Here is a 41,740-nt window from a genome sequence, read left to right as displayed (position 1 = left end):
CTCAGTCGACGACCTGCATCGGCTCGCCCGTCGCGAGTTCGGCCGGCTGAAGCGTCACCCCGAGATGATCGTCAGCTTCTTCCATCATGCAGGCCTCTCCGTTACCGGCATCCCGTGAAGATCATTAGTGCAGGAGCGCAAGGCACCGGCAGTGTCGGCATAGAGGCGGACCGAACACGGCGGCCATGTCGACGAAAGCCAGCCAACTGCGAAAGTGCTCCATGTCGCGCACCCAAGACCAAGATTGACGAGATCACCGTGTGCTCACGGTACGCAGCCTCCACGATCATCGATGGTGCCGGCGTCCGCTACCCACGCCAGAACGAGCTCGAGAGGCTTTGTTTGCGGGCCCGCACATGGCAGAGTCCGCGGGACGGCTGGAGCGTGGTGCCCGCCAACGAGGCCAAGTGCCAGCTGAGACACTGGCCGAGGCGGTTGGAAGGCCACAGTCCAATTGCACCCGCGACGTGTCGAGCCATGATCTCCACCGTGCCACTGGTACAGTGCTATTGTGCGTTCTTGGACCTATTTTCCAGCCCGCGATGCCGGCAAGATGACCGCATTCCCGATCCCAATAGGCGGAAGACTAGGAGGATAATAAAGCTTTTGAGCCTGATCGGCGGAGCCGGAATTGCAGTCTCACTTGTGAATGAAATTGTATTCCCCCGCGGGCCGGAGCAGAAGCCGGTGGTCGCCTCCAAGCTGCCTCCGAGTGCCTGTGCCTCAACCAAAACGCCTTCTTTGAGGCAATGAGATCCATGAGACCGCATCGTTAAAAAAGTCCGGTATGCAATAGTGCAGTCTCAGTACACTCCGACCTACAGTGAACTTTACGACAGTGATCCATGTTATGGTCAGGGCCAGCAAGAGCAAGCACATGCATTGTCCGCTGCAATGGCACCTAAAGAGCTCACTATTCGAAAATGGACGCGATGGCTTGTCTCACGAGAGCAATGTTCAGAACGAACATTAGCGGGTCCTCATGGGGTCATAAGTGCCTCATCGCCAAACTACTGAAGGGAAGCGCGGTGGGGAAAACTCTCGCACGCTTGGAAAGCGGGATTGCCGGGTTGGACACAATCCTCTGTGGCGGCCTTGTTGATGGCTCGTCCTATATTGTCCAAGGTCAACCAGGGGCGGGGAAGACCATCCTCGCCAACCAGATTGCTTTCCATCAGGCCCGAATAGGACGTAGGGTCTTGTACGTCACCCTTTTGGCTGAATCCCACGAGCGCCTGTTCCAATCCCTCTCGTCCTTGGACTTCTACGAAAGCAAAAAAGTCGGCAACAGCATCAGCTTTATCAGCGTCTTCCAAACCCTCATGAAGGAAGGGCTTGGGGCCGTCGTCGATGTTCTGCGTCAGGAGATTAGGCGGCAACAGGCAAGCCTCCTGATCTTTGATGGGCTCCTGAATGCCCGTGACAGGGCGGGGAGCGCTCTTGACGTCAAGACCTTTGTGGCCGAGTTGCAGGCTCATGCGGCCTTCGCGCATTGCACTGCACTGTTTCTCACGAGCGCGCGGGTGGAAGACGTCAGTCCTGAGCACACAATGGTCGACGGAGTCATCGAACTCTCCGCGGATTTGACCAGCGCTCGCTCCGTGCGCCAACTGCAGGTGCGCAAATCGCGCGGCAGCGCGGCCTTGGGAGGATATCATCAGTATGTCATCTCGGGCAGCGGAATCTCCGTCTTCCCGCGCGTCGAGGCGGTGCTTGCTCGTCCATCGAGGGATGACTATCCTGATCTCACCCGCGTCGCAAGTGGTGTCACGAGCCTCGACGCAATCATCGGCGGGGGCTTGCGGCGCTCGTCCGTGACGCTGCTGATGGGGCCTGCGGGCAGTGGCAAGACCACGTTCGGGATGAATTTCCTGAGCCTTGCCACGGAGGCAGACCCAGCCCTGCATTTTGGGTTCTATGAGACACCCGCCCGGCTGGCTTTGAAGGGCCAAGCCTTGGGGATCGACTTCAAAGGCTTGGTGGAGCGGGGGGTACTCGAGATGATGTGGCGCCCGCTGACTGAGAACCTGCTTGATCAACTAGGTCATGAGCTTCTGGACGCTGTTCGCCAGCGAGGCGTCAAGCGCCTATTCATCGATGGCTTGGGTGGCTTCCATCGCGCAGCGGTCCCGCCGCAGCGCTTGGTAGAATACCTGACCGCTCTGACGAATGAGCTGCGCGCTCTTGGCGTGACCACCGTCGCCACGTGGGAACTGCGCGATCTCTTCGGCGCGCCGCTCGCCAACCTGTCGCCGGAGTTCCCCAGCATCCTGGACAACCTGCTGTTGCTCAGGCTAACGGAGCTTCAGGCCAAGCTCCGTCGCATCCTGGCCGTCATCAAGGTTCGGGACAGCGCGTTCGATCCACGACTTTACCCCGTGGATATCACAGCAGGCGGGATCATGACCGGTCAACGCCTGGAAGACGCCGAAAGGACCGCCACGGGCGTGGCTCATTCCACTGGCAGTCGATCGTAAGATCCGGTCATGCACGAGGGCTCCGCATTGTGACAAAGATCCTGGTCGTCGATGATGAGTTTCTTGTCGCCGAGACAGTTACATATCTGCTTGAGGACGAAGGGTATGAGGTTGCACAAGCGTCTCACGGCCGCCAGGCCCTGGCGATGATCCAAGCGGATCGTCCGGCACTCGTGATCACGGACTTCATGATGCCTCTGATGACAGGCCTTGAACTGGCGCAGGCACTCAAGGCACTGCCAGAATACCGAGACCTCCCGATTATTTTGATGAGCGGCGCACAAGGCGCGATTGCTCGGGACCACCACGACTTCTTCGCCGCCGTGTTCGACAAGCCGTTCCAGAACCAACTTCTTCTCGACCAGGTTCGAAACCTCATCGATCTACCACAATAAAGTTTAGCGGTGACCAAAGGTTTCGATGCCGCTCATAGCTGGATCACGGTGACTAACGTGAACGCGCATTACTCCGGTAGCCGTGAATTATCCGGTCTTCTTCGACTCTATGTATCAAAGTGATGCATCCGGCCTGCTCCGAGGTATAATGGCAGTCAATCATGAACTGCTGGCGGAGTTGGCTCATAGTACGGGTCTGTCTATGCGAAATGACTGCTGCCGAGAAGGCGTTGGCCCATAAGCTAGCTCACTCCCATACCGCTCCAGCCTATAATGCGTGCAACTTGCCCAGACAGACCGCCGCGATGCTTGTACCAAGCTTGAATCGCTGGGTTTGAGCCGGATACGCAGCCGAGCACATGCTGGCAACACGTGCTGTTCCCTCGATTCCTCGTCGGTGAGAGACCGCCATTGCTTAGACCGGATCGATGCAGCTGAATAAACAAACCCTTCCCGCGCTACCTAAGCGAACCCTTATCTCCTTAGGTTCCGTAAAGCCTCAAATTTGGGAGAACTGCCGGAGCCCCTGTCGATTAGCTCTATCTCTCGTGTCAACTGGAACAGGGCTTGCCCTGACTCCATCTTGGCTTGATCTATAACAAAGAGCGACGATCGTCCCCTCGCCATTCCCCTGAACTATCGAAATCATTCACATCGGCTATTGGAAAGTTCCGTCGTGCGCCGCGATCTATGGGCAGCAGCGACGCAGGCCCATCGAGAGGGGCTGTGAGTGACTTGAGGCCTCTATCGGCGTGGTGTGGAGAAGGATCGTATGGCCGCAGAGAAGATGGGCAAACCTTTTACCTTTACGAGCGTCGGAGCAGGTTTTAGCACGCTCGTTAGAGCTGCCGTATTCGTCCAGTCCGCATCCAATGATGGTGTAGAACCGGCGATGAGGTCTTATCTCCCGAAGCGTACTCCATCGAGTGATTTGACGCAGCGGCGACCACTGCCGCGGCGGCGCCGTTATCGTCACGGAGGCGTGTTCACCGGCGGCCCGGTCACAGCCTGCGATGGAGAATGCTCATGACGATAGTTAGATTCGATGTGAAGCCACGGAAACCGTTGGTATGAACATCCTCCATATTGACTGCAGCCCGCGTCCGGAATCACACAGCCGCCAGCTTTCGGCGGCGATTGTCAGATTACTCCTTGGTGTCGCACCCGACGCGATCATCAGCCGGCGAGACTTCGCCGCCGACCCTTTGCCGCACGCCGCTCCCGACTACGCGACTACGTTGTCATCACCTGCCACGTTGGCGGCTCCGCTGCAGGGCGCGCTTGATCTTTCCGAAGTTCTTATTCAGGAAGTCGAGGCCGCCGATGTAATCGTCATCGGAACGCCCATGCACAACCTCACCGTTCCCTCGGTACTCAAGGCGTGGATCGACCAAATCCTACGCGCCGGCCGCACCTTCATGTCAACTCCAGCTGGGAAGGTGGGGTTGCTGTGCGACCGGCCGGTCTTCGTCGGCATTGCCTCCGGTGGCGTCTTTGCCGGCGGCCGAGCTAACCAGCCCGACTTTCTCACGCCGTATCTGTCGGTGGTGCTGGGATCCATCGGGCTAAAAACCCTACAATTCTTCCCCCTGCAGGCCACGGCGTTTCTTGATGCGAACCAGGCTCCGTTAGCAAGGGAAAAAGCTCTCGCGGCAATTGACCTGACGGTCGTGGCGGAAGCCCCCCGTCTAACCACTGCGGGAGGAGAGTAAGTCATGAAAATCGTCGTGATCGGCGGAACCGGCCTGATTGGCTCGAAGATCGTTACCATTCTGCGCGAGGGCGGCCATGAGGTCGTCGCGGCGTCGCCCAAGGGCGGCGTCAACACCGTCACTCGAGAAGGGCTAAAAGAAGCTATGGTTGGCGCGGAGGTTGTGATCGACGTCTCCAATGCGCCTTCATTTGACCGAAAGATGGTTTCGGAATTCTTCGAGACCTCCGGCCGCAACCTCATCGCTGCGGAGACTGCTGCAAGTGTTCGACACCATGTTACGCTTTCCATCGTTGGGGCCGATCGGGTACCCGGCCAAGACTATTATCGTGCTAAAGCCGCCCAAGAGAAGCTGATCGAGGCCTCTGGTATCCCTTACACAATCATCCGCTCGACCCAGTTCTTGGAATTCCTCGGCGCTATCGCCGATGCAAGTACGGACGGAAGCGTCGTCAGGCTTGCACCAGGCCTGCTTCAGCCTATTGCGGCTGACGACGTCGCTGCCTTCGTCGCGGATGTTGCCTGCGCCAACCCACGGAACGAGATCGTCGAGATCGCGGGACCGGAACGAGCGCCCTTCGACGTAATCGTCGCTCGATATTTGAAAGCTGTCGGCGACCCGCGCGAGGTCGTGAAAGATCCCGAAGCCCGGTATTTCGGCGGGCAGCTCGAGGAGAAGTCGCTCGTACCATTGGGCGAGGCGCGTCTCGGGCGCTTCAATCTCGAGGTTTGGTTACGTCGCACCCAGAAGAGAGCATAATGGCGCGGCTCGATCGCATCGACACTGCAACACTCGCTGGCGATCAGCACGTCCAAAGGATGACGGCTACGTTTCGCCCGGCGTGGGCCTCTCGTGGTTGCTAAGGACCGAGCGATGGAGCTTGAGGATATCGGGACAGCAAGTCTACCTGAACGGTACATACAGCCGAGAGGCGCAGGTAGCTCCAGCGCGAGGCCGCACTGATCGTCAACGGATCCGCCGAGCCAAAAGTCCAAAAGGCAATGCCGCGAGTCCGAAGTGGCATTACGTGCTCTAGGACTTACGGCGGATCGAACGCAGAGTGGGGGTTGCTTCGGGCGGAATTTGTGCCAGCGCGTGCACGGACGATGAAATCGGCGGGCGCATTCCGCCTGTATTCACTGGATGGATTGGATGCCCGACTTGAGCGACAAAAGCGGATTGCAGGGACTCCCAGGCGTATCGAGAGTAGAGGGCGAGGCTTCAGCACCCTCGCACGAAGCTGAATACGACGTCGACCTATTCGTGATTGGGGGCGGGTCGGGCGGCGTTCGCGCAGCGCGGGTGGCGTCGGGACATGGCGCGAGGGTAATGCTCGCCGAGGAATACCGATTGGGAGGAACGTGTGTCATCCGCGGCTGCGTCCCGAAGAAGCTGTTCGTCTACGCGAGCCGTTTCAGCGACATGTTCGACGAGGCCGCAGACTTTGGCTGGCGCTTGGCGGTCCCACGTTTCGACTGGCCGTCCTTAGTCGCGGCGAAGGACCGCGAGATCACACGCCTGGAAGGGCTCTACAGCACGGGTCAAGAAAGTGCAGGCGTGGAGGTTGTGAGGTCCCGCGCCGTGCTCGAGGATGCGCATACGGTGCGCCTCCTCACTGACGGCCGTCTCGTACGGGCACGTACGATCCTGATTGCGACAGGCTCGCGGCCAGAACTGCCAACCTTCGACGGTGTCGAGCTCGGCATCACTTCGGATGAAATCTTCGACTTGAAGACACTCCCGAGGAAACTTGTCATTGGCGGTGCCGGATACATCGCGATGGAGTTCGCAGGCTTGTTTGCTGCATTGGGAAGCGACGTCACCGTGGTCTGCCGCGGAAGCAATGTTCTGCGTGGCTTTGACGAGGACGTGCGCCAAGCGGTCGCTGCGTCCTACATGAATCGTGGTATCAAGCTGATGGTTTGCGACAGTATTCGCCGCCTTGAGAGACAGGGCCGGCTCGCGGGGGGTGGCGACCGCCCGGGAAAAATTGATGTTACGACTGAACAGGGCGGGCGGCTGGAGGCCGACCAGGTGCTGCTCGCCTTCGGGCGCGCGCCGAACACAGCCTCGCTCGGACTAGACCGTGCGGGAGTCCAGACTCGGGCAGACGGCGCAATCATCGTCGACGCGAGCTCCCGCACGAATGTCCCGAGCATCTACGCTGTGGGTGACGTGTCGAACCGGTTTAACCTAACGCCCGTTGCGATTCGCGAGGGGCATGCGTTCGCCGACAGCGTTTTCGGCAACAAGGCTTGGCAGGTCGAATATTCCAATGTTCCGACTGCAGTCTTCTCCACCCCGGAGATCGGAACAGTCGGCCTGACAGAGCTCGAAGGGAGGGCGCAATACCCTGCTGTCGATGTCTACAAGGCTCGTTTCCGGCCGCTCAAGGCCGGAGTGACTGGCGATTGCGAGGCCGCGCTTCTCAAGGTCATTGTGGATTGCGCAACCAACCGGATCCTCGGGATCCATATTTTCGCGGACGACGCCAGCGAAATGATCCAGGTACTGGCGATCGCCGTCGGTAGCGGAGCCACCATGAAAGACTTCATGTCGGCCATGGCCGTGCACCCGACGATGGGCGAGGAGATCATCGCAATGCACGCTCCGACGGTCCGTTACGACCGTCGCGACGCGTCGTCCCCGCTCGTCAGGAGCGCCGCGCAGTGAGCCGCCGGCTCTCACCCGAAGGGGTGCCGGAACAAGAGCTGTTTCCAAACATACGATCGCGAAGTGCGTAGCGAGAACGTGTCTCTGCCGATCGATTGAAATTGGTCTCTGCGGCAGGATCCAGGGTCAAACGGCCAACTAAGGAGTGTGCTGCTCTCCTCAATGTGTAGTCCAAGAGAGCATCGTTGTCCGGGCAAGGGTGAGGTAGCCGGGTAGTGCAGTAGTTACGGGGGGGGTGCCGGATCGACGTGAGTATTTTCTTGTTACACGTTGAGTGATCAATCGGGATGCGTTCTCCGAAAGATTGTTTCTCCGCTCCATCTAAATGTGTCAACAGGAACAGCTTTTGTTATGCCCCAAAGGCCGGAGTGGAGGCGATGACGTACGTGCTCGCCGAGGAGCTGATCGGCTGCACCATCACAGTCAATGCGATGGCGCCCGGGCCGACGGCGACGGCGCTCCTTCCGGACGGCCAGCCTCAGGATGTGGTCGATCACCTTCCAAAGCTCGCGCCGCTCGAGCGCATCGGCGAACCGCAGGATATCGCCGTCGTTGCGCTCCTTGCCAGACCCGACGGTAGTTGGATCAACGGGCAGGTGCTGCGGGCCAACGGTGGGATTGTCTGAGGCTGCTCCGCGAGTTTACGCCGAGTGGAGGGAAACTATCATGCCGCGCTTCTACTTCGAATTTCTCGACGGGTCCGACCTCATCCATGACGACGGAGGTCTTGAGCTGGATAGCCTGGAGGCGGCCGAGCACGAAGCGGTACAGACAGCCGTGCAACTTGGACGAGACTGGCTGCCGCGGAAACGCAAGATTCGGCTAGTGGTGATAAACGACCAGCGCCAGCCGGTGATGGTCGTGAACCTGGAGCTCACGGTGGAGCGTCTGATGCCATCCCGGGCGGCAGGATCCTCTGATTCTCAAGCCTAACGAAAGGACATGGTAATGAGAATTAGAAGTCTCACCCATTTCATTGGTGCAGCCGTCGCTGCGATCGCACTCGGACCTGGGCATGCCCGGGGACAGCAGACAGCAGCGATTGGTGCTTCCGAGGGGGCGGGAGAGCCGGACCTGCATGAGACGGTGACGCCTGTCTCCGAGCGTGCGATCCCCAACGTTCCAGGCCGAAGCATGATGGCCGTTGTCGTGAGCTACCCACCCGGCGCGAAGTCGGCGGTTCATCGCCATGCCCCGTCGGCCTTCATCTACGCTCACGTGCTGTCAGGCGCCATCCGCAGCCAGGTCGATGACGGGCCTGCGAAAGTCTACCAGGCCGGCGAAGGTTTCTACGAGGAGCCAGGCGCACAGCACAGGGTCAGCGAGAACGCCAGCACCGATGAGCCTGCCAGCCTACTGGCTGTCTTCATCGTCGATCCCAAAGAGACCCCTCTGACAATACCGGAGCGGAAGTAAAAATCCGTCAAGGTTCGACACATCTGACAAGGAGCCTAAGATGACCAGCGATAGCATTGCCTACGAAGCCGTTCCGGACCAAGCCCATGCATTGATGATGGCATGGCGTGTGCATGAGTTTGGCCCTCCGGACATTATGCAGTTCGAGCGAATTCCTCGGCCAGCCCCTGGCCCTGGTGAGGTTCTGGTCAAGGTTAGCGCAGCCGGGGTTGGTCCCTGGGATGGTTGGATCAGGTCTGGCAATAGCGCCTTGCCGCAGCCACTCCCCCTGACGCTCGGCTCGGACCTGGCCGGCGTTGTCGAGGCCGTCGGGCCGGATGTGACTAACCTTCGCGTCGGAGATCAGGTTTATGGCGTCACGAACCCCCGGTTCATTGGGGCCTACGCTGAATACGCCGTCGCCTCAGCGGCGATGGTCGCACACAAACCAACCTCACTCAGCCACATCGAAGCGGCCTCGGTTCCCGTCATTGCCGTGACGGCCTGGCAGGGACTGTTCGACCAGGCGCAACTCATGACTGGCCAAACCGTGCTCATTCATGGGGCTGCCGGCAATGTCGGTGCCTACGCGGTCCAACTCGCCCGGCAGGCCGGCCTTCGGACCATAGCCACAGCTGCTGCGGAGGACCTCGCCTATGTGCGCGAGCTTGGAGCAGACACGGTGGTCGGCTACCAGAGCCAGCACTTCGAGGATGTGGCCCGGGATGTGGATGCCGTCCTTGATCTGGTCGGCGGTGACACGCAAACGCGCTCGTTCCAAGTCCTGCGTCGTGGCGGCAGGCTGATCTCGGCCGTGTCCCAACCCGACCAGAAGCTTGCGAAGAGCCTCGGCGTCGATGCAACCTTCTTTCTGGTCAACGTCACAACCAGGCACCTGACGGAGATCGCAGGCCTGATCGACAGCAGGACGCTGAGGACGCGGGTCGGTGCAGTCCTACCCCTCGCGGATGCACGCAAGGCCCACCTGATGCTGGAAGGCATACAGCGTCTGCCGAAAGGAAAGATCGTTCTTACAGTGACAGCGTAATTTCGGCGAGTTTGATGATCCAGTCTGCGCTTCACCGCGAGGGCATGGCAGCGGGACACGGGCCGCGCGTAGCCACCAACTGCAGTCCGCCCGAGCAAGCTCCCTTCCGGCAGTACATTACCAGGCCAGACTCGGACCGCCGTGCCGACGAGCCGGTGCAGAGGCGATCTGGGCCGGCATGAGCCATATTCAGCTAGAAAGTTGGAGAGGAGCCTTGAAGATCCACGGCATCTTCACTGCCGCTCGCGCCTTCGTGGTTGCTGGGAACCCTCGACGCTGGACGGTGGGGCCGATACGCTCCCGCCTGCATCCGATCATCCCGTGCCGACGGCTACCGCGAGGTTTCTGGAAAATGAGTTCCCGATAGCCGATTGGTGCGCGACGCAGCTCAGCTTGTTCGCAGGACCGAGAGCGGTTTTCTGTTTAGCGCTCTATGCGCGCCAAATATTGGGCGGCCTTGGCAGGCGAGCGCAAGGGCCTGATTTTTGTCCCGGAAATTCTCTGCGTCGCGGCTATGTTGCATGATTTCCGCTTGGCGGCAGATTATGGAGAAAGCCACTTGCGTTACGAGGTGGGTGGCGCAAACGCCGCACGTGATCTCCGGGGAGACACGGATTTTCGGAAGATGATAGCGAGCGAATCTGGCTTGCGATCGCGCCGCACACGAAAAACCGAATTTCCGGAGCTCTTCCTGATCGTCGCACCTATCACGGAAGGTACCGACGTGGATCTCGTGAGCACCTCGGCGAAGCTTGGCTCGCCCGTCTAGAAAAAGTGGCGCTCAATCATCGGATTTTCAGGGGGTTGATCATCGCAGTATCCCGTTCCAGTGGCTGTTCTCTTAGGCTGTCTGGAATCAATGTATCAACGTTGCGCAGCAATACAGATCGCGGCTAGGGAGGCCGAGAGTGGGATGGCAGTGTCCCGTGCCTTGATCATATTGGTCTTGTGTCAGCACTCGCTTTCCGACCGCACGAAGGGAGGTTCTGAGGTCTGCATTCCATGATCATCAGGCGACCCTGTAAATTAGCTCTTGTTATTTGATCATTCTCCAGCGGCGGCCATCCCGGGCCAGCAGGAAACCCGCCTCCTCGGGACCGGACGAGCCGGCTGGATAGAACTCCAGCCCTTTCGCACCTGCTCTCGACCAGGCATCGAGGAACGGCTGCACCACAGCCCAACCGGCTTCCACTCCATCAGCCCGCTGGAAGTGCAGAGCGTCGCCCGTCATGCAGTCGTAGATCAGCGTTTCGTAGCCCGTGCTCGGAGCAACATCGAAATGATCCTTGTACTTGAATGTCATGTCGACACTCTCTGCCGCAAGCACTGGCCCCGGCACTTTGGCATTGAAGCGTAACGTGATTCCCTCGTTGGGCTGGATCCGTAGAACAAGGAAATTCTGCCCTAGCCAGTCCACGGAGGTTTGCTCAAACATCGAGATCGGAGCCTGCTTGAACTTGATCGCCACTTCGGTCCGACGCGCCGACAGGGCTTTCCCGGTCCTCAGGTAGAACGGCACCCCGGCCCAGCGCCAGTTGTCGACCTCCAGCCGGAGGGCCGCGTAGGTCTCCGTGACGCTGCTGGACGACACATGCTCGGCCTCCCGGTAGGCAACGACCGGTTCGTCATTGACCCGCCCTGCCCGGTACTGTCCGCGCACCGAGTTCGCGAGCGCCTCAGCCTCGTTTGGAATCCGGATCGCCGCCAGCGCCTCTGCCTTGGCGTTGCGAACCCTGTCGGCTTCAAAGCGGGCCGGCGGCTCCATCGCGATCAGGGCCAGAAGCTGAAACAGGTGGTTGGGGACCATGTCGCGCAAGGCTCCCGTCCTGTCGTAGAAGCGCCCTCGCCGCTCGACATTGACGGTCTCGGCTACAGTAATCTGCACATGATCGATATGATTGCGGTTCCAGATCGGTTCGAACAGTCCATTCGCAAAGCGCAGGAGCAGGATGTTCTGAACCGTCTCCTTGCCGAGGTAATGATCGATGCGATAGATCTGATCTTCGGTGAGAACCTCCAGCAACGCGCGGTTCAGCGCGCGTGCGGAGTTCAAATCTGTTCCGAAGGGCTTCTCGACGACCACCCGCCGCCATGGTGTCCCTGAGCCGCCCTCCTGGGACAGGCCAGCCCTCGCCAGCTCACGTGCGATGGGTTCGAAGGTGTCCGGCGGCATGGCAAGGTAGAACAGACGGTTGCCTCCTGTGCCGGCAGCCGCTTCGACATCTTCCAGGACCGTCCTGAGCCTGACAAAGGTTTCAGCATCGTCAATGCTCCCGGACACGTAGGCAGCGTGAGCCACGAGCCTTTGTGCCAGCTCGGGGCAAACCTCGCGCGTCGCATGAGTTTGGAGGTCTTCGAGCAGGTGTTGACGGAACTGCTCGTGGGTCTGAGGACTGCGCGCTACCCCGACAATGGCGAAGCGCTCCGGCAGCAGGCCCGTGGCCGCCAGGTTGTAGAGAGCCGGCAGGAGCAGTCGACTCGTCAGATCACCGGACGCACCGAAGATCACAAAGCAGCATGGGTCGGCGGCGGCCGCGCGAGACGCCTGCGTCATGAGCGGGCTCCTTCCGGCTTCCTGGCCTCGATATGACCGCCGAAGCCCTTGCGCATGGCCGAGAGGATTTTCTCGGCAAAGGTATGCTCCTGGCGTGAGCGGAAGCGTGCATAGAGTGCCGCAGAGAGAACCTCGGCGGGGACTGCCTCGTTGATCGCGGCCTGGATGGTCCAGCGTCCTTCGCCGGAATCCTCCACATAACCTGAATAGATACTGAGGTGCTCATCTTCGGCCAAGGCGGCTGCGGTGAGATCCAGCAGCCAGGAGGTAATCACGCTTCCCCGCCGCCAGACTTCGGCCACGTCGGCGACATTGAACTCGAAACGATGTTCAGGACGCAGAGCTGGGCTTGATGCGTTTCGCAGGATATCGAAGCCTTCGGCATAGGCCTGCATCAGCCCATACTCGATGCCGTTGTGTATCATCTTGACGAAGTGGCCGGCCCCGCTCGGCCCGGCATGGATGTAGCCCTGCTCTGCCCGGAGGTCACGTCCTTCCCGGCCGAGCGTGCCCGGCAGGTCGCCACGGCCGGGAGCCAGGGAGGCAAAGATCGGGTCCAGCCGTTCGACGGCGGCTGCCTCCCCGCCGATCATCAGGCAATACCCGCGTTCGAGCCCCCATACGCCGCCGCTGGTGCCCACGTCGATGTAGTGCAGGCCACGGCTGCGGAGTTCCTCCGCTCGCCGCACGTCGTCCTGCCAGAAGGTATTGCCACCGTCGATGATGGTGTCTCCCCTGTCGAGAAGGTCGGCAAGCTGCTGGATGGCTGTCTCGGTGATCTCACCCGCCGGCAACATGACCCAGACGTTCCGCGGGGCCCCCAACCTAGCGACGAGATCCTCAAGGCCCGATGCTCCGGTAGCACCCTCATCCACCAAGCTTCCGGCTGCTTCCGGACTGCGGTCGTACACGACGGCAGTGTGTCCCGCTTGCATGAGGCGCCGGACGATGTTTCCGCCCATCCGGCCGAGGCCCACCATTCCCAATTGCATCATTCATCTCCGAATATTTGTCGTAAAAACGCAAGGTTTCGCATTGACGCCTCCGGTGCTTGCTTCGTGTCACAGAGGAGATCGGTTGCGCCTGTCAGCCTAGCGCAAAACTTAGGATCGTCGGATCGGTTGTCCACCCGCGGAACACTTGCCTTCATTTGGCGCGTTACCATGGGACAACCTACGAATGAGATTATCCATGCCTGCGCGTGGAGAGGATTAGCCCGGCCGCGCAAGCTGGACGCCACGCGTCGCGCTGAACAGACCCGGCTCAAGGGCAAGTGAGCGAGCCTGCGCCTGTCCTGCAAGAACGTGCCGGGGGTCCAGATTCCGTGTCCGCGAGTCCGCGGCTTGGCTTTCTGCTTTGACGAGCAACTCGCGTACGTCTCAATACCGAGCCGAGGACGGAAGAAACATCACGCGTGGCACCGATTCAAAGCCAGTGAATTTTGCGACAAACCGCTTGCGCACAAGCCCCTTGCGCAACGTCAAGGTGCAAGGCGACTAAGTCTTCCGAAGAACACGGAATAGAGTTGCGGTGAGAGGAAAGCGGCATGGAACAGTCTCCCCAGATTGGTGACAGGATGACCGACAAATCAGCCCCGCCCGATGACCGGACTGTCCGTGACTGGATCGGGCCAGACGCATTCAAACATTGGGCCGAGCTGCGGAATTGGATTGAGGCATGCTACCCCGGTGTTTTCGCACCGGATTGGCTCTATAGAGGCAAGAACCGCGGTTGGTCCTTGCGATACAAGAAGTCCAGGGCACTCTGCACCTTCGTGCCGGAATACAGGCTGTTTTCGGTCGTAGTGGTTTTGGGGACAGCAGAACGAGAGAAGTTTGAGGCGCGGCGTTATGGCTGGCCCCGGCAAGTGGTCCAGCTCTACGATGAAGCCCGAACATACCCTGACGGAAAATGGCTGAACGTTACCGTCTCATCCGCAGATGATCGGCACGATGTGACGGAGCTTTTGACCATGAAGCGCCCTCCCCCACGGTCACGCGATTGAATGGCGCGAGAGTCCTAATTATCGGGCGCTGCGAAAGTCTGTGCATCAATACGGGCGAACTCAAGAGTTTTGCGACAGTGCCATTTTCTTGGTGCTTTCATGACCGACAATGCTCCGACTATCCCCGTAGTGACAAACTACCAGATCGGTAACAAGCAGCGTCTTCGCGCAAAGTTCTCAACCAAGATCGAAATCCGGCGACACTCGAAAGTCCGATTCCGCCCGAAAATATACTGGCTACGTTCGATCCCATCATAAGCGCTTCACGCCGGACTGAAACGAGCTGACCGAGGCTGCGGCAGTTTGGGACGAACATCGTTTCGACGGGCCGGGCGATCCGTTTACAGCCAGTCCCCTCTACGCCGTAAGAGGTAAGCTCGCGAAGGCGCTCTCACGGTTCAATCTTGGTTGCTGCGGGCTGGTTCCGCTCCAAATTCCCGGCTCACGCTGCGGCGCTGGCGACGTTGATCCACGAGGAGAGCGAAACCGCTCGCCCTCCTCACCTCCTCATGGGCGAACGCGAATGATCGTCTTCCCCGGGTGCCGCTTGGCTGGGTTAAAGGCGGCGATGGCCTCGTCGAGGGTTGAGACGACGCCGATATTTGTCCGCAGGCGTCCATCCCGCACCCGATGGACGATCTCACCCAGCTGGCTACGATCAGGCAGGACAACGAAATCGATCGTCAGGCCATCAGCCGGCCGTGCCTCGGTCGGCCCGGCGATGGTCACCAGCATCCCTCCGGCTCGGATCAAGCGCGCGGACCGGATCCCGATGGCGCCGCCGATCACATCGAACACCAGATCGACTGGTGCGACGTCTTCCAGTGCCTCGTTGTCGAGGTCGACAAACTCTTGTGCGCCGAAGTCGAGCGCCTTCTGACGGTCGGCACCGCGTCCGGTACCAATGACATAGGCGCCGAACTCGCGTGCGAGCTGCGTCACCATTGATCCGACTGCGCCGGCCGCGCCATGCGCAATAACCCTCTGACCCGGCCGAACGCGGCCGTGCACGACCAGGCCCTGCCAGGCGGTCAGGCCCGGCATCGCTACGCTCGCGCCCACCGTGAAGCTGACGTCCCCCGGCAGGGGCGCGAGGTTGCGCGCTTCGATAGCCACATACTCCGCCAGGGTGCCGCTCCGATACGAGTCCGTGAGGCCGAATACCCGCTGTCCGACCGACAGGCCCGTCGTGCCATAGCCGAGGGCCGTGACCACTCCGGCCAGTTCTTGCCCAGGGATCACCGGCGTGCGTTCACGGCCAAGGCGATCAGTCCAGGTCGAGGGCCACGTCAGCTCACCCGAGGTAAATCCAGAGGCATGAACCTCAATGATGACGTCGTTGATCGCTGCCCGCGGCTCAGGGCGCTCCGCCAGCGTCATCCCGGCCGCTCCCGCAGCCTGGTCCGTCACAACGATTGCCTTCATTGTCCGCCTCCTTCGGTGCCGTCGGTCATCTTCCGAATTCCTGCGCCGCGAAGAAAAACGTAAGATGGCGAAACTCGATAATCCAATGACCTGTGGCAATAGAGTCGATGCCCTCGACGCAGCACCCGAAGCCAAAGGTGCGGCACAAAAAGTCGATTCCCACGCCGAAGCGAAGTGTTACTGGGTCGGAAGTGATGTTTTCGAGACGGCGCCAGCGTCGCTCAACTGCGCATCGGTTCGCCGCGGAAGCCGTTTGCGGCAGATTTAAGCCTGTCATCGCTCGCCTCGAACGCGCAGTGCCGGTGTGGGGGCCGTGCTGAAGCCCCTCGCGGCGGCGAGAGTGCGGCGTTGCCCCCTGCGAGGACCCGCTCAAGCGGATATTTCGGCGACCGAGAGGAGGTGTTCACCGGCCTATCGTTCCGGCTGACTTGAGTTACATTTGGTCGCGAATTGACTTGCTCGGGCAGCACAGGGCTGTCTCGAGCCTGTGCTCCAAGAGGACGCCGACGCTACCGACACCATACCTCGCGGGAATGGAAATCATAACGATCGGACATTTCGTAATGAAGAGCTGCCAACGTACTCTCAACCGGAGAGGCTTAACTTGGGACTCGATAGATTGCGGGCGCTTACACCCGCCGCACGTGACGATCAAGGTCTGGACCGAAGGTAATTTGACGACTCGAATCACGCAACTGCATGTCACCGGCCTGTGCTGGAACTCCTGACGCAGTTAAGCAATAACTATGGAGAAGTGAATGCTGATGCCCCGCCGGCCGGTTCCCGAACTGCGCGTGCCGACACTTGATCACGGAGACTTTGATCTTGCGGCGAACGCGCCAATGCTATTCACGTTGGTGTGCTTTTACCGCGGGCTCCATTGCCCGGTCTGCCTCAAGTATCTGCGCGACCTGGAATCGCTAATTCCTGAATATGAGCGTCGCGGCACCAAGGTCATCGCCGTCAGCTCTGACGTTCACGAGCGGGCCCAGCAAATGGCAGACAAGGTCGGCCCGAATTTGCGATTTGGACATTCGCTGCCACTCGCGGTTGCTCGCCAATGGGGGCTCTATATCTCGTCGTCACGTGGAAGGACATCTATTAATATCGAGGAGCCGCCGCTATTTTCCGAGCCGGGCATATTCCTCGTCAAACCGGACGGCACCTTGTACTACGGCGCGGTTCAAACAATGCCATTCGCACGTCCGCTGTTCTCGGAATTGCTTCAGGCGATCGATATCGCCCTCGCCAAGGACTATCCAGCGCGTGGCGAGTATGATGGCCCTCTCTGACTCGGCGCAGAACAGCAAAACCAAGACAGCGCCGCCAGAACTCGAAAAGGGCATTCCGAACATTCCTGACAAGTCGCTGCTTGCGTTAAAGGTCGAATATGCATCGGGGCAGCTCCCGTCCCGCATACCGATGCAAGGTCTGCCTTCAACGACGGCTACGTGACTCCCGACCCCACTGAGTCGAAGGTAAATGACGGCGACGCACGCATCTACAGCGCAGGTAAGCGCGAGTCGGAGCCGCTCGGAGTAGTCCATGCGGTCAGCAGCAACGCTAGTGAGAGCAGGCCGGGGAAGTCGCTCGCGGTCGTCGCCGGCTCCGACGACAAGGTGTTCACCACTCCTCTAAAGTAAAGCCATACCAACCAGAGCTATGACGGCAAAATTCAACTGCAGCCAAGGCGTCCTCGGCGCACCCGAGGCGCTCGGGGAAGGCTATGGATATGCCATGCAGAGCGGTCTTCCGGCCGAGCCGGCGGACGTTGGCTCTTTGCGGGACCCGCATACGAACAACTGTGCCTGTGGTCTCGAGATGCACACCTGCGACCTCATTGCGAATGTGGTTGAGATAAGAAGGCCTGCTCTGGTATCGGCCTCAGAGGCAAGCGGCAGCTCTTTCAATGCGGCGGAGAGCGCTACTCGCATGGCCGAAACGATGGTGCCGGACAGCGCGTAGCAATGAACGACCGACTTACAGCATTAAAACTCTTCGCCCGCGCAGCTCGGGTCGGGAGCTTTTCGAGCGCAGGCCGCGAGCTCGGGCTCTCTCAGCCGTCGGCCTCACGTCTGATCGCGGCCTTGGAGGCTGACGTCGGTGCGACACTGTTCAGGCGGACAACTCGCGCAGTCACGCTGACAGACGCTGGGGCGACCTACTTGACGCGCGTGGAAGCGATCTTGACCTCACTTGAGGAGGCCGACCATGAAGCTCGCGGCACCGGAGAACTGCGAGGAGTGCTTCGGGTAGGAACCTCGTCGAGCTTCTTGCTTCGCGAGATCACACCCAGGCTGCCAAAGTTTTTTTCAGCGCATCCGGCGCTTCGTGTCGAGTTGTTGTCTAACGATCGGTATCAGGATCTGGTCACCGAGGGCATCGACGTTGCCTTCCGATTCGGAAACCTGCCTGACTCAAGCGCGACAGCGAGAAAGGTGATTGACGTCCCGCGCGTTCTCGCAGCCTCTCCTCTCTATCTTGAGAAGCACGGCACGCCGATGAAGCCGTCAGACCTTGCTCACCATGCAGTGATCATTGGCCCCGCCCATGAATCGCCGACGTTCTCGTTTCGCAAGGAAGGGCGTGTTGCATCCGTCCGTGTGCAAAGTCGATTGGTGGTAACGATCATTGAAGGTGCCATCGCCAGTGCAAAAGCAGGGCTAGGTATCGTGGCCGTAAGCCTCCAGAGTGCGAAGGCTGAGTTAGAAAGCGGCGAACTCATTCGTATTCTGGCCGACTGGGACTTCGGTTCGTTGGAAGTCAATGCGTTGTTCGTTGCAGGGAGGATCATCAAGCCTGCTGCGCGGGCATTCACAGACTTCCTTGTCGGAGAGCTTCGATGCTGAGTCCGTGGAGCGGGCTTCGCGGTTATAGATATGATAGCTATAGTTGCTGAACACTCCGGTTCGAGCGGATGCCGTACAGTCATCTCCGCCCGGACTCTGAGACTTGCTTTTGCACTGCTAACGACCTGCGTAGTCAACCAAACCAGTGGACGGAATCGAGAAGCCCATCATCCGTTCCTCTCTTGTATATCGCAAGGCGGGACCCGCTGACAGGATGGACGCTCAGACTCAGATCTGGTAATCGCCAAAGCCAAAGCCAAGGCGGTGCCGGCAGCCGCCATTGTGGAGCGGGCGCTCATGGGGTCCTCCCTTTTGGCGGTCCAAACTACCTGCGGCCGGGCCAAAAGGAAGTACCAAGAATTGGGAGAAATCGCATACTACGGCGGAATGAGCAAGTCGCTGAATCTGAATCTAAAACGTGCTGCAAAAATACCTTTGGCGGAGCAGATCCGAAAGGGAATAGCCACAGCTATCGAAGATGGAGTGCTCGCGCCCGGCGCGCGCTTGCCGTCATGGCAGGATCTCGCTGCCCAACTTGGGGTCGCGCGCGGTACGGTGCGGGCCGCATACGAGAAGCTGGCTGCGGCCCAGTTGGTCGAGGCCTCGCGAGCTACTGGCACACGGGTCGCCCAGCGGTCCCGGGCCCCCGTCAGGAGTAAGGAGCCGCCGGACGCAGGCTCGTTTATGAGGACCTACCTAGAGAGAACGCGCGGACCTGCGTTCTTCCAGATGGGCGTGCCGGCACCCGAGACCTTTCCGGCGACGCTGTTCGCTCGCATTCGGGCGCGCGCAGTTCGCGCCGAGGCGACTGTTCCTCCTCTCTATCCTGACCCGCGCGGCGAGCTCGAGCTGAGGAGGGAGATCGCAAGCTATTTAGCTGTCGCTCGAGGCATCACCTGCTCGCCATCGCAGATCATGATCACAGGTGGCTTTTGTGCAGGGCTCGGCTTGGCGCTAAACGTTTTGGGCCTCGCCGGACAAACGGCCTGGATCGAAAACCCAGGATTGGCCTGGACCAGAAGAGGACTTGCGCTCGCGCGCTTGTCCCTTGCTCCGATCCCGGTCGATGCTGATGGGATTAATGTAGATTATGGCATGTTCCATCATCCTGGCGCGAAGCTCGTACTTGTAACACCTGGGCAGCAGGCACCTCTCGGCCCCACCTTGTCGCCCGACAGGCGCGTGCGACTGCTCGAATGGGCCTCCGCGAACCAAGTTTGGGTGATCGAGGACGACTATTTGAGCGAGCTACAGCTCTCGGGCAGGGCCGCACCTGCGCTCGCCTCGCTCGACCGGGATGGGCGGGTCATCCACATTGGGTCCTTTAGCAAGACGATAAGTCCGACAATTCGGCTGGGCTTTCTGATCGCGCCGCTCGAACTCGCCTCCCGGTTCGCTGATGTGGCGGCATGTCTCGCGCCAGCACCGTGCCCCGCGGTGCAGGTCGCGACCGCCGAGTTCATGCGCGAGGGCCACTACATACGCCACCTCCGCCGCGCGAAACGCGTCTATGCCTCCAAGCGTCAAGCGTTGTTAGATTGCCTTCACAGTGCGATCGGCGCCGATCAGGTTTCCACGCCCGGCCTCGCCGTACTGCTGAAACTTCCCAAGGGAACTTCGGACATAGCTATAGCTCGTGGAGTCTCGGCATTCGGCATGTCTCCGTCACCCCTTTCAGCCTGGTATGTAGCGGCTGATGAAGTCGAGTCCGGGTTGCTGCTTGGACTTGCAACCACGCCAACGAAACATTTGGCTCGATCCTGCGACCGCCTATTCGAAGTAATCCGTCGGCTCGGTTGAGAGGTTTGCGGTCGCATCATTGGCTCTCGATCAAACCGTTCTTTTCGGTTGCGCGGGGGTGATCTGAAGAGGCCCGCTCGGCTCTGCGCCGGACGAGAGGCATGACGACCTATATCGGAGTGCCACGAACGGCATGCGAGGCGCGAAGTCTGGGCACCTCCCGGTGGGCCTTCGAATGCTTCGTCGTGCAAATGAAAAGTCCCGCCATCCGGCGCTAGATCGGGAAAATGCATTTGAGTTATTTATGCGGATCATGAATGACCCAGAGTGGCGTGCGGGCTTCTTGCCGGCTTCGCCCACCCTGTGCGAGCATCTGCCAGGGTCACGGCGCGAACTTCGCCGCCCAACAGCGTGAGCAGCGGCTGCAATGGGTGCGATGTCAGCGCCTGAACGCGGCGCCGAACTCTCTTTATGCCGAAAGGTCGTCTTCAGGTGGCATGCAGGTTGCTGCATGACGCGCTACAGCATCACACCGCGCGGCAATAACGATCGTCTATGGACTCGATGGCCAGAGGTGATTTCCTTCGCTGACCTCGCAGGGTCATTTTACAAAGAAGTCGATCTCCTTGAGTTCAGCATCCGGCACCGCGATGACGCCGCGTCAGCTCCTGGCACAAGAGTGAGAAAGCCGCACAGTTTCTGGAGCAACGCGGCGCCTGGTTCCTGTTCCTGCTCTCGTACAGTCCGGACAGGAATCCTATTGAGCAACTCTTCGCCAAGATCAAGGCGCTCCTGCGCAAAGCCGAAGCCCGCACCTTTGACGCGCTCTGGCGGGCCGTTGGTGGAATTTGCGTTCGGGTCAAGGCAGAGGAATGCCGCAACTACTTCACCGCCGCGGGCTATGGATTCGTCTGAACCGCCGGTGCTCTAGCTAATGTGATGATGTCCTCCTAGCTTTTAGAGTGACGGGTCAGCGGTCGGTCGAGGTCGCGGGTCAGCCGGACGGCGGGATCATCGACTGCCGGCTTCCTGTGGCACTCACGATCATCTCGACAGCGGAAGCTAGCTCAGCATCGTCCAGCTCAAGGAATCCGATGCTGTCGATGGAAGCCTGCCTCACCCCATCGAAGACCTCGATCCAGAATGGCGGCAGGCCGAAGGCTACGTCCTTGGGACGAATATCGCTCAGGTGGACGTCGAGAGGTCCGATTCGCACCACGATGGGTCGCGAGTTGTCTGTATCCACATCCTGAGACACGAGCCGGATATAGGCCCGGATGATGACCTGTTCGATCTCATCGGCGCGAACGCCGGAGGACAGGTGGTAATCGACACAAGCTTGCCTCGCGAATGCGTTCATTAACATTGTCAATACTTCCAGATGTGGGACCTCGGATTGCCAGCACGGCTAAAGCGACCTTTGGTTCGGTGTTGGATATGTGTAGCATGGCTTAGCAGCCTCTGGCCCTGTGCAGCAGGCTCGATCAGCACACGGCCGATGGTGTGGAATCCGAATTGAACGCGCGTTAATCTCCAGCACTGCTTGGCGCCGTAATCCTCTACGCGGCGAGTGGCATCTCTTCGCGTTCGGCTTGGCTCGGCATCTCCGACGCGTGGTGCTGGGCCGTGATGCCCCTCAGGGCGTAGAGCACGGCAGCCGGCGACGGATCCTCGTGCACGATGTACCCTTGGGCCGAGTCCCTCGCCTGCGAGGCGGCCAGCACGGCAGCTAGATCGGGATGGTTGTCGTGATACTCATCGGCGAGAATCCAGCCATCGATCATGCCCGGCAGACTGGCACGGCTAAAGAGCCAGTCGCTCAGGGAGTGGAACGCCTGCTCTCCAGGCCCGGTCGCCACGACGTCGAAATGCTCAGCCCGAAGTTCCTGCGCGAGCAATTCCAGAACCAGCGGGTTGGTATTGACGAGTAGGCTGTGTTCCTGATTGGTTGTACTCATCGCGACCTCCTGATACCAAATTATTGCTCCGGAAGATCAGGTAGAATTTCCACGGGGCCATTCAATATTAGTAAGTTAATACTTACAGCGGACTGATTTCCATCAGACGTGCATCTACGTCGGTAACCGGAAAGTACAGGAGGCCTATACTTTGGATTGGCGTTCTTGCATTATGCCGTGGCCGACTTAACCTGCGATCGGTTCATTTCTTGCAACCGGAAGCGCGTCTTGCGCGGATCGCAGATAGTCGACGTAAGGGCTTGGTCATTGTGCTTTGCCGAGCCAGCACCTTGGCCGAGAGTGCGTGGGCGGAGACGTCTGAGTGGCCTCATCCGCACAGTCCCAGCGATGTTTCTTGGTTCGGCGGATGGCTCAAACAGAACGTCCCGGCTCAGGGGCCGGTGAGCAATTATCTTTGGTCTTTGCAGTTGAATTGCGGGAGCAGGATGCGGCTCGAGGTGAGATCGAACAGCGTCTAGCCGGTCTCGACAGGCGTTCGTCGCTCTTGTCCAGCCGCGGGTTGGTGGTCAACCGAGCGATTGTCCGCTCGATCACCCACCTGCGCGGAAGCACCTAGAAACCGCTCGGGCGCGTGGCGGCTCGGATCCAGCCTTCATCCAGACCGCATATCCAGCCGACCAAAGCTGCGTGATCGACAGCCTCCAACCAAAAGTACTAGGCCTAATCCATCAACCCGCGATAGCCTGTGTGGGTCCATATCAGCTCGACGGCCGGAAACAGCTTTTGCAGACCTACTGAGACGGCTTGGGTGCAGTTGAAAGATCGGCGACCATAGATAGGATTGGATAGCCAGCCAACGACCTCGCAGAGTTCAAGATCACCCACGCCGTCTCAATAACAGCAGCAACTCCACTCCTGCGCAGTCGTGAAGGCCGGTTAGATGCACCTTAGTCCTCAGCGCAGTGCCTCGCGTATCAACGAGCAGATGGCGCTTGCGGCCGTTGAACTGTAGGGTCGAGGTAGGGCGCGGTGACGCATCAGAGTACGCTCCGTTTCCCTTCCCAGCTCATCAAACCGGAAGTGCCGATTTCCCGCATCCGGCCTTCCACCGGGCTTCATCGTCAGGTTCACGGCGATGACTGCAGGTGCCTGCGCCGGAGGCGCCGCACGCCCAGCTGCCGTAAACCTACTCACGAGAGGACTGCTCCGCGCCGCGGCCTTATACCTTGTGCCGCTAACGGAGGAAGTTGCCTATGGACCATAGACATGGCGAACAATGGTCCCGTACGCTGGCGCCATAGCCCTGTAGGCGAAGTACGTCGACCGACTGCCCAACAGGCGGTTCAATCGCGTCCGCACGTCCGCCCGGATACCCTTGCCGCCTGGCGTCAACAGTTCGCTGGCCTTCAGCTTGTGTGCTGTAGGCTGTTCTTGGATGGGGCTGTATCCAGATACCAACGCCCCTCAACGAGGCTATCGTTTCGTTGAGCGTCGGCCGAGCTTCGTCATGGCCTCCTTCGCCCAGGTCAGGGCGTCACCCGCGCGGCCACGGCTGAGAGTGACAAAGTCGTCAGCATAGCAGACGATGTGCGTGTGAACGGCCTCGCCCTAACCCTTTACCGCCAGAAGTTCAGGCCCTCGGCCGTGCTCGACCGTTCCTAGGTCATGACCAGTTTCGGCGTCCTCGCCGCGGACGGCGAACGCGAGGTGCGGCGCCAGTGATGGGACTATTCCCACCCCATGATGCGAATGTCCAAGCTGAAGTTCTTAGTCGTTCCCACCCCTGAGGAGGCCGAGGCCTATCCGTACTCGCCGTCTGACCGAGCGGGAGATGATCGAGATGTGAAACGCCAAGATCATGAGCGGCACCGGCGCGCAGGTCGTGGGGCAGTTGAACGCCTAGCAGCAACACCTGGGCGCCGACGAACTCATGTTGCTGAACCACGGGCATTCGCCCCGGGCCATCCATTGCTCGACCGAAGTCATCGCCGATGCCTACGGCATCCCTGGGAATCATTCCGATCAAGTGACCGGCACATGACCTTCAGGGCCAATGGTCAATCCCTACATGTCAACGCCGCCAAGCCGACGAGGCCGAGGCGTACGTCAGAGAAATCGTTAGCGTCAATGGGTGCTACTTTCACTTGATCCGGGAATCCGATGCAATCCGCGACACGGAAGGCGTCGTCGTTGCCGACCTCCGGCACGCACGCGACCAAGGCCTCCAGGCCATCGACGAGTTGCGACGGGAGGATCCTCCCGCTGGCGCCTGGGAGGGCTGGGAGCTGGTGGCGACCGACGCAACGGACGCCGTCCTTTTCTCGATCCGGCTCGATGCCTGCGAAAATCCGTCGGCGATGAGCAGTTTCGAACATTGAACTGGCCCGCGAGCCAACGACGTCATCAACCAGCCCCTACCGAGCGACACCTTCAGCCCGCTCGTCAGGTCCGGCTGGCGTGACCTTCGGTTCAGCCAGGGCCGCCTCCGGGCGTCCGACCTCCACCGGGCCCGACGTCATGGCCTGTAATCGGGTCGGTCCCGAGCGAAGCAGGATCTCGCGGAAGCTCGGATGCATGGATCCGTCGAGATAGGTGTAACTCACGGCCGCCCGACCCGAGGCAACGATATCATTGATGCGAGCCTCGTCCCTCTCCCGCTTGGCCGTCACCATCATGGCGGCTCCCGCCTCGACCGTGTACGTGGGGCAGGCAGCCCCGGCGTAGAACCGCGCACTGGGATCGTTCGGGCTGGCATTGAACACGTAGCGTCGGCCACAGCTCGCAACCTTCGGAGGCCGGCGGGTCGCCTCGAAGTGATCCGAGCCCTCCTTCAGGTTGCGCCAGAACGCGATATGCGGGCTGGCCCGGTGCTCGGCCAGATTCTCCGGCGTCATGCGGAAGGGGAAGGATTGAACCTGGAAGCCCTCCTGCCCTCCCCGCATGGCCTCCCGCGCCAAGGCAAAGAGCTCGCCGGCGCCGTCATCCGTCATGGCAAAGCAGCCCGAGGACGAGCAGGCGCCGTGGATCATCAGCGCCGAGCCCGTCCGGCCGAGAGCCCGGTCTAGCTCGTTCGGGAAGCCCAGATCGAAGGACAGGTAGAAGGCAGAGTTCGGGTTCATCTGGCCCGCCCGCACGGTGTAGAATCCCTCGGGCGTCTGCCGGTCACCCTCCTCCATCTTCGGCCCGAGCTGCCCCGACCAGCGGCAGACCGGGTAGGTCTTGAGAAGCCCATACTGACCAGACGCGTTGCGCTTCCAGACCTCCAGCTCCGCCTCCTTCTTGAAGACCCGGATGAGGATCGGATCGGCGACCGACATCCCCTTCGCCTGCATGCTGGCGACGAGCTTCGGCGGCACGGGACGGAGGTGTTTCTGATCACCAACCGTCACACATCCCGCCAGGGCCGCGACAAGGATCACTCCGCTCAAAACACCACGCGCTGAGTTCATCCGCATTCCACGAAAATTTGGTTGCTGAAGTCTGGTTGGACGCGCCGTGTTCAGGCCGGGCAGACGACTTCCCCACATCGGTCGAGGGCAGCGACGATCCCACCGATGGCCTTGGGGCCGGGATAGCCAAGCACACCCACGCCGCCCGCCACGAAGGACGGCGTCGCCGCCAGGCCGAGATTGGCCGCGAGCTGGATCTGTTCGCGCAGCATTCCGCCGGCCGTCTCGCTGTCGGCTATGGGCTCGATCTGGCGTCGCGGGACACCGAGGTCCTCGGCGACCTTGAGCGCCCGTGTGCCGTCGTTCGTGCCCGGCATGGCGAACAGGCGCTGGTGGAACTCGTAGGTCACGGTCGGTCCCTTCAGCAGGAAAAGCGCGAGCTCCACCTTCGTGGCCTGCATCGACGCGAGGGACAGGATGGCGTTGTCGATCAGCCCGAGGCGGAGTTCCGGCGTCTTCCTCACGAGAGCGTGCAGGTCCTTCACGGCCACCCGGCAGTAGGGGCAGTTGTAGTCGTAGAACTCATAGAGCGTGACGGCGGTGCTGTTCGAGCCGACCCAGATCACGCTGGGCAGGTGCTCGATCTCGCCAGTCAGCTCGACCAGCAGACGTGCGTTGGGCACAGGCTTGCCGTCATCACCCTTCAGCGGGAACGAGACCTCCCCGCTTTGTGCCTGGGCAGCCTTGAAGGATGAAGGGGCCAGAAGACCGAGCGCGGCGCCTTGGATGATCCGGCGGCGGTCGAAGGTCATCATGTCATTCCTATCAAGTTCACGGTGGAGAAATGCACCAGTGGCGGTCACAGGACGACCACCTTGCTGCCCGCCGGGACGCGACTGTAGAGGTCGATCACGTCCTGGTTCATCATCCGGATGCAGCCGGAGGACACGGCTTCGCCGATGGTTTCCGGCTCGTTGGTACCGTGGATGCGGTAGAGCGTGTCCTTGCCGTCCTTGAACAGGTACAGCGCGCGGGCGCCGAGAGGATTGTCCGTGCCGCCGTCCATACCCCCGGCCCATTTCCTGTAGCGCTCCGGCTCGCGCCTGATCATGTCGGGCGTCGGCGTCCAGCGCGGCCACTGCGCCTTGTGGTTCACGGTCGCCGTGCCCTTAAACTCCAGCCCTTCCTTGCCGACGCCGACGCCGTAACGCAGCGCCTTGCCGCCCTCCTGCACGAGGTAGATGAAGCGTGCGTTCGTATCGACCACGATGGTGCCCGGCCTCTCGCTGGTCGCGTAGTCCACGAGCTGACGCACGTTGCGCGGCTTGAGCGTGGTGGGATCGACACCGGGCACCGGATACTTGTCGGTGTTTACCGCGGCATAGCGCTCGGCCGTGACCGGATCGACAGCGGGTGCCGCAGCCGTCGGTGGCGGCGGTGCGGCCGTGGTGTTGCAGGCAGCCAGCGCGGCCGGCAGGATCAGGACGAGCGCGCGGAAAAGGCCGATGAGCCGTGTGAACTTGAACATGGAATTCCTGTCGGAGGGGGAATGGGCGTCGGAGGAGGAGTGGCGTCTCACTGCTTGCCCCGTGCTCGGGCGTCAGCGACCGCCTGCCGGAACGGCTCGTAGGTGAGCGCCCCAGAGGCCTTGAACAGGCCGATCAGGTAGACCGGCGTTCCCGACAGCCCCAGCGTATCCGCCTGGTCGAGGTTACGCTGGACCAGCACTTGGATCTCGGCGCCGCGCTGCTTCAGGCGCTCCATGTCGACGTCGGATGTCATGACCGCCTCGGTCATCCTCTCCTTCCCGATCCACATGCCAGGGATGGCCATCAGGGCGTGGTGCACCTCCTCGTACTTGCGCTGGTGCTTGGCGGCCGAGGCGAGCTGCGCTCCGTGGAAGGAGGCTGGCGTGAGGATGGGCCAATCCTTGTAGACGAGCCGGATCCTGCCGTCGGCCTTGACCAGCCTCTCCAGTTCCGGGGCCGACTTCTTGCAGAAGGGGCAGTTGTAGTCGAGGAACGCCACGATGGTGACGTCGCCCTTCGTGTTGCCGCCGACGGGCGCCTGCGGATCGTTCAGGATCGCATCGACGGAGATTCCCTTGTCCTGAGCCGTGGCCGGGACGGAAAGCGCGACGAAGGCGAAGGACAAAGCCGTCAGCCATGCGGCAAGGAGGGACTTAGTGAGGTGGTGCATCGGGTTACTCCCGTGGGCGAGGATGGGAACGAACGGCCAGGTCACAGGCCTGCGAGATTGATCGTGTCGAGGAAAAGGTTGGCGTCGACGGCCCCGACCAAGCGGGTTCCGGGCCTTTCCCGGCCGTCCCTCGGATCGACGACAAACATCGTCGGCGGACCCGGCACCCGAAGATGCTCCATCAGCGCGCGGTTGCCTGCATCGACGGCGGTCACGTCCGCCCGCACCAAGGCGATGGCCTCAAGCCGCCTCTTGATGGCGGAATTCGAGAAGACGCGGGCATCGATGCTCTTGCAGGTCGGGCACCACTCCGCCGTGAAGTACGCTAGCACCGGCTTCCTCTGGCTGCGAGCGCGCTGGACCGCCGCATCGAATGCCCCCCGTGTGGTGACATGGGCGAAGGCCAGTTCCGCGGCCTGCGGCTGCGCCCGTTGAGGCAAGAGCGCAAGGCCCGGAAGAAGGGCTGCGTACGTCAGCACCGTCCGGCGCGAGCACCTGTCGGCCCGCGCGGAAGCATGGGAACGGGAAGAACCGACACCCATCACGCACCGGCCGCCGTGAGCTTGTCGAGGAAGCTGTCCGCGTCGATCGTTCCGATGGTACGGGCCGGAACGATCTCCTGGCCCGTTTTCGGGTCAAGGAACAGGATCGTCGGCGGACCCATGACGCTGAAGCGCTGCATGAGGGTGCGGCTGCCCCCGGTGTAGTCCGTCACGTCCGCCTTGATGAACGCCACGTCCTTGAGCCGTGCCCGCACGGCCGGATCGGCGAAGACGCTGCGCTCGATCTCCTTGCAGGTGACGCACCACTCGGCCGTGAAGTCGACGAGGATCGGCTTGCCCTGTGCCTGGGCCGTGCTCACCGCGGCGTCGAACTGGTCGGGCGTGGTCACGCTGGTGGCCGCTAGCTCGGTCGCTGGCGCGGGTTGCGATGCGCGGGCCAGGAAGGCGAGCGGCTGGAGCGGATCGGTCGCTCCGCCCGCCGTGCCCACGACCAGGGTGCCGCCATAGAGCACCGCCGCGATGCCCGCCGCCTTCGCGACCCGGCGGACGGGACGATCGGGTGCCGGATCGAAGGCGCCGAGGAAGACGCCCGATCCGATGGCGAGCAGGGCCCACAGGGCAAGAGTCACCTGGGCGGGGACGATGCGGGCGAGCATCCAGACGGCGACACCCAGGAAGACGACGCCGAAGACCTGGTTGACCCGCACCAGCCATGGTCCCGACTTCGGTAGGGCCTTGGCCCCGAGGGTGCCGTACACGATCAGCGGGAGGCCCATGCCGAGGCCGAGCATGAACAAGGCCGCCGCGCCACGCGTCAGGTCACCCGTCTGGGAGACGTAGATCAGCGCCGCCGCCAGCGGCGGCGTCACGCAGGGACCGACGATCAGGGCCGAGGTGAAGCCGAGGACGGCGGCCGGAAGCGACCCGCCCATGCCGGAGGTCCGGCCGGAAACGAGGTTGGTCCAGGAACTGGGGAGCTGGAGCTCAAACAGGCCGAACATCGACAGCGCGAGGACCGCGAACAGCACGCTCATCGCGCCGAGCGCCCACGGCGTCTGCAACGCCGCCTGCAAGTTCTGGCCAGACCAGGCCGCGGCGATGCCCATCAGGCCGTAAGCGGTTGCCATAGCTAGCACGTAGGCTGTCGAGAGCGCGAGGCCACGGCCGACTGACAGCCGGCCCCCGCTGCGGGCCAGCATGCCTGACAGGATCGGGATCATTGGCAGCACGCAGGGAGTGAAGGCGAGCAGGACGCCGAACCCGAGGAAGGTCGCCAGGACCGACGCGAGGTTGCCGCCCATCCAGCCATCGCCCTGCCCGTTGTCCTGCCGCGTCCCGGAGGATCCTTCCGCAGAGGCGGACGGGGCCGTCTCCGGCATCCCGGTGCGGCCGGAGGCATCGACGGGCGCCGCCGGCTCCGCGCTGGCGGCACTTGCCGTCGTGCCCTCCCGGGCATCCGCGACCGCAAGTGTCGCGAGGTCGACGGACTTGGTCACGGGCGGGTAGCAGATTCCGAGCTTCTCGGCGCAACCCTGGTAGGTCACCCGGAGCGACTGCGGCGAGCCGGCCGCCACAAGGGCATCCTCCGGAACGGTGGCCCACGCTACATCGTGATAGACCTCAGTCTGCCCGAAGGTCGGATCGTCCTTCCGCTTGCCGGGGCTGGTCTCGGCCAGGATCGGATCGGCACCGACCCCGGAAGGCGTGACGATCACCTTGTCGCGGTACAGGTATGTGTCGGGTGCGATCGCCCAGTTCAGGTCGATGCCTCCGTCGGCGCTCCTCGCGGCGCTGAGGCGGAAGACCTCGTCCGGTGTCGGAATCTTGAATTGCGCCCACGCTCCGGCTGCTCCAGGGAGCAGAGCCATGAACGCGAACAGGATTCGAACGGGGTGCTGGGACACGTGGGGCCTCGCGACGGGGGTGGTTTCCCCTACCCTCCCGGCCAACCTTAAGGCAGCCTTAAGCCTGGCCGGCGACGAAGCCCGGGGAGGTTCCTGATGCGTATTCTCGTGGTTGACGACGATGAGGTGTTGCTCGACGGCCTCAGGGTCGGCCTGGGGCTTCACGGCTACATGGTCGATGGCATGGCCTGCTGCGGCGATGCCCGGACGGCCCTCGAGACCGCCGAGTTCGATGCGGTGGTGCTCGACCTGATGCTGCCGGACGGCTCCGGCCTCGACGTCCTGCGCGAACTGCGCCGGCGACACGACACCACGCCGGTTCTCCTGCTGACCGCCAGGGACACCGTGGCCGACCGGATCAGCGGGCTCGACAGCGGGGCCGACGACTATCTCGGCAAGCCGTTCGATCTCGACGAGGTGGCGGCGCGCCTGCGTGCCATCGCCCGCCGGGCCTCGGGACGGGCGGCCCCGGTCATGGCCTGGAACGGGATCGTGCTCGATCCGGGCCGCCGCACGGTCGAGGTCGATGGGCGCGCGGTCGGCCTGTCACGGCGCGAGTTCGCGATCCTCGAGGCGCTGATGGCGCGCCCGGGCGCGGTGCTGTCCAAGGACCAGCTCGCCGACCGCCTGTACGGCTGGCAGGACGATGTCGAGAGCAACGCGGTGGAGGTGCATGTCCATCACCTCCGCGCCAAGATCGGGCGCGATGCCGTCGAGACGGTCCGCGGCCTCGGCTATCGGCTCCGGAGCGCCTGACGTGACCTCGATCCGCACCCGCCTGTTCATCATCCTGGTGACTGCCACGGGCATCGTCTGGCTCTGCGCCGCCGCGTGGGTCTACGCCCATACCCAACGCCAGCTCCAGACGGTCCTCGACAACCGCCTCATGGAAGCGGCCCGCATGGTCAGCTCGCTCGTGGAAGGCGACGCCATCGCGCTGGCGGCCCGCGGCGAGGTTCCGGTCTCCGTTCCCGAGACCGTGCCGCTCAGCTACGAACGCCAGCTCTCGTGCCAGATCTGGTCGTTTGACGGCCGGCTGATCGGCCGCTCCAGCGGTGCGCCCGAGGCCGAGCTGTCGAACGAGGCGAGCGGGTTCTCGGAGCGGGAGGTCGGCGGCGAGCCGTGGCGGGTCTACGCCGTGGCCGACCGCGACAAGGGCATCCGGGTGCTGGTCGGCGACCGGATCGGCCTGCGCGACCGCCTCGTGACGGAACTCGTCGGCGGCCTGCTCCTGCCGGCGGCCCTGATCGTTCCCCTGCTGGCCTTCCTGATCTGGGCCAGCGTCGGGCGCGGGCTGGGTCCCCTGCGCCGCCTGACGCATGGCCTCGAGGCGCGCGGTGCCGAGGACCTGTGCCCGATCAGCATCGGCAACCCGCCCGCGGAGATCCGTCCCGTCGTCGAGGCCCTCAACGGCCTGTTCGGCAAAGTCGCGGCGGCGCGGGAGCACGAGCGCAGCTTCACCGCCTTCGCCGCGCACGAACTGCGCACCCCGCTCGCCGGGCTGCGCACCCAGGTCCAGGTCGCGCTGGCGGCAAAGGATGCGGAGACCCGGGAGGGGGCTCTGAGGCAGACGCTGGTGGCCGTCGACCGCACCACGCGCCTCGTGCGCCAGCTCCTCGAGATGTCCGCCCTCGATGTGGCGACCGACGATGGCGAGGGGCAGGATATCAGGGTCGGGCGGGCCATCGAGGAGATCACGGCAGGCCTTGGCACGGGCAAGGGCGGCGTGGCGGTGGAGATCGATCCGGCGCTCTACCGCGTGACATGCTGTATGAACCGCGAGCTGTTCCACCTCGTCGTGCGCAACCTTCACGAGAACGCCGTCCAGCACTCCCCCGCGGGAGGCCGGGTCCGGTGGTTCCTCGATGATGCCGTTCACCCGCCCGTCGTGGCCGTGGAGGACGACGGTCCCGGCATCCCGGAGGACGAGATCAGCCGCGTGACCGACAGGTTCTTCCGAGGCCGCCACCGCAGCGCCGTGGGCAGCGGCCTCGGCCTTGCAATCGTCGAGGCGGCCCTCAAGCGGGCGAAGGCCACGTTCGTGCTCCGCAACCGCTGGGACGGATCCGGGCTGCGGGCCGGGTTGGGCCTCCCCATGGTCAGTATCGAGAGAGCGGACGAAAGCGCCCGGCGGCATCCGGCCGCGACCGCTCCTTAAGGCTGCCTTAAGCTGGACCCTCGACCGGGATTCCTATGCAGCCTGTTTCCATCGGTCCCCTCGTGTTCGCCGGCGACGGCGATCCTGCCCTCCCGTCTCGATCTCCGCCTCGGGCGCTGGTCGACGTGGACCCTTGTGGCGGGCTTGGTCGGCGCCAGGATCGAGCACGTGCCCGGGAATGCCGCCGGGTTCGCGGCGGAGCCCTGGCGGATCTTTGCGATCTGGCAGGGCGGCTTCGCCAGGCCCTGGGGAGTTGCCGCCGTCGCCATCGTGTTCGCGTCCCTGGTGCGGGCGCGTCGGACTGCTGCCGGCGCTGTGGCAGCCCTCGGCCTGGCGCTGTTCGCGTGGAACGTGGCATGGCAACTGACGAACGCCACGCCCGCCACGCCGACGCCTGATGTCGTCCTAGAAAGGCTCGGGGGAGGCTCGCCATCCCTCGCCCCGTCCAACGGGAAGCCCCTGGTCGTGAACCTGTGGGTGAGTTGGTGTCCGCCCTGTCGGCGCGAGATGCCGATGATGACTGAGATGGCCGCGGCCGGGCACGACGTCACGTTCCTGTTCGTGAACGAGGGCGAAGGACGTGCCGCCATCAAGCGCTACCTTGCGAGCGAGCGGCTCACGTTGCCGAACGTTCTCTTTGAACCGCTTAACATCGCTTCCACAGGACCCTATGGGCTCTTCACGTCTGAGAGGCTGGTGAGCAATTATCTTTCCTTTCGCGTGAGGCGGCGCAGCAGGATGCGGCTCATGGCGAGATAGAGCAGCATTTCGCCGGTCTCGACCAAGCGTTCGTAGTCCTTGGCCATCCGTCGGTTGGTGGTCAACCAAGCGATCGTTCGTTCAATGGTCTAATCACAAATGACAAGTTCTGCCTGACGCGCACGGGGCAGCTTCAGCTCAGCTGGCCGCGGGCGCGCCATCGGCTCCGGGGGGCTGTGGCGCCCCACCTCCCTGATGAGGTCACTCACCAGGGAGGACAGCATGCGAGGTCAGCGGCGACGCGCCTGGCAGGTTCGGCGCACCAGTGTGCCGACGCCCACGGGCCAGCAGCGCTGGGATCGGACGTATCAACTCCTCCTGCAGTGGGCGATGACCGCCCCGGAGCCGACGGCGGCGCCGGGGTCCCCAATCCTGCCGGAGGTCTCCCATGCGAGTAGCGATTTACGGCCGCGTCTCGACCAGCCATCAGGTCGACCACCAGACCATTGAGCAGCAACTCGGACGGCTTTCCGCCCATGTCCACGCTCATGCCGCCGAGGGCTGGAGCCTCGACCCAGCGCACGTGTTCCGCGACGACGGCTACAGCGGCGCGACCCTCGTCCGCCCGGGGTTGGACCGCTTGCGCGATGGTGTGAAGGGCCGCGAGATCGACCGCGTGCTCGTCACCGCTCCCGACCGCCTCGCCCGCAACTATGTGCACCAAATGGTCCTGCTCGAGGAATGGGCGCAGGCCGGATGTGCCGCCGAGTTCCTCGACCGCCCCATGAGCGACGATCCGCATGACCACCTTCTGCTGCAGATCCGGGGCGCGGTCGCCGAGTACGAGCGCACGCTGATTGCCGAGCGTATGCGCCGCGGCCGGCTCGCCAAGCTGCGCGCCGGGCAGCTGCTGCCTTGGACCTATGCGCCCTATGGCTATCGCATGAGCCCCGATCGGCCGCGCGACCCCCGCGGCGTCACCACGGATCCGGCGGAGGCGGCCGTCGTGGCCGAGCTGTTTGCCCTCTATCGCGAGCCGGGCATCTCCCTCATGCAGCTGGCCATGCATCTGGATGCCCACGGCGTACCCACCCGGTCGGGCACACCGCGCTGGGCAACCCCGACGATTCGAGGCATCCTGCGCAACACGACCTATACGGGGCAGGTCTATGCGCAACGCACGCGCTATCGCGCTGCCACCCACCGCCGCTCGGCCACCCACCCGATCGGCCGCACTCATGGCTCTGCCGTGCCGCAGCCCGCCGATACCTGGATCCTGGTCGGACAGGTGCCCGCGGTGGTGAGCCAGGCACACTTCGACGAGGTGCAGGCCAAGCTGGCCACCAATCGCTCCTTCGCGCGGCGCAACAACACCGCCCACCGGTATCTCTTGCGTGCCCTGGTGAGCTGTGGATGCTGCGGCCTCGCCTGCACGGCGCGGGCCACCAATGGGCGGAATTTCTATTACCTGTGCAGCGGCAAGGCCCATAGCACCGGCTCGCATCGCGCCACGGGCTGCCCGGCGCGCTACACCCCTGCCGACCAGCTCGACGCCTTGGTCTGGGATGACCTGTGCCGCCTGCTGAACTCCCCCGAGCCGCTGGCGGAAGCCGTGGCGCGGGCCCATGGCGGAGCTTGGCTGCCGCAGGAATTGCTCGCCCGTCGCGAGACGCTGCGCCGGGCCCAGGCCCATCTGTCTCAGCAAATCGAGCGCCTCACCGATGCGTATCTGCGGGCGGTCCTGCGGCTTGACGAGTATGAACGGCGGCGTCGGGACCTGGAACAACGGATGCAAGCGCTGGCCGGTCAGGAGGAGCTTCTGCACAACGATGCCCAGCGCCAGCAGCAGCTTGCCGGCGTGGCGGCCTCCCTGGAGGCCTTTCGCGAGCGGGTGCAGCACGGGCTAGTGAATGCCACCTTCGAGCAGCGTCGGCAGCTCATGCTGTTGCTGGTTGACCGGGTCGTCGTCACGAACGACGAGGTCGAAATCCGGTACGTGCTGCCCACCAGTCTTGCGAGTGAGCACGTCCGCTTTTGTCATTTGCGTAAAGACTACTTCAGCAACCCACCTTCGCGCGAGCACCTGAAAGCCACTCGGGCGCGTCAGCGGCTGTGCGTCAGCCCGCATCCAGATGCCGCCGCTCCACCAATGCTGTGGGATGGACAACTGCCATTCGAGCGCCCGGCGCAGCCAATCCTTCAATCCGCGATAGGCGGTGTCGGCCCACATCCGCTCAATGGCCGGAAACAGATGCTGCAAACCCTCCAGCAAGAGTTCGGCGCCTGCGCGATCATGGAGGTCAGCCGGATGAACCTTGTTCTTCAGCAGGTTGCCTTGCGTATCAACGAGCAGATGACGCTTGCGGCCCTTGATCTTTTTGGCGCCATCATAGCCACGCGGTCCCCCCATCTCAGTCGTTTTGACCGATTGGCTGTCGACGATCGCGGCTGTCGGCTGGCGCGCCCGGCCGTTCCAACAGCGATAGCTCTCCCGCAGGGCTTTGGTCACGTGCTCCCAGGTGCCGTCCTCGCGCCACTGGGCATAGTGATAAAAGACGGTACCGCGCGAGGGATATTCGTGAGGCAGTAGCCGCCATTGGGCTCCTGTCCGGAGCAGATAGAAGATCGCATCGATGATGCGCCGTAACGGATAGGTCTGCCGCCGCCCGGCGTGATGGCGGCGGGAGGGCTGCGGGCAGTTAGCGGCTTCAGCAGCGCCCATTCCGCTGCAGTGAGAGCACCGGCGTAGGAACTGACATCTATGGCACGGGCTCCTCAACGTGAAGCAGCCCGCATGCGCCTCATCGGATCAGCACAAACCTATTCTCAGTCAATGGCTTGCATCGAGCAATAAAATTGCTCTCGAACCTTTTACGTGGCTGCCATGGCCTGGTAACCGGCGCTCCGCGCCATGGTTAGCAGTCGGCTCGATATCTCGCTCATGCGTGTCCGTCTGGCTTGATCATGGCGACGAAACACGCGAGAGAATGGTAGGAATACACCTTGACTCCTCTCTCCAGATACCGGTGCCCGTGCTCATCGCGCGCAATCTCCGTCCCGTGCTCAAGCCGCGCAAGAATGCCGCGCCTGGCCACGTAGGACCTCCCGCAGTGCGGACATCGATCCCGCCGATTGAGCTGCGGGTTCGGAATATTCGACGGATCCGTCACGATGGTGAGGATTCTCACTTTAGCCTCACTGAGATCTCATGTGCCACCTCCGGGCTCAATAAAGCAGAACACTTCATCCGGGCTGTATGCTGACCACGAGGGAGGTGGAGCGCACAGGTGAGCTTCAGCGCTCAGTCCATCGGGCACTTGCTCCCGTGGGACGATCTTGTTTGCAGGTATGTCCACCCACTGACCAGATTTGAGAGCGGTCCACCGCTTCCTGACACTATCCCATTTCGCTTCAGTCGGAGCGCAATCCTGGTTGCTGCAACAACTGGCGTTCTTGGCGTCCGGTCGCATGATGCCGTCGTAAAGCTGATGATACGCGCCGTGCGCCATCTGGTGCTCGGGAGAATGTCCCTCCTGAGCATTAGAATGAGCGGAATAGAAGAGAGCCGTGATGATAGCAGCCGTTCCTACGACGGCTAAGATGTTATCGAAGACCGACCAGGTTTCAGCACGCTTCATCGAAACGTCCTCTTCTCCAGATTCGAGGCCCGGCCTGATCGGAATCCCGCTCGCGGTGACTGCGAGCTCCTCCACTTCAGCCGCACAGGTTAAGTTGAAACATCGTGATCATGATCGCGACCGCGCTCTACAGCAACTATCCGCGTCGCTGTCTGGAGCAGACGTTCGTATAGGTCGCGATGTGTGCAGTATAGGCAGGCTGTCCCTGAGCGGGATTTCCTCAAACCCCGCCGATCACTTGCCCGAAACGCGGCGGGCGTCGTCGACTTATTGGCCCGGCTTGGGTGAAGTTGAAACACGGGCAGTCATGGATGGGGTTGAATAGCCGAGTCAGCCTCCGGCACAGTTCAAGATCACCCAAACCGTCTCTATAACAGCTCGAGAGAGGTTTACCCTTCAGGATTATCAGATCAGGTACTCGCCACACCGGTCGCCTCGGCCTAGACGTGAAAGACCTGAGCTCGTGATGCGCGATGAGCTGCGGCAGTGATGTTGGCAGGGCCGCAAATGAGATTTGCCAGCTGATCATGATCCGAGCGAATCGTTGAGCCTGCTGAGCTGATTCGAAGTGCTTCATGATGCGCTCGCCTCGTCAGTCAGCTGATGGCTGTTCTCCGCCCGATTATTCAATACCCGGTGCTGTCGATGCTCAATGGTAGGCATGATCTCTCGCCCGGCTATGCCGTAGCTCGGAAGCTTGTCGGTGATCATCACGCGCGCAGCGATGCCCTGTTTCCTTAGCAGCTTCTGCAACAGGCGATTACCCGCTTTTGCACTGCCGCGGCTCTGAACCAGAATGTCGAGCGTGGCGCGGTGCTGGTCCGCGGCTCCAAAACTACTGCTTTTCGACGCCGATGCTGATCGCAACCTCTTGGTTCACCGCGACCGTGCGGTCGGAGAGGATTACAAGTTCAAGAACGTAAATGATAGCGCAACAAAGCGTGCACTCGCTGTGACCGCCGGATCGGCGGCAGCTGGGTTCCATCCCGTCGCGGTTGCGGTAATGGAAACGATAACAGCACGGAATTTCCTAACGGCTGTCACAAAACCTAGTGTTCAGTGAAACGTGCCTACAGGGAGCACTGACCGTGTAACGTTCGCGTTCGCAAGCTTGCTCCTGCCTTGACCTATATATCTGGCATTGCGGGCTGAGTGCGGCGGGATCACGGAGAGTGCAAATGAACCGCGATGCGAGGGACATGATTGAGGCCGTTACACATCTTCTAAGACGCGGCTACGACCACGAGTATCGGATAAGGGAAGGCCAGCTCTATGACCTGACCGCCGACAAGCCCATTGCCGCCAGTGACGCGCGCGTGGAGAGTGCGATGAGGTTCGAGAGCTCGCCCGATGCGGGGGACGGTTCAAACATTTACGCGATCGCAGACCAGAGAGCCGGCAGCAAGGGCCTGTTGATCGACGCCTTTGATGCCTTAGACCAGGAGTGCTCGCGAGAACTCTACGAACAGTTGAGCGCGAACCGCCCCACGCGTCACGAGAAGGGAGGTGCGATAGCGAGCCGGTATGGCCTGCGGAAGGTTTTTAAAGAGGAATTTGATGGGGATCCTGGGCGATATGTGCTGCGCGTTGGGTTCCCTGACTTCCCCCCTTGCCCGTTCGGGCAGTCATTCTCGATGCTCGGGTTCGACACGGCGGAGCAATCCTACGTATGGCTGGTCACCAGCATCCTGCGCGATTCTGGTCTTGAGAGGGTCCCCTACCAGGGGGCGGACGTGCCCGACAACGAATGAGCGCCCAACAGTCCGGCTTCCGGGTGGTATCACCACCGGCCTTAGCCATGCGACGCCTCCAGCCAAGGATATGAGATGAACAAGCAAACCTTGAAGCAAACAATGTTGTCGCTCGAGGCGCGCGATCTCGAGAGTGCGCGAGAGAGATACCTGGAATATGTCGGTAGCGCCCGTCTCGACCGAGGCGAGCCTATCGAAGACGACGAGCAAGCGCAGGCGGAACTCGCGAGTCGCCTTTCCAAAGCGTTCGACGACACAGTTCACTCGCACTCCGACAACATTGAGAAGCTCTCGGCGATAGACTTCGGACCGAAGAGCAAGGTTGAAGAAGGCGCAGTGGTGAAGCTTGGCGGACGGATCTTCGTTATTGCCGTGTCGACAGGCAAGTTTGTGTGTGACGGCAATGAGATCATGGGCATCTCCACCGAGGCCCCGATCTATATTGAGTTGGAGGGGAAACGCGCCGGGGATGCAATCTCACTGAACGGAAGGGAACTCGTGATCGATGAGATCGCCTGACAGCTGCCACACAAAGTCGAAAACCGCTCCTCGGCATAACGCACAGCAACCGTCACCAACTTGTGTGGGGTTCCTTGGAAGGAAGCGGATCACGTATGGCGCGGTCCGGGCGATCTGCTCAAGCCTTTCCCGAACTCGGCAACCAGACACTGATGCACCGTCGCCTCGTGCGCGTGAAGTTCAAGCTACTCTTGGACTGACGGTCGATGATCGAGGCCGAACTCAGCCACTTCTACGGCACTGGGGGGTGGAATGGAAACAATTACGACTGGGCATTTCTAAAGTCTGGTGTATCGGCATAATCTTTTGTGAGTCGACCCGGGTTGTCTCGCGGCAGTTGTACGCAGTGTTTACCAGCATAAGGCGGCGTGATCGTCCCTTAAGGTGAATGCAGTCTCCGCGTTGCGAGAACCCGTTTGAGCAAACACGCACATAGGAGGCACCAATGTCGTTCCGCTTCATCACCAAGTCTATACACGCCTACTTGATCGATTATCCCGTCGCGATCGTCTTGATCGCAGCGCCGTTCGTGCTGAAGTTAGGTCAGAGCGGACCCGTCGCGATGTGGCTTTCGGTTGTTGTCGGTATCGCGGCACTACTCTTGGCCGCCTTGACCGATCATCCCACCGGGCTCGTCCGCATTATTCCCTACTGGCTGCACCTTTGGATCGATCGCACCGTTGGGTTGGTGTTTGTCATCGCCCTGTTTGCATTCAACCTCTTGGGACTCGACGCCTGGTACTACTTGGTCCTGGCTGCCGCGGTCCTGCTCACGACGTCAGTCTTCAACGCGCCTGAGGAGCCAGTCGCAGTGCGTTCGGAAGTGGATGGGCGCGCCGTGGGTTGAAGGCGGCGACGGACTCCCCGAGTGTCGAGACGTCGCCGATGTAATCCGGTGAAGATTCGGGGGCGAGCGGCTCGGCCCCCGACACATCATCCGTCGGGGGCTATCGACTGACAACCCCGTCGACGATCAAGGTGATGATCGTCGTCCGCCACCTGAACGGTTGCCGGACGCAATGCATCCTGTGACTCCTGAACGCACTACGGGCTCTTTACGAGGTCGCGTTCTATCTGGCACCAAGCTGGCGCCGGCGGACCTTCGCGAGAGCCACCTCAAATCGCCCGTGATCACCGAAGGCGGTAGGGCGTCGCTGAGTCCGGGGCCGTCATCGACTAACATCGGAAACCGGAACGGCGACGGTCTGCGCAAGTTGGTTTGACTTACGAACGGCTGTGAGGACTGTCGCAGCACATTTCTCCGCCACTATGGAAAACTGTACGGGCTGCTTATTGGAAAACTTGGTCCCCCACTGCGATGGATGGCTATCGCCGTGGCAGATGTTATCAAGTAATGCGCAGTGCAGAGGGAGACTGGCATTGCTCAAACGCGTGGAACAATAGAAAGGCGTGGTTCAATGCAAAGCGTGGCCCCTGTGATGGACCAGGCTCGCCGGCACGGAACGCTCCGGCTGGCATTCTTATCTGCGGTGGTCTCCCTGGTGGCCTCGTTTGCCGCGTCGGCCTCACCGATTCCCCTGTATAACATTTACCGGGCGGAGAACGGATTCACCAACTTCGACATCTCGATGGCCATTGTCACCTACTCCGTCGGCACCTTAGCCGGACTGTTGGTGCTGGGACGACTTTCCAATCACCTGGGTCGGCGGCTGACCGCAATCGCTAGCATCGGCTTGCTCCTGCTGGGCTGTCTTTTGCTACTGAACCTGCACGGCGTCGGTACCCTGTTGGCCGGTCGCCTCGTGATGGGCATCGGTACCGGGGTGGCCAGCAGCACCTTGACCTCGTACATCGTCGATGCTGCACCCTCAAAACCGGAATGGTTGGCCTCCGTCGCCTCCAGCCAAGGACCAATGCTTGGCCTCACTGTCGGCGCCATCGCCTCCGGAGCCCTGGTCCAGTTCGGCCCCTGGCCACGCGATCTCATCTACTTGGTTTGCGCCGGCTTCTTATTACTGTCTGCTGCGCTCATCGCCATCAGCCCGGAAACCGCAACTCCGACGCCGGGCGCTTGGCGTTCACTGCTACCCAGGGTCAGCGTACCGGCCCGGGTCAGGCATCTGCTCCCTGTCGCGGCAGTGTTGTTCCTGGTGACCTGGGCGACGGGAGCATTCTACCAAGCGTTCGTCCCTGCGCTTGTCGAAGATCAACTCAACACACGCAGCCCGCTCATCCTCGGACTGGTGTTCGCCGCCTATATGGCCCCCAGCGTGCTCGGCGCTCCTATTGGCGGCCGGTTCACAACCGCGGTAGGCCAACGCGTCGGCATGATCACCTTCCTGGCTGGAATGATCGGCGTCGTCACAGCGATCAACGCTGGCACACTAGTGTTGTTCGTCATAGGGACCATCTCCGCTGGCGCGGGCCAAGGCATCGCTATCAGCGCCGCCACCCGTGGCTTGCTTCACGGCAGTACCTTAACCGACCGGGCACCGATCTTCAGTGCGATTTACCTTCTCTGCTACTCCGGTGCCACCTTCCTCAGCCTCATCTCCGGCGAGCTGTCCAATTCCTTGTCGCTTCCGCAGATCGCCTTTGGATACGGCGGACTTGCCCTCGTCGCTACCCTGTTCACTCTCATCAGTGCACGCAATCCGCACACAGAAACGGCTTTAAACTTCACCGGCGATAGCGCATCGACGCTCGACGATGGTGCCGCGACCTTCAACTCGACGGATCGAGGCGCGGGCAAGACGGTCATCCGCGTTCGTCCGTAGGAGCATGGGGAGGGCGAGCGGTGCTGCTCTCCTCATGGATTATCGTTGCT

Annotated in this window: 37 protein-coding genes and 3 pseudogenes; 25 read left to right on the top strand and 15 right to left on the bottom strand. The window is 61.8% G+C overall.

Going from position 1 to position 41,740, the window contains the following annotated elements:
* The first annotated feature begins 1,028 nt into the window (after positions 1 to 1,028).
* From NF876_RS27365 to NF876_RS27320, 10 genes are all read left to right on the top strand, one after another.
* Positions 1,029 to 2,477: an ATPase domain-containing protein gene (locus tag NF876_RS27365; protein WP_373696727.1), complete on the top strand. Its 1,449-nt coding sequence runs from the start codon at positions 1,029 to 1,031 to the stop codon at positions 2,475 to 2,477.
* A gap of 29 nt (positions 2,478 to 2,506) precedes the next feature.
* On the top strand, positions 2,507 to 2,872 hold the full coding sequence (locus NF876_RS27360; protein WP_262271510.1) for a response regulator: 366 nt from the start codon (positions 2,507 to 2,509) through the stop codon (positions 2,870 to 2,872).
* 1,070 nt (positions 2,873 to 3,942) lie between these two features.
* Positions 3,943 to 4,584, top strand: coding sequence for an FMN-dependent NADH-azoreductase (locus NF876_RS27355; RefSeq protein ID WP_262271509.1), 642 nt, complete (start codon positions 3,943 to 3,945; stop codon positions 4,582 to 4,584).
* 3 nt (positions 4,585 to 4,587) lie between these two features.
* Entirely contained in the window at positions 4,588 to 5,343 is a 756-nt protein-coding gene (locus NF876_RS27350) for an SDR family oxidoreductase (RefSeq protein ID WP_262271508.1), read from the top strand.
* A 420-nt stretch (positions 5,344 to 5,763) separates the two neighbouring features.
* Complete coding sequence (gene gorA, locus NF876_RS27345) at positions 5,764 to 7,257, top strand: glutathione-disulfide reductase (RefSeq protein WP_373696729.1); 1,494 nt, start codon at positions 5,764 to 5,766, stop codon at positions 7,255 to 7,257.
* A gap of 287 nt (positions 7,258 to 7,544) precedes the next feature.
* The gene (locus NF876_RS27340) at positions 7,545 to 7,883 is read left to right on the top strand and encodes an SDR family oxidoreductase (RefSeq protein WP_262271506.1); all 339 of its coding nucleotides are present in this window, start codon (positions 7,545 to 7,547) and stop codon (positions 7,881 to 7,883) included.
* Positions 7,884 to 7,923: 40 nt separating this feature from the next.
* Positions 7,924 to 8,190: a DUF6894 family protein gene (locus tag NF876_RS27335; RefSeq protein WP_262271505.1), complete on the top strand. Its 267-nt coding sequence runs from the start codon at positions 7,924 to 7,926 to the stop codon at positions 8,188 to 8,190.
* A 15-nt stretch (positions 8,191 to 8,205) separates the two neighbouring features.
* Entirely contained in the window at positions 8,206 to 8,673 is a 468-nt protein-coding gene (locus NF876_RS27330; protein WP_262271504.1) for a cupin domain-containing protein, read from the top strand.
* 94 nt (positions 8,674 to 8,767) lie between these two features.
* Positions 8,768 to 9,700 carry an NADP-dependent oxidoreductase gene (locus NF876_RS27325; protein ID WP_262271515.1) on the top strand — a complete coding sequence of 311 codons (933 nt, stop codon included), beginning with the start codon at positions 8,768 to 8,770 and terminating at the stop codon, positions 9,698 to 9,700.
* Between the two features lie 433 nt (positions 9,701 to 10,133).
* On the top strand, positions 10,134 to 10,469 hold the full coding sequence (locus NF876_RS27320; RefSeq protein WP_262271503.1) for a hypothetical protein: 336 nt from the start codon (positions 10,134 to 10,136) through the stop codon (positions 10,467 to 10,469).
* 267 nt (positions 10,470 to 10,736) lie between these two features.
* On the opposite strand, the gene zwf is transcribed toward NF876_RS27320, so the two are convergent.
* Together zwf and gnd are read right to left on the bottom strand one after the other, a co-directional pair.
* A complete protein-coding gene (gene zwf / locus NF876_RS27315) occupies positions 10,737 to 12,254 on the bottom strand; it encodes a glucose-6-phosphate dehydrogenase (RefSeq protein WP_262271502.1) in 1,518 nt (505 codons plus the stop codon).
* The gene (gnd, locus tag NF876_RS27310) at positions 12,251 to 13,246 is read right to left on the bottom strand and encodes a phosphogluconate dehydrogenase (NAD(+)-dependent, decarboxylating) (protein WP_262271501.1); all 996 of its coding nucleotides are present in this window, start codon (positions 13,244 to 13,246) and stop codon (positions 12,251 to 12,253) included. The genes zwf and gnd overlap by 4 nt, the downstream gene beginning before the upstream one ends.
* Before the next feature lie 554 nt (positions 13,247 to 13,800).
* Here gnd and NF876_RS27305 point away from each other — a divergent pair.
* Complete coding sequence (locus NF876_RS27305; RefSeq protein WP_262271500.1) at positions 13,801 to 14,259, top strand: DUF3788 domain-containing protein; 459 nt, start codon at positions 13,801 to 13,803, stop codon at positions 14,257 to 14,259.
* 507 nt (positions 14,260 to 14,766) lie between these two features.
* On the opposite strand, the gene NF876_RS27300 is transcribed toward NF876_RS27305, so the two are convergent.
* Positions 14,767 to 15,684 carry an NADP-dependent oxidoreductase gene (locus NF876_RS27300; RefSeq protein ID WP_262271499.1) on the bottom strand — a complete coding sequence of 306 codons (918 nt, stop codon included), beginning with the start codon at positions 15,682 to 15,684 and terminating at the stop codon, positions 14,767 to 14,769.
* A gap of 25 nt (positions 15,685 to 15,709) precedes the next feature.
* Positions 15,710 to 15,961, bottom strand: a complete 252-nt coding sequence (locus NF876_RS27295) for a hypothetical protein (RefSeq protein ID WP_262271498.1) — start codon at positions 15,959 to 15,961, stop codon at positions 15,710 to 15,712.
* Positions 15,962 to 16,442: 481 nt separating this feature from the next.
* On the opposite strand from NF876_RS27295, the gene NF876_RS27290 reads away from it, so the two are divergent.
* The 5 genes and pseudogenes from NF876_RS27290 to NF876_RS27270 all read left to right on the top strand — a co-directional run.
* A complete protein-coding gene (locus NF876_RS27290) occupies positions 16,443 to 16,976 on the top strand; it encodes a peroxiredoxin-like family protein (protein ID WP_262271497.1) in 534 nt (177 codons plus the stop codon).
* Positions 16,963 to 17,139, top strand: coding sequence for a hypothetical protein (locus NF876_RS27285; protein ID WP_262271516.1), 177 nt, complete (start codon positions 16,963 to 16,965; stop codon positions 17,137 to 17,139). Before NF876_RS27290 ends, NF876_RS27285 begins: the two co-directional genes overlap by 14 nt.
* A gap of 512 nt (positions 17,140 to 17,651) precedes the next feature.
* Positions 17,652 to 18,533, top strand: a complete 882-nt coding sequence (locus NF876_RS27280; protein ID WP_262271496.1) for a LysR family transcriptional regulator — start codon at positions 17,652 to 17,654, stop codon at positions 18,531 to 18,533.
* Positions 18,534 to 18,920: 387 nt separating this feature from the next.
* Positions 18,921 to 20,333 (top strand): MocR-like pyridoxine biosynthesis transcription factor PdxR, encoded by a 1,413-nt coding sequence (pdxR, locus tag NF876_RS27275; RefSeq protein ID WP_262271514.1) that lies wholly within the window; start codon positions 18,921 to 18,923, stop codon positions 20,331 to 20,333.
* A gap of 618 nt (positions 20,334 to 20,951) precedes the next feature.
* Positions 20,952 to 21,188, top strand: a pseudogene (locus tag NF876_RS27270) (IS630 family transposase); the annotation flags it as partial.
* Positions 21,189 to 21,267: 79 nt separating this feature from the next.
* Here NF876_RS27270 and NF876_RS27265 read toward each other — a convergent pair.
* A complete protein-coding gene (locus tag NF876_RS27265; protein ID WP_262271495.1) occupies positions 21,268 to 21,633 on the bottom strand; it encodes a hypothetical protein in 366 nt (121 codons plus the stop codon).
* A gap of 199 nt (positions 21,634 to 21,832) precedes the next feature.
* Positions 21,833 to 22,231 carry a hypothetical protein gene (locus NF876_RS27260; protein ID WP_262271494.1) on the bottom strand — a complete coding sequence of 133 codons (399 nt, stop codon included), beginning with the start codon at positions 22,229 to 22,231 and terminating at the stop codon, positions 21,833 to 21,835.
* Between the two features lie 2,105 nt (positions 22,232 to 24,336).
* Here NF876_RS27260 and NF876_RS27255 point away from each other — a divergent pair.
* Entirely contained in the window at positions 24,337 to 24,570 is a 234-nt protein-coding gene (locus NF876_RS27255) for a DUF6894 family protein (RefSeq protein ID WP_262271493.1), read from the top strand.
* A gap of 36 nt (positions 24,571 to 24,606) precedes the next feature.
* Here the strand turns inward: NF876_RS27255 and NF876_RS27250 are convergent, their stop codons facing one another.
* The 6 genes from NF876_RS27250 to dsbD form a co-directional block, all read right to left on the bottom strand.
* The gene (locus NF876_RS27250; protein ID WP_262271492.1) at positions 24,607 to 25,641 is read right to left on the bottom strand and encodes a L,D-transpeptidase family protein; all 1,035 of its coding nucleotides are present in this window, start codon (positions 25,639 to 25,641) and stop codon (positions 24,607 to 24,609) included.
* Positions 25,642 to 25,691: 50 nt separating this feature from the next.
* Positions 25,692 to 26,393, bottom strand: coding sequence for a DsbA family protein (locus NF876_RS27245; protein ID WP_262271491.1), 702 nt, complete (start codon positions 26,391 to 26,393; stop codon positions 25,692 to 25,694).
* Between the two features lie 47 nt (positions 26,394 to 26,440).
* Positions 26,441 to 27,109, bottom strand: a complete 669-nt coding sequence (locus NF876_RS27240; protein WP_262271490.1) for a L,D-transpeptidase — start codon at positions 27,107 to 27,109, stop codon at positions 26,441 to 26,443.
* 47 nt (positions 27,110 to 27,156) lie between these two features.
* On the bottom strand, positions 27,157 to 27,780 hold the full coding sequence (locus NF876_RS27235; protein ID WP_262271489.1) for a DsbA family protein: 624 nt from the start codon (positions 27,778 to 27,780) through the stop codon (positions 27,157 to 27,159).
* Between the two features lie 41 nt (positions 27,781 to 27,821).
* A complete protein-coding gene (locus tag NF876_RS27230) occupies positions 27,822 to 28,259 on the bottom strand; it encodes a thioredoxin family protein (RefSeq protein WP_262271488.1) in 438 nt (145 codons plus the stop codon).
* Positions 28,260 to 28,321: 62 nt separating this feature from the next.
* Positions 28,322 to 30,187, bottom strand: a complete 1,866-nt coding sequence (gene dsbD / locus NF876_RS27225) for a protein-disulfide reductase DsbD (RefSeq protein WP_262271487.1) — start codon at positions 30,185 to 30,187, stop codon at positions 28,322 to 28,324.
* A gap of 96 nt (positions 30,188 to 30,283) precedes the next feature.
* On the opposite strand from dsbD, the gene NF876_RS27220 reads away from it, so the two are divergent.
* The 4 genes and pseudogenes from NF876_RS27220 to NF876_RS27205 form a co-directional block, all read left to right on the top strand.
* A complete protein-coding gene (locus tag NF876_RS27220) occupies positions 30,284 to 30,943 on the top strand; it encodes a response regulator (RefSeq protein ID WP_262271486.1) in 660 nt (219 codons plus the stop codon).
* Between the two features lies 1 nt (position 30,944).
* Positions 30,945 to 32,345: an ATP-binding protein gene (locus NF876_RS27215; RefSeq protein ID WP_262271485.1), complete on the top strand. Its 1,401-nt coding sequence runs from the start codon at positions 30,945 to 30,947 to the stop codon at positions 32,343 to 32,345.
* A 12-nt stretch (positions 32,346 to 32,357) separates the two neighbouring features.
* Entirely contained in the window at positions 32,358 to 33,104 is a 747-nt protein-coding gene (locus NF876_RS27210) for a prolipoprotein diacylglyceryl transferase family protein (RefSeq protein ID WP_373696728.1), read from the top strand.
* Between the two features lie 388 nt (positions 33,105 to 33,492).
* Positions 33,493 to 34,605, top strand: a pseudogene (locus NF876_RS27205) (recombinase family protein); the annotation flags it as partial.
* Between the two features lie 342 nt (positions 34,606 to 34,947).
* On the opposite strand, the gene NF876_RS27200 reads toward NF876_RS27205, so the two are convergent.
* From NF876_RS27200 to NF876_RS43550, 3 genes and pseudogenes are all read right to left on the bottom strand, one after another.
* Entirely contained in the window at positions 34,948 to 35,766 is an 819-nt protein-coding gene (locus NF876_RS27200) for an IS5 family transposase (protein WP_262271512.1), read from the bottom strand.
* A 484-nt stretch (positions 35,767 to 36,250) separates the two neighbouring features.
* A complete protein-coding gene (locus NF876_RS27195; protein ID WP_262271484.1) occupies positions 36,251 to 36,682 on the bottom strand; it encodes a hypothetical protein in 432 nt (143 codons plus the stop codon).
* 440 nt (positions 36,683 to 37,122) lie between these two features.
* Positions 37,123 to 37,510: pseudogene (locus NF876_RS43550) on the bottom strand (DDE-type integrase/transposase/recombinase); the annotation flags it as partial.
* Between the two features lie 350 nt (positions 37,511 to 37,860).
* On the opposite strand from NF876_RS43550, the gene NF876_RS27185 reads away from it, so the two are divergent.
* From NF876_RS27185 to NF876_RS27170, 4 genes are all read left to right on the top strand, one after another.
* Positions 37,861 to 38,433, top strand: coding sequence for a hypothetical protein (locus tag NF876_RS27185; protein WP_262271483.1), 573 nt, complete (start codon positions 37,861 to 37,863; stop codon positions 38,431 to 38,433).
* A 75-nt stretch (positions 38,434 to 38,508) separates the two neighbouring features.
* Complete coding sequence (locus tag NF876_RS27180) at positions 38,509 to 38,952, top strand: hypothetical protein (RefSeq protein WP_262271482.1); 444 nt, start codon at positions 38,509 to 38,511, stop codon at positions 38,950 to 38,952.
* Between the two features lie 445 nt (positions 38,953 to 39,397).
* Positions 39,398 to 39,799, top strand: coding sequence for a hypothetical protein (locus NF876_RS27175; protein ID WP_262271481.1), 402 nt, complete (start codon positions 39,398 to 39,400; stop codon positions 39,797 to 39,799).
* A 592-nt stretch (positions 39,800 to 40,391) separates the two neighbouring features.
* Entirely contained in the window at positions 40,392 to 41,690 is a 1,299-nt protein-coding gene (locus NF876_RS27170; protein WP_262271480.1) for an MFS transporter, read from the top strand.
* The last annotated feature ends 50 nt before the right edge of the window (positions 41,691 to 41,740 follow it).

The sequence above is a fragment of the Microvirga yunnanensis genome (genome assembly GCF_025460875.1).
Note: the sequence above shows the minus strand (reverse complement) of the source record. Positions and strands in the feature narration are given on the sequence as shown.

Coding starts and splice junctions, on each gene's coding strand:
- NF876_RS27355 (WP_262271509.1), top strand. CDS start 3,943: ATGAACATCCTCCATATTGACTGCAGCCCGCGTCCGGAATCACACAGC.
- NF876_RS27350 (WP_262271508.1), top strand. CDS start 4,588: ATGAAAATCGTCGTGATCGGCGGAACCGGCCTGATTGGCTCGAAGATC.
- NF876_RS27340 (WP_262271506.1), top strand. CDS start 7,545: ATGCGTTCTCCGAAAGATTGTTTCTCCGCTCCATCTAAATGTGTCAAC.
- NF876_RS27335 (WP_262271505.1), top strand. CDS start 7,924: ATGCCGCGCTTCTACTTCGAATTTCTCGACGGGTCCGACCTCATCCAT.
- NF876_RS27330 (WP_262271504.1), top strand. CDS start 8,206: ATGAGAATTAGAAGTCTCACCCATTTCATTGGTGCAGCCGTCGCTGCG.
- NF876_RS27325 (WP_262271515.1), top strand. CDS start 8,768: ATGATGGCATGGCGTGTGCATGAGTTTGGCCCTCCGGACATTATGCAG.
- NF876_RS27320 (WP_262271503.1), top strand. CDS start 10,134: ATGCGCGCCAAATATTGGGCGGCCTTGGCAGGCGAGCGCAAGGGCCTG.
- zwf (WP_262271502.1), bottom strand. CDS start 12,254: ATGACGCAGGCGTCTCGCGCGGCCGCCGCCGACCCATGCTGCTTTGTG.
- gnd (WP_262271501.1), bottom strand. CDS start 13,246: ATGCAATTGGGAATGGTGGGCCTCGGCCGGATGGGCGGAAACATCGTC.
- NF876_RS27305 (WP_262271500.1), top strand. CDS start 13,801: ATGGAACAGTCTCCCCAGATTGGTGACAGGATGACCGACAAATCAGCC.
- NF876_RS27300 (WP_262271499.1), bottom strand. CDS start 15,684: ATGAAGGCAATCGTTGTGACGGACCAGGCTGCGGGAGCGGCCGGGATG.
- NF876_RS27295 (WP_262271498.1), bottom strand. CDS start 15,961: ATGACAGGCTTAAATCTGCCGCAAACGGCTTCCGCGGCGAACCGATGC.
- NF876_RS27290 (WP_262271497.1), top strand. CDS start 16,443: ATGCTGATGCCCCGCCGGCCGGTTCCCGAACTGCGCGTGCCGACACTT.
- NF876_RS27285 (WP_262271516.1), top strand. CDS start 16,963: ATGGCCCTCTCTGACTCGGCGCAGAACAGCAAAACCAAGACAGCGCCG.
- NF876_RS27280 (WP_262271496.1), top strand. CDS start 17,652: ATGAACGACCGACTTACAGCATTAAAACTCTTCGCCCGCGCAGCTCGG.
- pdxR (WP_262271514.1), top strand. CDS start 18,921: ATGAGCAAGTCGCTGAATCTGAATCTAAAACGTGCTGCAAAAATACCT.
- NF876_RS27265 (WP_262271495.1), bottom strand. CDS start 21,633: ATGAACGCATTCGCGAGGCAAGCTTGTGTCGATTACCACCTGTCCTCC.
- NF876_RS27260 (WP_262271494.1), bottom strand. CDS start 22,231: ATGAGTACAACCAATCAGGAACACAGCCTACTCGTCAATACCAACCCG.
- NF876_RS27250 (WP_262271492.1), bottom strand. CDS start 25,641: ATGAACTCAGCGCGTGGTGTTTTGAGCGGAGTGATCCTTGTCGCGGCC.
- NF876_RS27245 (WP_262271491.1), bottom strand. CDS start 26,393: ATGACCTTCGACCGCCGCCGGATCATCCAAGGCGCCGCGCTCGGTCTT.
- NF876_RS27240 (WP_262271490.1), bottom strand. CDS start 27,109: ATGTTCAAGTTCACACGGCTCATCGGCCTTTTCCGCGCGCTCGTCCTG.
- NF876_RS27235 (WP_262271489.1), bottom strand. CDS start 27,780: ATGCACCACCTCACTAAGTCCCTCCTTGCCGCATGGCTGACGGCTTTG.
- NF876_RS27220 (WP_262271486.1), top strand. CDS start 30,284: ATGCGTATTCTCGTGGTTGACGACGATGAGGTGTTGCTCGACGGCCTC.
- NF876_RS27200 (WP_262271512.1), bottom strand. CDS start 35,766: ATGGGCGCTGCTGAAGCCGCTAACTGCCCGCAGCCCTCCCGCCGCCAT.
- NF876_RS27195 (WP_262271484.1), bottom strand. CDS start 36,682: ATGAAGCGTGCTGAAACCTGGTCGGTCTTCGATAACATCTTAGCCGTC.
- NF876_RS27185 (WP_262271483.1), top strand. CDS start 37,861: ATGAACCGCGATGCGAGGGACATGATTGAGGCCGTTACACATCTTCTA.
- NF876_RS27180 (WP_262271482.1), top strand. CDS start 38,509: ATGAACAAGCAAACCTTGAAGCAAACAATGTTGTCGCTCGAGGCGCGC.
- NF876_RS27175 (WP_262271481.1), top strand. CDS start 39,398: ATGTCGTTCCGCTTCATCACCAAGTCTATACACGCCTACTTGATCGAT.
- NF876_RS27170 (WP_262271480.1), top strand. CDS start 40,392: ATGGACCAGGCTCGCCGGCACGGAACGCTCCGGCTGGCATTCTTATCT.